The following is a 57671-nucleotide window of genomic DNA, read 5'->3' as shown; positions in this document are numbered from 1 at the left end:
ATGTGATGCTGCCGCCGCTCGCCGCCGAGGGTTGGCGCGTCGCGCCTCTCATGATCGTGCGCGAGGCGCGCGTGGCTGTCGGCGACGAGGTGGGCGAGCTTCTCGGCGCCGGCATGGTCGTGGTGCTGATCGGCGAGCGCCCCGGCCTCAGCTCGCCCGACAGCATGGGCATCTACATGACGCTGAAGCCGCGCGTGGGGCTGACGGACGAAGCTCGCAACTGCATCTCGAACGTGCGGCGCGAGGGGCTGAGCTACGATATGGCGGTCCACAAGCTCGTCTTCCTCATGACGGAAGCGCGCAAGCGGGGACTCTCCGGCGTGCAGCTCAAGGACGAGGCGGAGACGCCCGCGGGCGCGCTCGCGACCTCGAGCCGGAGCTTTCTGATCGAGCAGCAGTGAGCGCGATCCCCCCGGTCCGAGCGCGTGGAGACCGACGCTCGATGCTTCGGCGGATGGGCCCTGAAGCAATCAGGGCCTGAGCAGGTTGCGCTTTGCCCGGGCGATCCGGCTACGCATCGACGTAGAGCCGGGTGTCGGGCACCTCTGCCAGGACGCGTCGGGCTCTCTCGCCGTCCATCAGCGCAAAAGCAGTCGCCAGCGCATCGGCGATGGCGGCCGTCGGCGCGATGACGGTGCGGCTTACCGCAGGGCCCGCACAGTGGCCGGTGGCGGGGTCGAAGAGATGATTGCAGCGTCCGCCGGCATCGAATTGGAATCCGTCGGCGCTCGTGGTGGCGACCGCCTTGTCGATAAGGTCGAGCGCGCGGCGCGGGGGCGCTTTCGTTGCGATCTCCGCCCGCCACGCCCGGCCGTCCGGTCGGTGGCCGAGGGTGCGGATCTCGCCCATGTCCACGAGCGAGCTGTGGACGCCCTCCTGGCGCAGGAGATCGACCACGCGGTCGGTGATGTAGCCCTGGGCGATGCCGTTGAGCGTCAGCCCCATGCCGCGCTCTCCGAGCACGATGCGGTCGCGGCTGACGCCGACCTTGGTCCAGCCGACCAATCCGACCGCCTCGGCGAGCTTCTGCGGCGGCGGCCCGGCCGGGTCCGCATCGGGGCCGGCGAAGTGATCCGCATAACAGCGCCACAGGGGCTGGACGGTCGGATCGAACGCGCCGCCGGTCAGGCGCCACATGTCGTCACAGAGGCGGAGGAGATGCACGAGCTCGGCCGGAGGGGCCGCGAGCACGCCGCTGCGGTTCAGCTCGGCGAGCGCCGTGTCGTCGCGGTAGAGGCTGAAGATGGCTTCGAGCCGGCGGGCCTCCGCCACGGCGCGGCGCAGAATGGCCTCGCCGGCGCTGCGGTCGGGATGGGCGAGGCGGAGGGTCGCGACGGCCCCGAGCGAGACGCCGGTCCATTCGAGGAGCGGGGCCGCCTCGGCACGCCGCGATGCGCCGAAGGGCACCAGCGCCGCACCGCCCGCGGCGGCGCAGAGGGCGATCACCTTTCGTCTGCTCAGGGGGGTCTGCATAGCGTCTCCCAAAAGCTAGAGCGTTTTCAAGCGAAGTGGACACCACTTCGCATTAAGAAAACGCGTCGAACCAAAAACCTAGTGCGCTCCGTCCGCGCCGGGGTCATGCGGGGGCTCGGCGGCGGGCTCGGAGCTCAATACGTAGTCTTGCGGAACGTTGGCGAAGGCGACGATGCGCCCGCCGTTCTCGGCAACGAACCTCTCGGCGGCGGCGCGATCCGAGAACGGGATCGTCTCTGGCGCGCCCATGCCGCCCTGCTTGCGGCTCTCGATGACGAACAGCGCTCCGCGCGCCTCGATCCAGTTATCGACGCCCGGCTTCTCCCAGCTCGGCGCCTTGCCCATGTCGGACACGTAGACGGCGCGTACGTCCTTCGCCTCCTCGTCGAGCATGGTGTAGGAGAAGGCGTCGCGCGCGGAGGAGAACCAGACGGGAGCTTTCTGGCTGGCGAGGATGATCTGTCCCTTGGGTCCGCTGTGCTCCATGAGATCCATGCTGCAATAGTGGCCGACGGCATCGGCCGTGAGCGTATGGGGCGGAGGCAATGCTACGTTCTCTTTCTCGCCGCAACCAGAAAGGGAGAGGGCGACGAGACACAGGGCGGCGGCAACGGACGACCGGACGTTCACAGCTCCCTCCTCGAGAAGATCATGGCGGCCAGAGCCAGCGGGACCAGCGTCCAGGCGGCGAGCGCGGAGAGCAGGAGGGCAGGGGCGAGCGAAACCGTGCCGGCCAGGCCCGACATTCCCGAGAAGGCGCTGGCGCTCGTGGCGCCGGCGAGGTTCAGCAGGCGATAGACGTCGGCCGGATTGAGAAGCAGGAGGCCGCTCAGGGCGGTCGGCGAGATCAGCCGGCCCTGGTCGATCACCAGCACGCCGAGCAGAGCCATGTCGAACACGACGACGAGCAGGAGCCAGACTCCAATGGCGATGCCGGCCGCGGTCGCCCGCTCGCGCACGAGCACGCTCACCAGATAGCCGATGGCGATGAAGACGGCGCCGAGCAGGATCGAGGTGCCGATCATGGTGGCGAACGCCATCCAGCTCCGCGCGTCGATGGCGGCGCCGGTCGCGGCGAGCGTCACGGCCGCCGTGCCGTAGCCGAGCACGGTCGCGAAGGCGAGGATGGCCAGGTGGCCGGTGAATTTCCCGAACAGCACCTGCCCGCGGCTCACGGGGTAGCTCAGCAGCAACAGCATGGTGCCGCGCTCGGTCTCGCCGACAACGGCGTCGTGCGAGATCAGAAGCGCGACCAGCGGCACGAGGAAGATGGTGAGGCTCGACAGGCTGACGATCACCACGTCGAGGGCGCGGGCGCCCACGTTTCCGGTCGGCGCGCTGCCGAGGAACGTCAGCGACAGGGCGAGGGCTGCGAGGAGTGCCGTCATCGCCAGGACCCAGCGGTTGCGCAGGCTCTCCTGGATCTCCTTGGCTGCGATCAAGAGGACGTTCCTCATGGCGTCTCCTTGCGCAGGAAGTGAGCGTAAAGCTCGTCGAGTGACGGGGGAACGACGTCGATATCCCGGATGAGATCGCCAGCGCCCGCGGCGCGGCGCAGAAGCTCGATCTTCTCGGATGGCGTGACGTCGAACTCGACCCGGTGGCCGTTGAAGGTGCGGCCTGAGGCCGGGTCGCCCATCAGGCCGCGCAGCCGCTCGGCCTCGCCGGGGGCGACGGAGACGCGCACCTTCGCCGGCAGCTCGGCAATGCGCCGCAGCTCGTCGATGGTGCCGTCGGCGACGAGGTGGCCGCGGCTGACGATGAGGACGCGCTCGGTGCGCTCCTCGAGCTCCGTCAGCACGTGCGAGGAGAGCACGACGGTGGCGCCGCGGTCGCTCAGCTCGCCAACGATCTCGTAGAATTCCATGCGCAGGCCGGGGTCGAGGCCGGTGGTCGGCTCGTCGAGGAGCAGCAGCTGGGGCGTGCCGATCAGGGCCTGCGCAAGGCCCAGCCGCTGGCGCATGCCCTTCGAGTAGGTGCCGATGCGCCGGTCCGCGGCCTTGGCGAGACCGACGCGGTCGAGCAGCGCCTGGATGCCGGCGACCGGCTCGGACTTGAGACGCGCGTAAAAGGCCAGCACCTCGCGCCCCGTCAATGCGGTGTTGAAGGAGACGCTCTCGGGGAGATAGCCGAGCCGCCGGCGGGCTTCCGTTCCGCCGCCGGCGGGGTCCTCGCCGAGAACGCGGACCGAGCCTTCCGTCGGCCGCACGAGGCCGAGCATGAGCTTGATCAGCGTCGTCTTGCCGGCACCGTTGTGGCCCACCAGCGCGACCGTCTGGCCCGGCTCGAGCGCAAACGAGATGTCGCGCACGGCTTCGAGCGTGCCGTAGCGCTTCGTCGCGTGCGCGATGTCGACCAGGGCCGTCACGGTTCGGTTCCTTCTCGGTCGGCGGGCGGGGGCGCGACCGGCGCCATCAGCGGGCGGCTGTCGATGACGCCGCCCGGCAGCAGCGCCGGGAACTGCGCCTGCGCCCAGCGGATGATCTGCACGGCCGGGCTGTTGACCAGGACCTTCGCCTGCGGGGCGGTCCAGAGCACCTTATCGATGATGTCGTTGGGCCGGTAGGCGGTATCGCCGATGCCGTCTCCGTCGAGGTCGAAAGCCGGGTTGTCGCTCCAGAAGTTGCCGCGGCCGTCCTTCGACCAGTCGAGATAGCGCGTGCCGACGTACTTCACCTGGTTGCGGTTGCGGACGAAGGCGTTGCCGGAAATGTCGTTGCCTTCGGAGCCGGCGGTGAAGTGCACGCCGATCTCGCAGCCCTCGAACCAGTTGCCGTGGAACCTGTTCTTGTTGGCATTGTAGATGAAGACGCATTTCTCGGGCCCGTTGCGGACGCCGCCCGATTGCACGGCGGCGGTATCTTCCGTGGCGGGGAGACCATGCTCCTCCTTTCCGCGCGTGCCCGAATTCATCCAACGGGAGGCGGGCAACGGGCGGCCGCGGACCGTGTTGCCGACGATCTCGGAATAGTTGGCGAAGTTGAACAGGAAGCCGTGTTTGAGGTCGCCGTCCGAGACGTTGCCGCGCACGTTCAGGCGGTTCGAGTACATGATGGCAAATCCGACGGTGTTGCCGATCGAGACGTTGTCCGAGACCTCGCCGTCGTTGGTGTACATATAGTGGATGGCGAAGCGCAGGTCGCGGAAACGGTTGCCGCGGAAGACGTTGTGCGTGCTCGCGGCCGTAAAGATGCCGTCGCGGCCGAAGCGGATGTCGTTGTCCTCGACGCGCGCGCCAGGGGCGTTCCATACCGATACGCCGTTGCCCGCTTCGTTGACGCGCCCTTCCTCGATGCCGACGATGACGTTGCCGCGCGCGAGCGAGCGCTCGGCGCCATGCAGATAAATCCCGTAGAGGTTCCCCTCCAGGCGGTTGGCCTCGACGACGGCTTCGGTCGCGCTTTGCCTGACGAAGATGCCCGCGTCCATCGCTTCGAGATCGCGGCCGGATCCGCGTACCGTCACGCCGCGCACCACGGCACGCGGGGCCGAAACGGACACCACGCTGCCGCGGCCGGTGCCTTCGAGCACGGCACCCGGCACGCCCTCGAGCGTCACCTCTTTATCGATCTCGACCGGACCGTGGTGCGTGCCCTCAGCCAGGACCACCACGTCGCCTGACGCCGCACGGTTGAGTGCGGCTTGCACGTCTCCTCCGGGCTCGACCGTCAGACGCTCCGCGAAGGCTGAACTGGAAAGGAGGGCGGCCATGGCCGCCCCCCACGCTATTCTAGTGCGCACACGTGCCACTCAGTGTCCTCACGCGCTACGCGGTTCGACCATCATGCGCCCCTGCATCTCCATGTGCATGGCGTGGCAGAACCAGCTGCAGTAGTACCAGTAGACACCGGCCTTGGTGGCGGTGAAGGTCACCGACGAGGTCTGCTGCGGGCCGATCTCCATGTTGATGCCGTAGTTCACGATGCAGAAGCCGTGCGTCAGGTCCTCCACGTCGTCGACGTTGGTGACGAAGACGGTCACCTCGTCGTCCTGCTTGACGGTGAAGCTCGAGAGACCGAACGCGGGCGCCGCCGAGGTCATGTAGACGCGCACCTTGTTGCCGTCTCTTATGACCTTGTCGTCCGTCTCGAGCTTCACGCCGTCGGCTGCGGCCTGCTTCACGGCGTCGGCGAAGAACGGATCGTCCCGCTTCCAGATGTGCAGCGGGTTGATCTTCGAGCGGTGCACGATGGTGGCGTCATGCGGCTCGGCGAAGGTTGGGCCGTCGTGGACGATCACCATCTTGTCGCCGGAGATGTCGATCAACTGATCGTTCTCGGGCTTCAAGGGGCCGACGTTGAGGAAGCGGTCCTTCGAGAACTTGTTGAGCGAGATCAGCCATTTCCCGTCCGCATCCTTGGTCTGGCCCATGGAGGTGTGGTTGTGGCCCGGCTGATAGTGGACGTCGATCTTGTCGAGGATAGGGTTCACCTTCTCGCCCTTGTAGGCGCGAATGGCGAGGTCGATGTTCCACTTCACGACCTGGCTGTCGAGGAACAGCGTCGTGAAGCAGTTGCCCTCGCCGTCGAAGGCGGTGTGGAGCGGTCCGAGGCCCAGCTCAGGCTCGGCCACCACGACATCGCGCGGCTTGATCTTGTCGTCGAACAGGTCCGGCAGCTTGCGCGCGTCGAACACGGTGCAGGTCGGCGACAGCTTGCCGTTGGCGACGAAATGGATGCCGTCGGGTGCCGTGTTGATGCCGTGCGGGCTGTTGGCCACCGGCACGTAGCGCGTATAGGGCGAGCCGTGGCGGCCGTCGAGAAGTGGTACGCCGCCGACGGTCTGGTAGTCGCCCTTCTTGACTGCTTCCTCGATGCGCTTGATGTCGAAGATGACGACCCAGTCCTGCTCCTTGGCCATCATCTCGGCCAAGGTGACGCCTTCCTCCGAATTGTAGCAGGTGGACCACGCATACTTGCCCTGGTAGTCGGCGTCGACGTTGTCGAGGTTGCCGTCGACGCGGATCTGCCAGGCGACCTCCATGGTCTCGCCGTCGACGGCGCTGAAGATCGCCATGTACTGCTTGGGATCGTCGAGAATCTTGCCGTCGTTGGGCACCGGCACGCGGTCCTCGCCGTTGCAGAAAACGTAGCCGGTCTTCGGGTATTTCTGGACGCGCAGGCCGTGCACCGTCGACTGGTTCGGCAACTGGATGATCTTGTCGCACTTCATGATGTCGAGGCGGATGCGGCAGACGCGCGTGTTGGCCTTGTCGTTGGCGTACAGGTAGCGGCCGTCGTAGGTGCCGTCGGTGAACGAGGGGTGAGGATGGTGCAGGTCACCGTTCATGAACGTGCCGCCGCGGGTCTGCAGGAACTCGCGCGACTTCTCCGTCAGGCCCTCGGTCAGAATTTTGAGGCTTTCGTTGGTCTGGCCCCAGCCGGTGGCGCTGCAGCGGTTGAACACGGGAACGCGCATCAGCTCGCGCATGGACGGCAGGCCGATGATGCGCACCTCGCCGCTCTGGCCGCTCGAGGAGAAGACGTAGTATTCGTCGAGCTCGCCGGGGGCGACCGTGTGGCGGCCCGCATCGGCGGGTGCTGCCGCTGCCTGCGGAACCACCTCGCCGCCGAGGCCGGCAAGGGTCAGGCCGCCCGCGGTTCCGACGACGCCGGCCGCCGCTGCGGCAACGGTCGTCCGATTGAGCATGTCACGTCGAGTGAGGCTCGACTTTTTCTGGTCGTCATCTTGCATGGTCTTCTCCTCTCGTGCCTTTCTTGGCGCCGTGCGCTCTTGCCGGCTGGTGGATGACTTTTCCGATGTAGGTGATCAGAGGGCGCGCAGGTTCGGGCTGGCCGCGTTCCGCCGCCGGTAGAAGAGCATCGCGCTTTCCGCGCTTCAAGCGCACCTGGATCATGTGCGGGCACCGCTGATCGTCCCAGTATAGCTCCTGGCAGTGCATGCAGTAGATGCACTCGTTGACGTTGATCAGCCCGTTGGGGTGGATCGATTGCACCGGGCATTCGTTGGCGCAGCGCTGGCAGGGCGAGCCGCATTCGGGCCAGCGCCGGAGCCATTCGAACATGCGCAGGCGGCCGGGGATGGCGAGGGCGGCGCCGAGCGGACACACGTAGCGGCAGAAGAAACGCTCGACGAAGAGCCCGGCCGTGAGGAGCGCCAGCGCGAACACGACGAACGGCCAGTCGCGCACGAATTTGAGAACGATCGCCGTCTTGAACGGCTCGACCTCGGCCAGATGCTCGGCCATGGTGAACGAGTAGAGCGACAGGCCGAACAGACCGAGGAAGATCACGTACTTGATCGGCCAGAGGCGCTCGTGCAGGTCCCAGGCCACGCGGAACTGCGGCACGCCGAGCGCCTTGGCGACGTTGTTGGTCAGCTCCTGCAGGGCGCCGAAGGGACACAGCCATCCGCAGAACGGCCCGCGTCCCCAGAACAGCAGCGATACCGCGACCGACGACCAGAGAAGGAAGATCAGGGGTGCGGTCAGGAAGTATTCCCAACTGAAGCCGGTCAGCAGCGAATTGGTGAAGGTCAGGACGTTGACGACGGAGAGCTGGGCGTTGGCATACCAGCCGAGCCAGACGAGCGTGAAGAGCAGGAACGCGCGGCGTATCCAGGTGTAGACCACGGGCCGGCGCACGAGCGCGTTCTGGAAGAAGAAGATGGCGGTGAGAACGGCGATGGCGAGCGCTGTGATCGTGATCGAGACGGCGTCGCGCTGCCACATCTTCTTCCACAGAGGATCTTCTTCCGTGGAGAAATCCTGATCGGGCGCGGCCTCGGCTGGGAGAGCCTGATTGGACGCGGCGGCGGGCGGCGCGCTTTCGGGTGGGGTGGCCTGAGGGGGCTCCGGCTTCGCGACCAGCAAGTGAGGGGGCAGGCTGTAGACCAGCTCGAAACCGAGAAAGGCTTTGTCGCGAGGTCCGACCGGACGCTGCACCAGCAGCTCGAGCGTCCACGGCTGCGTGGGATCGAGCGCGAAGTCGTCGGGCACCGTGAACAGGCCAATCTCCGGGAACGACGGCGCGCCCGGCGCCTCGATGGCACCGAGCCGCTCGTGATTGCGGTCGCGGAAGCGCGTGCCGGAACCGTCCTGCTCGATCTCGATGCGGTCGAAGATGCCGCCGCGCACGTAGCCCGATCCCTTGAAGGAATAGCGGCCTTCGCCGGCGACCAGGATGGCCTGCTGTCCGGGCTTGAGGCGGCTCTCGAGCCGTTCGTAGCCGGCCTCGCCGAGCAGGCTCTTGCCGATGGCCGGCACACTCACGAGCGCGGCATAGAGATCGATGAAGATCTCGTCCGGATCGCCCGGCTCCGGATGGGCGGCCGCCTCTGCGTTGCCCGAGCGCTCGAACGCGGCGTTGACGTCGCCGACCGACAGGCGGAGCCTGCGGATCGACCCGTCTCCGAGCAGGGTTTGCCAGTCCCGTCCTCCGGGTGCCGCCATGTCGATGACCATCGCCGCGGGCGCTGCCCCGGCGGGACCGGAGGCAGCCACTGTCCCGGCTGCAATGCGCCCGGTGCGGACGAGACGCACTGCGGAGCGCACGATGCTGTCGGCCATGACCAGCACCGTCACCGTCGCGCCGCTCACGATGTCGGGCTGCGGAGGGCGCTCGGCTCCCGACGCGATCGGCCCGATCTTCATGCCGATGAGCTTGTTCAGGGCTTCGACGACGCGCCGCTCCGGCACGCCCACCAGCACGATGGGTTCCTTGTGGTCGACGAGCTTGAAACCGGTCACGGTCCCCTGCATGTCGATGCCGACCAGCATGTGGATGGGCTTGCCTGAATAGCCGATGGCGCCGGTGACGTCGGAGTTCAGGTAGACGAAGCCGACCTGGGCGTCGCCTGCGAAAACCGGCACCAATGGCGGGTCGCCCTGCGGTTCTCCGAGCCGGGTCGCCTGCGGGAAGAAATCCTGCGCCGTAATTTTATCCAGAAAAGCCGAGAGCCGCGATTGCGCTGCCGCAGGCTCGACCGTGCCCAGCAGGATGACGGCGCTCACGACGACACAAATCCAACGCGCCAGTTTCGCCGCCAAGGGCCACCTCGTAGGTTGACTTGCGGAATTAGGTATCAGCGATGCCTCTTATCTCTATTGACCTCAGTCAAAGGGGTCCACAGTGTGTCTGATAGCCTATTCAACTATTTTCAAAGCGCAGGTGCCATGCCAATGTTAAAAGACGAGCCGGTCGGCCGCATCCGCTCGATGGGCGAGTTTTTTGCGCTCGCAAACGCCATGGAGCAGGACGCCGCGGCCCGATACGTCGAGACGGCGCGGCAGCTTCGCGCGCAGAGCGAGACGGCGCTCGCCGAGGTCTTCGAGGGGCTCGCGGAGACGGAGCGCGGACACGTCCGCGAGATCGGTCAATGGGCGGAGCACGAGGCGTCACGGGTGGGTAGCGCCCTGCCGTGGCCCATTCCGGATACGTTCGATGCGACGCCGGATGAGATGGCCGGTACGAAGTTGCTCACGCCCTATCAGGCGCTGGCCTCGGCGGTGCGCCACGAGCAGCGCTCGTTCGCGTTCTGGACCTATGTGGCCGCGCATGCGGACGCGGGTGAGGTCAAGGATGCGGCGGAGCGCATGGCCCTCGAGGAGCTCGAGCACGTGAGCCTTCTGCGCCGTGAGCGGCGCAAGGCCTTCCATGCCGGCCGTCTCGGCGGGCAGCCCGCCGGTGAGGGCGCGGTCACGCTCTCGGCGCTGGCAACGATCGAGCGGCGGCTCGCCGACCTCATGGAGAGCGGGGGAGATGCCTCCGCGGCACGGGAGGCGGCCGCGAAGCTCGAGGCTCTGCATGCGGAAAAGCCCGTGCAATTCTCGGCGTCCGCCGTTCCTGCCGAGCGGATGAGCGATGCCGGTGCGCTGGCCGAATATCTGGCGGAGGCCTATCTGCGCCTCGCAGAGAGCACGCAAGACGGGGCCGTGCTCAGCGCGGCCCAGGAGCTTGCGGCGGCGGCGATCTACCGGTTGGGTATGCTCAAATCGGAAACGCGCCCCTGAGACGGGGCTCGCGACAGCTCACTCCCTGAACCCCGGCGGGGCCTTGTGCCATGGCGAGCCCGAGCGCCCGAGGTTGAAGCCGTGCTGAAAGAGCTTGGTCATGTATTCGGGATCGAAGGGACCTCGGTACGGCTCGGTGAAATCGTCGTCGATGTAGGCAAGATTGTAGCCGACGCCGTCCCGCCGGGTCGTGAGGTAGATGCGGAAGGTGTCGTTGAGACCGTTGGCCGCGATCATGGTCGCGGCGGCTTCCGTCGCCACCGATATGGTCCGGCGCTGGACGTCGGTTTCCTCCCGGAACAGCCGGCCGTTGCGGATGATGTAGGCGACGCGCTCGCGCTCCGTGCCCGTTGACCGATCGAAGCTGAAGGTCGCCGGGTAGAGGAACGCCTGAGCCATCGCGCCGCCGTCGACGTGCATTTCTTGATAATCCACCCCGCCGTGGCTCACGTCCAGCATCACGGGCGGGAAGACGCCGGGAATCGCGGCGGACGCCATCAGGATGTCGACGATGAACTCGCGTGTCTTGGGATGGCCGCTTGCCGCGATGGCGCCGATGTCCCAGATCACCGGGCGGCCCTGATCGAGGTTGGTCGTCATCACCAGAAGCAGCCGGCCCTTGGCGTACTCCTCGGCAATGCGCCGGACCATCTTCCGGTCCACGAAGCCCGTGATCATGCCCCGCAGGGGTGTGCTGTCGGTCAAGGCGTCGGCGCTGATGGCGGCGATCAGCGGGTTGCGCGGCTCAAAAATATTATAGGCGCTCGTCGTCGTGTACACCTGCTCGAGGGCATAATCGTAGTCGGGCCCGAGGAACACGAACGGCGCCGACAACGCTCCGGTGCTCACGCCGGTGACGAGCCTGAACTGGGGTCTGTTGCCCCGCGCGGTCCAGCCGCACAGCAATCCGGCACCAAATGCGCCGAAGTCTCCGCCGCCGGAAATCGCCAGGAAGGTGACTGGAGGGAGCGGAGACGTCGTTGCCTTGGTGCCGAGCGAGCGACGTTCTTTTTCAAGGGCTTGCCGGCCGAGAGCTTCGAGACGCTTGCCGTCCGTATCAGGATAGTAGCGGGCGCTCGGAAGATCGAAAGGGGTGGCCTCGCTGGCAAGCGACAGGGGAACGGGCGGCAGGCGCCCCATGGTGGCGCACCCCGACAGGGCCACGAGCGCAAGGGCCAATAAAATCCGAACTCCTACCAAGCTTCGCCCCCGTCCCTATGCGTCGGCATAGAGTTCCCCTACGGACTCCCTGCGATCTTTCGGTTGAGACCCTAAGCAGAAACATCCGGCCGGTTCAACGGAAACAAATGCCGGCGCACAGCCCCAGTTGTCACCAGTTCTTTTTTCAGTGTGCCGCCCGGAATATGGGCCTACTCGCCCGTGCGGGGCCGTTTGATCCGTCTCAATGAGGCCGTGGCCCTTGCGCGCCAAACCGCGCATGCGTAGAGAGGCTCGATGAGCCGCAGCCCATTTTCCGCCGTCATCGTGCGCTGTATGCAACACCAATCCCTATGCCGATATTCGGTGTTGCCAATGTTCACGGGGCTAAGGGGTTGCGAGATAATCGATCTTCGAATAGGAGATGATGCAACCAATGATCGATCAGCAGGCCATTTTCAAGATGTCACCGATGCGTAGCCGACTTGGTTTGAGCGCCCTCGCCTTGAGTGCGATCGTTATGTGCGGGGCGACAGCGTCGGCGCAAAACGCTCGCATGGTGGCGGGAACCCTCACCTGCCGCGGTAACGGCACCATCGGTCTCATTCTGGGCTCCAGCCAGCGCATGGATTGCGTTTTCCAGCGCTCCAAGGGCGGGGCGAAGGTCAATTACACGGCGAGGATCACGCGCATCGGCCTCGACCTGGGTGTCACCGGGCGCAATACGATGGTCTGGACGGTGCTCTCGTCGACGACTGATCCGGAGGCCCGCGCGCTCGTCGGCCGCTACGGTGGCGTCGCCGCCAACGCCTCCCTTGGCGTCGGAGTGGGGGCGAATGCGCTCATCGGCGGCTCGAGCGAGTCCATCGTGCTGCAGCCGCTGAGCGTCCAGGTCCAGACGGGCGTCAACGTGGCCGCCGGCGTCAAGGGGCTGACGCTCAGCCGTTGAGTCGACATATTGTTATCCGATACGTCGACCCGAGACAGACGCGGGCGTGTGCCTGCGGTTCTCCATTCAGCAGAAACGGAAGGCAGACATGCAGCACACAGCAAAGCTTCATCGTGTTCGCTCGGTCGTGAGCGCTACGCTTGTTGCGACGCTCACGATTACGCTCCTTGCTTCGGCCGCCGAGGCCCGCCGCGCGCGTAATGCGGTCAAAGGAGGCGCGATCGGCGCCGGCGTCGGCGCGCTCGTCGACGGCAGCAGCGGTGCCAGAACCGGACTCGCGGCCGGTGCTCTCATCGGCGCCGTCCGGCGCTAAGCACTTCGGCGCTAAGCACGACGGGACATGATTTTCTGATCTCGCGATCGATCAGAGCGGGAAAACATCCGAGGCGTACACCATGAAAAACTACTGGTTGTCGTTGTTTGCCGTGCCGCTCGTTCCGCTTTTTTCGACCTCGGTCCTCGCCGATGCGGAGGCTGAGAAGTATGTCGATGACGCGTTGCCGTTGACGTACCACACCTGCCAGAGCGTGGTCGACGAGAGCAATGGCGACAGCGCCTACGTCGACACTGTCGTGCGGGCCCTGGTTGCCCTATCCCTCTACAATCGCGAAGTCGACATCGAGCAATTGGCGAAGTCGGACGATGACAAAAAGGGCCTGAGCGACAAGTTCATCGCGAAGATGGCGGAGGGCTGCAAGGAAGACCCGAATGCCCTTCTGGCCGGTGTGATCGACGACGCCGTGGCGGAGGCGCTCGCCTCCAAGTGAGGCCATCCGGAGGCGGGGTGGGCGCGCTGCCCTCCTTGCCGATCCGGCTTTCGTTTGACGCATTTTTTTAGCCGGAAGCGGTCTGAGATCGCTTCCGGCTTTTTCTTCGTCCTGCCGTCGCTATGCTTCGATCCATGCGCGCCGCCACACGGCCGCTTGCGCCGGCGTCCCCAAAGTCCGGCCCGGAGGAGAGACGCCTACTTGCGCAGGCTCACGAGCGTTCCGCCCTTGTCGCCGATAAGGCGCAACCGCCCTTCCGGCCCCACCTCGAAACGATGAATGGCTTCGAAAGCCTTCAGGAGCGTGTGCTCCTGGTCCATGAGCGGTTGATCGCAGGCCATCATCGATGCCCCGGCCGGCGAGAACTTCAATCCTTCCCCGCTCAGGCTGAAGCTGCCGATAAACCTGTTGCAGGATCCGTTGCCATGGATGCGTCCGTCGGGCTCGAAGGTGAGTGTGGGCTCCGATCCCGCAACGATGGCCGTTCCGCCGATCTCCTCGATGCGCCAATCGCCGCGAAGGAGCGCTGCCGGCTCTCCGCCGCATCCCGTGAGCCTGCGGTCGCCGATGACCACGGTTGCGGTTTTCGGGTGCTGCATTCCCGTCATCGTATCCGCGCACACCTCGTCCGCAAGCGAGAGCGTGAATGGCCGGCCGCCAACTGTTGCCGCGTAGATGGCGACGGCGTTCGCCGTCGTCGGCTGGGGCACGGGCTCGATGGTGAAATTTTCGCCGTCCATGGCGCGGAAGGTGATCGCGCTCTCCGAAACCTCGATATGCCAACCGGGCTCGTTTCCGCGCGCCGTGAGGCTGGCCGCTTCTCCGCTGTCGATCGCGGCGAGGGACAGCGCGAGACAGGGCGCCGCGATCCGAAGGGCGGACCCGAGGCTTACGCGACGGAAGGATCGGATTTCAGTTTTCGTGATCATGGGGTCTTTGGTCTCCGGGTGATCGGGTGCCGGCGAGCGTGGCCGGGCGCTTTTCATGCAAAAGCGCCGGTCCAGGCCCGGCGCAGTCCACGGTCGAGATGGTCCGCCAGAACTGCGGCCGTCTTATGCTCGTGTCGGGTCTCGTCATCTCGCGGCGCGCAGTCTCGCGCGACGATCGGATGATCGCGCGTTGGCACCGTCATGATGCAGGGCCTCGTTGGTCTTGACCCGACGCTCCGGATCGGAATCCCGCCGCCACCTGTCGCATACGGGGGCAACCTCACGGTGTTGCGGGCAGGGGATGTCTCCGCCTGCCCGCATCTCGCTTACAGCGCAGCGGCCTTCGGCTCCAATGGCGCGGGATGCTGTTCGCTGCCGTTCGCGCCTTTGAGGCCCCAATAGACCTGATCGAGGCCCGTCGCCTGATCGTCTTCCGAGACCTTGAGACCAACGGTTCGCTCGAGGATAAAGGCCATCACCGCCGCGGTCACGATGCCTGCCAGCAGGCAGACGACGATGCCGACGACCTGCATCATGATGCCGATCTCGCCGTGCTGGAAGGCATAGGGGCCTTCCTGGATGCCGAAGTAGCCACCGCGCGGCGTGCCGGCCTTGATCAGCCCCACGGCGAGGAGGCCGAACGTTCCAGCGCCCAGGAACAGCGGGAACAGCTTGTGCTCGTCGATTTCGCGCCGGAGCGTGAACTCATAGATCGCCCATGCGGCGAACGGAGCGGCGAGCGCAACGAGGAACGTCTGCCACGGTGCGTAAACGTCGAAACCGGGAGCGCCGGCAACATACCCGGCCAGAGGTCCGAGCAGCAGATAGGCGTAAGAGCGCTTCCAATAGGCAATGATCGCGCCCGTGATCGCGCCACCTGCCCATGCCAGCCCATAGTTGTTGAAGGCGATCCCGACGCTGGTATTGGCCATGGTCACGCTGACGGCCAGGGCTTCAGGATCGAAGAAGAACAGGCAGGACAGGATCACCATCGGCAGTCCGGAGAAGATGGTGATGAGCCCGGTCGCCGCCAAACCAATGCTGGGCGCATCGTAAGACGGGACTTTCGGATGCGGCTTGAACATGCCCGGACGCTGCCCGAGCTTGGGCACCAGCACGAGAGCCATGCCTGCCGGGAACATATAGACGAAGCTCACGCCGAAGAAGTCGTGGAAGCCCAAATTGGTCAGCGGGCCCACCGAGCCCCAAACGAAAAGACTGAGTGCGGAGGAAACCAGCGTCGCAACGATGCACATGACGTAATAGGCCAGCGGCTTCATCCGTTCCGAGACCGCGAAGTGCAGAAGCACGTTCACGATGCCGGCGAAGCAGGCCAGGAAGAAGATGAAAATCTGGAACGTGTTCAGGCCCGGAAAGACCGCCGGGTCGACATATTGCGCCACGCCGTTGGCCAAGGGACCGCCCAGCCACCAATCCCGCAATGAATCGGCCAGCGTCGCGTTCTATACAAAGTAGTACTGCGCCGCCCAGAAGCCGAAGCCGATGAAGAAATAGACGGTGAACCCGATAAAAAATCCGACAACCTTCTCGATTGTCGAATTAAATACGCTGACGCTGCGCGTGGTTCCCGCATCGATCATCAACAGGCCGACCACGACCAGAATTGCACCAACCGTTCCGGATGCATAAATGAGATTTTGAACCAGAGAATTCAGTGTGACTTGTGCTGCAAATATGGATTCTGCTTCCATCGCCTCTCTCCTTGCTGGCGTCGTCCCTAGTATGTTGAGCGGATCCGGTTTTCACCCCCGGCGTCCTTGCATCCGCATGCGAGACTCTCGCCCGCCTGCGGCAATCGGATTGCAATCCGCCGCGTCAGGAGAGAGAGCCTCTCTCCTGAGAAACGGTTTCCAAAAATAGCTATTGCGGCAGTCCTGCCAGAAATGCGTTCTGGTCGGGGGCAAGCGCTGCCCCCGACCAGGCCCGCGCGCACGGGAAGGAAGGATGTGCGCGCTAGGTTGCGGGATGCGTTCTGAGCCGCATCGGGTCATAGAACGGCATGCGTACGACCGTCGCCTGATACTCGTCGTTGTTCACGCGAACGACGAGTTGCGTGCCAAGCTTGGTGTATTCCGGCGCAATCTGAGCCATGGCCAGCGACTTCATCAGGTGCTGCGAAAACGTCGTGCTGGTCAGCACCCCGACCTCTTTTCCATCGGCGTAGACCGTGGAGAGCGGCGGCAACGCGTCGTGATGCCAGACTTCGAGCCCCGTGATGAACGACCGCTCCTTCCCCTTCTTGTCGATCAGGGCCTGCTTTCCGATGAAATCCGGTTTCGAGAGATCGACGGTCCAGTCCGCGCGCACTTCCCACGGCGTCGTGTCGACGTGGGTCATGTCGAACGGGAAGAACAGGAGACCGCCCTCGACGCGGATGATGTCGAGGCACGACCAGGATACGGGCGTGATGCCCTTGTCTTTGCCCGCAGCGAGGATCGAATCCCAAAGGAACGGCGCATCCGCCGAGCTGCAGAACACCTCATAGCCCCGTTCGCCCGAGTATCCGCCCCGAGCGAGGGAGACCGGCCGGCCGAACAATGTCGTCTTCTGATGATGGAAGTAGGCCAGATCGGCGAGGTTCATCGGCGTGTGCGGCGCGAGGGTCTCAAGCGACAGCGGCCCCTGAAGAGACAGGATGTGGACGTCGTCATCGCGCGCCACCGTAACGTCGAAGCCTCCTTTTGCAGCCGCAGCCGCTTCCTCGAAGCCTCCGCCGCCATGGGAGACGCGGTATTTTCCGTCGCCATCGACGTAGACGAGAATGTCGTCGACCAGAGCGCCGTTCTTGTCGACAATATTGCTGATATGCGAATCCCCCGGCTTGGCCTTCGATATGTCGGTCGTCAGGAGATGATTGAGGAACGCCACGGCGCCGGGTCCGCCGACGTTGACGATCTTCAGCGCCGAGACATCGAACAGTCCGGCCTTGTTGCGGACGATCTCCGCTTCCGCATAGGGGCATGCCAGATAATTCTGCGGCACCGCCATATCGTTCCAGGAGGACGAAAGATCCGAGCCCAAGGCCTTGTGGCGGTCGTTAAGAACCGAATTGCGTTTCGTCATTTCATAGAACCTTCCATTCTGGGTGTTGGGGGTCTCGTTTTTCCCGAGCGCGGCGCGCCGGTCTCATCGAATATCTTGATGCGCGGGGCCGACGGGTCGGCCGCGGCGGCGCAGCGTGGTGTCAATGTGTCAGAACAGCTCGCGCGATTTTACGGAAAACTAATGCCCGTAATCGAAGGCCGACGCCCTGGCGGCTCCATCCGATATTGCGGATTGTGGCGATCGATCGTTTGCAAAAGAGCGCCCGAGCCGGAGTTGAACCGGCTCGGGAACCGTAGCGCAATCAGCCAATGGTCTCGCGGTCGCTGAGCTTGGGATAGGTCTCGTGCCCCCAAACCTGGCGTTCGCGAATCCACGGCTGCGCCCGTTGCGGATTGGAGGATTCGAACTCGCGGGCGATGCGATGACCTTCGAACACCGCTTGCGCGATGAGACCGGGCGCGAAGCAGTCACCTGCCTGATAGATCGCCTGAATCTCCTGCTTCGCCCATTCGTCCTTCCGCCTGGAAAGCTCGCGCCACAGGCTGTCGTTGGGAATGCGCGCCGTGCACACCACGATGGTGTCGAACGGCACCTCCACGACATCGGTCCCGGCGCGACGCGGCAGCTCGCCGGTCTTGGGCCCGGGGATCCGACGATAGCCATCGCGGAACAGGTAGTAGGCGGTGGCCTTGCCCGGCTCGACCTTCGTCAACCAGTGGCTGGTCAGCTCGTGGATGTGCTTCTCGTACATCATGCGGTGGAGGTTGGGCGCCTCCAGCGTGAAGTGCGTATAGGGCGCAACACCCTTGAGAGGCGTCAGGATCTTCACGTGCTTGCCCTGATCGGCAAGATACTCGGCCATCGACACGCCCGTGAAGTAACCGTCGCAATCGACAACCAGGACGTTGTCGCCGACCGGCTTGTTCTCGAGCAGGATCTGCTCCGGTGTGCACACGTAAGGCAGCGAAGCGTCGATGCCTTCGACGGGAGCGTGCGTGACGAAATTGACGCCGTCCGTCGCCCAATGCGACCCCGTCGCGAGGACGACCTTGTCCGCGCCGTAGCTCAGAACATCGTCCGCCGTCATTTTGCCGACGCCGGTATGCACCTCGACATTCTTGAGCTTCTGGAACTGGAGCTGCCGATAGACGGCGACACGACCCCACTCCGTGAGTCCCGGATACTTCACAACCTTGCGGATGCGACCGCCAATTTCCGCCTCGGCTTCACGCAAGTGCACGTTATAGCCACGCTCGCCGAGAACGCGCGCGCACTCCATGCCGGCCGGGCCGGCACCGACGACCAGCACCGAGCAGGAAGACTTGGTCTTGGAGAACTTCTCCGGATGCCAGCCGCGGCGGTACTCCTCGTTCGCGGTGGCGTTCTGCGTGCAGATCATCGGCGGCCCGCCGATTTCCCAGCGGGAGATGCAGACGTTGCAGCCGATGCACTCGCGGATATCTTCGTAGCGCCCCTCCTCGATCTTCTTGGGGATGAACGGATCGGCGATCGACGGGCGGGCGAATCCGAGGATGTCGAGGCGGCCTTCGTGAATGCGCGCCGCCATGTCGTCAGGGCTGGTTTCGCGGCTGACGCCCAGCACAGGCACCTTGGCGACGCGTTTGCAGTCGTCGGTCCAGTTGCGCTGATGTCCCGCCTTGTAGAAGCGCGAGGGGCCTGCGTCCTCGCCCCATTCGGCAATGTCGCCGACATTGAGGTCCCAAAGGTCGAGCAAGCCCTTGCCGTCGACGAGCTCGACGAACTTCACGCCCTCATCGAGCGCCTCGACGCCATCGGCGCCGTAGAGCGTGTCGACGGCAAAGCGCGTGGCGATCGCCGCCTCGTGCCCGACGGCCGCTTTCACCTTCTCGAGCGTCTCGATCCAGAAGCGTGCGCGGTTCTCGAACGAGCCGCCGTACCCGTCGGTGCGCCGGTTGTAGTACTTCGAGAGGAACTGCAGGGGCAGGTAGCTATGGGCGCCGTAGACGTAGACGATGTCGAAGCCCGCCTGCACGGACCGCTTCGCCGCTTCGACGTAGAGGTTCTGCAGATGCTTGATGTCGTCAAGATCCGCCTCGTGGCAGTAGGTCAGGTATTCGAACTCGGACGCCTGCGAGGTCGGGCCATAGGAGACGGCGCGCGATTCCATGCAGGGCGCATGCGAGCCGCCGTACCACAGCTCGACACCGCCGAGCGCCCCGTACTTATGGAGGCTGTCGTTGAGGTGACGCAGGTTGATGACGTCGCCTTCGTCCCAGATGCGCGCCGAAACGCGATGGCAATCGTCCGATTCGGGCGAGATGGAGCAGTATTCGGTGCAGCATGCACCCCATCCGCCTTCCGCCTTCATGCCGCGATGGCCGGCCTGGGTTCCGGGCCTCTCCGAGCCGGCGCCGATGCAGTGCGGCACCTGATAAAACCGGTTCTTCATCGTCTTCGGGCCGATTTTGATCGGTTCGAAGAGAATGTCGTGTTTAGGGTTTCTTGCCATCCGAATTTACTCCTCCCGTAGTGAAATTGAACCAGAATGGACCAATTTTGTATATTTTGGTTCAATTTATACATCTAGTAGATCTGCTTTTTTTGCTTGCGCAACCCCAAAATTTCTGTTTGGACCAAAAAAGCCCGACATGGGAAGAGCATCTCTGCAGCGCGAAATCCGCGATTTATAAGCCTATTACACAAGTCGTGATTAGCTAAATTGTGCCTACCGCATAACAAATACCAATGGTATAAAATGGTTGATTTCTGTTGGGCCATCTAATATCAATTCTAAATATTGCATCGCAATAATGATGTATTTGAACCAGAACGGACCAGAAGAACAGGTCGATGGGACCGTTTGCGGCGGAGGAGGGCCCCATGCGTCGTCCCGGCCCGCATCGTTCGAGGGAAAAAGTCCATGAGCAGGAGCAGCGAGGTGGCGAATCGCGCGGATCGCGGCGACGTCGGTACGATCGTTCCCCCTTGGGAGGTGAGCACGGCCAACCACCCGCTCATCAAGGAACGCGTGAAAGCCGCGGCGCTCGGAATCTTCAATCAGATCGCGACGGGGCAGTACTCGTACGGGACGCGCCTCGCTTCGGAGAGGGAGCTGGCGCTCGAGTTCAGGCTGAGTCGTGCCGGCGTGCGGAAGGTGATCGGGTTCCTGGAGACCTACGAGGTCGTAAAGCGCCATCCGAACAGCGGAACATTCGTCGTCTACGCGCCTCAGCAAGCCGCGCCGGCGCGCGCCTCGATCCCTGCCGACGGCGGAGCGCAGAGCCTCGATATCAGTGCCGTTGCCGAGACGGCGTCACCTTTTGAAATGAATATCCTCTGCTCCATCATAGAGCCCGAAATGGTGAGGCTTGCCGCGCTCTATATGTCGGTTCGTGACCTGGCCGATCTTCGCAGCATCCTGGATGAGATCGAGAAGATCGTCGTCGATGCGAAGCAGTTCGCGCACCTCGAGAAGAAGTTCCTCATGAAGATCGCGGAGGGGACCCACAACAGGCTGCTCGGCACCGTGTACAGGATCATCACCGAAGTCCGCCAACAACCCCACTGGTGCGCGACACGCATTCAGTCGCTGCCCCCGGAGCGGATCGCCGAAAGCCAGAACCGCCTGAAGTCGCTCTACACAGCGCTCGAGAACCACGATGCCGAAAGCGCGGCGGCGTTCATGAAGCTCGTCATCGCAGGAGCACAGGACGACCTGTTGAACAGCAGGCTCTAGGTTGCGTACTCACTATTCGGTGGGACATTGATGAGCCAAGACAAGCCAAGCGCCAGGAGCATGACGCCGCCCAGCCCCTGCACCTTGGCTTGTCTTGGCTCACCCCGCAGGGGCGCGGTCCTTTCGCGCTTCCGGTTCGTCGCGAAAGCTTGCAAACCATGGAGGTTTGCTGCGCTTTCGCTCATGCCGGCGGCACGAAAGTCCTCGCGTCAATGCCCCACCGAATAATGAGTACGCAACCTAGGCGTCATCGGCTCAGCGCCAGGCGTTCCTCACGCTGGTCCCACATGAGGTTCAGGGCGCGCAAGTGCTTGATGAGCAATTCCCGGTGTTTGTTCCACCAGTCGAGCGGAGAGCCGAACTCGACGATGCGCGCACGGCCGTCGCGGATGGCGACCACGGGCCAGTCCCCGACCAGTGCGTTGTCGATGCCGAACAATTCCTTTCCCCACCATGTCGCCTCGCCGAAGACATGATTGCCCTTTCCGCCGATCTTCATCATGGCGAGGATCGTCAGCGGCTCGACCGTGCGTGCGCGCTCCACCGCTGATTTCCACATTTCGAGAATGGCCGCATATTCCCACGACACGGCGCTCCAGGCCCCTGGATAACGCCTGCAGAACTCCTGGTGGAAGCGGTTTGGTTGGGCGAAGTTTATTTTCGTCTCACGGAGCCGCGGATCATCGAAATCGGGAAACTGGAAAACGAAATTCTCCATGAATTGCGGGCTGGTCTTCTCGATTAAAGCCGAATAATTATCGCACGTGCATGATATGATCCGACCCTGGAAGCCGCGCTTGTAGGCTTCGATCGTCATGGCGTGCACGAACGGCTCATAAGCCGTGTCCCAGCACAGAACGTCTGGCTTCTTCTCCAAGACCCCACCGATAATATCGGACACGTCGCTCGTCTCTGCGGGGAACAGGTGCTCGTCAATGAGTTCCAACCCCGCAGCCTCGAATGCGGCCCGGTATGTGGCAACAGATGGAAGACCGTGTGCGTCGTTCTGGGTGCACATGGCAACGGTGCGGAGGCTCGGATCGTCGCGCACCAACCAGTCGACGCCCGTCACGTTGTAAATGGGGTGCACCTCACACGGCGCAATCAACGTCCGCGCATCGGGTGTCAGGTCGCTCGGCAGAAGCGTGGTCACGAGCGTTCTCGTCTGATTGATGAAGTCCCGTAACGGGCGGGAAAAATCGTTTCCGCCCAACATCATCAGAATTTGCACGTCGTGATCGATGATCAGCTTGCGGGCTCCCGCCAGCGCTTTGGCAGGCTTGAACTCGGTGTCGTAGGCGATGACGTCGACCCGATAACGACGGTCGCCGACGCGCATGCCGCCGTTTTCATTCACCCAGTCCTGCCAGATGCGGCACCCTTGGTATCCGGGCTCGCCCCAGGATTTCATCTTGCCCGACAGCGGCGCCAGCAATCCAATTCGCAAGAGTCGCTGGCTATCGATAACAGTCCGCGGAAACGCCAGAGACAGAGTTGATGCGAGCGCGGATCGAGACAGCATGAGGCATCCTAGATCAATCGATGGTCCTATGTGTTGCACTGAGGCTGCCGACTTTCAATGCGGCGGTTCCTGCGCCCCCTGGGCCCGGATGACGTAACGGCGCCCCCTGGCGGGCGGATCACCCCTCCGGCCCGGAAAGCGCTCCATCTGGGGCTCCATCCTAAACGGGCCCATGGGAGCGGGAGGGGGCCTGGGTCGTGCGGACGCCCAGCATCAGGACGAGACCCACGATCAGGAACACGGAAATCGATGCCATGCCGATGCGCTGGCTGCCGCTCGCCTGCGTGACGACGGCAACCAGGAGCGGGGCCATGAACGCCGTGACCTTCCCGGAGAACGCGAACAGCCCGAAGTATTGCGTCATCTTCTCGGGCGGGGCGAGGCGCGCGAGAAGGGCGCGGCTCGCCGCCTGGACGGGCGCGGCGACGAGGCCGACGATCACGGCGGAGGCCAGGAACACCCTTTCGCCCGTCGACGAGAAGGGCTCCGACCCCGGCATCTTGGGGGCCACCTCGCGGAGGTAGAGCACGTGGTTGGGGTCGACTGACAGGATGCCGAACGCGCCGGCGAGCAGCAGCAGGAGCGACAGGACGATGACGGCCTTCGAGCCGATCCTGTCATCGAGCACGCCGCCGATGAGGGCGCCGAGCACGCCGGTGAGCGTCAGCACGATGCCGAACAGGCCGAGCTCGAGTGCCCCCCAGCCGAACACCGCCGCGCCGTAGATGCCGCCGAACGCGAAGATCGCGGCGAGGCCGTCCGAATAGAGCATGCGCGCGACAAGGAAGAGCAGCAGGTCGCGGTGCGACGGCAGCGACCGGATGGTCTGCCACAGCTCGGCGAGCGGCGCCCGCCAGCCGCGGGTCCGTGCCTGGCGCTTGGCGTCCGGCACGAAAAGAAAGAAAGGGATGATGAAGAGCCCGTACCAGAGCGCCGCGAAGGGGCCCACCAGGCGGTCGCTTTCCCGCGCGCCCGTGTCGAGGGCGAGCAACGGATCGAGACCGAGCATCGTCTTGCCGGTCGCGGGATCGCAGACGACGAGCCCAGCCATGATGGCGAGGCTCACGAGTCCGCCGGCATAGCCGACCGCCCACCCCGTGCCGGAGAGACGGCCGAGCTGGCTGTGCGGGACGAGGCTCGGCATGATCGCGTTCGTGAAGACGCTCGTGAACTCGGCCATGGCGGTGGCGACGACGAACGCCACGAGCACGAGCGCGAGCGTTGCCGCATCCGCGCCCGGCACGGCGAGCCACAGCGTCGCGAGACCGGCGACGAACAGCACCGAGAACAGCGCCATCCACGGCTTGCGCCGGCCGCCTCCGTCGGCCATGGCGCCGAGGAACGGGCTGCCGAGGGCGATGATCACGCCGGCCGCGGCTGCCGCGTAGCCCCACAGCGCCTGGCCCTCGGCGGCGGAGGGGGCGACGGCGTTGGCGAAGTAGGGCGCGAACAGGAACGTGAGCACCAGCGTGTAGTAAGGCTGTGTCGCCCAGTCGAACATCACCCAGGAGGCGAGCGCCCGCCGCGGGGCCGCCTCGCGCACGCCGATGTCAGTTGCTCTATCCTGCACGGGTCGCTCCCCCAAATCCCCCAAGCCTCGCGCCTGTTCTCAAGGTCTATAGCCCAGACGGCCTCAAGGCGCGCGCCTCTTCGCGAGGCCGGCCCGGCGCGTGGGTGCGGGCGGTCAGCCGGCCCAGGGACCGGACGCGTCGGCGCGGCGAAGCCGGAACGTGTCCTCGATCACATACGGCCCGCCGCCCACCTTGGGGCGCGAGGAAAAGAGTGAGAAGCTCTCGACCGGAAAGGGCGCGCTCGTGAATGCGCCGAGCCCCTCCAGCATGCGCGCCACGGCCTCCGGCCGCGTGCCCTTGAGGCGCGCGAGCGTGACGTGCGGCTTGAAGCCGTGCCGCTCGGGCGGCAGGCCGGCACTGCGCGCGGCGCGCTCGTTGGCTCGCGCCAGGGCGTCGAGCCATCGGCTTTCCGCGACGCCGGCCCACAGCGTGCGCGGCTGCTGGCCGCCGAAGGCGCCGAAGCCCGCGAGCTTGAGCGTGAACGCCGGCTCGCCGATGGCGGAGAGGGCCGCGTGGAATTCGTCGGCGGTGCGATTGTCGAGGTCGCCGGCAAACCGCAGCGTCAGGTGCATGTCCCCGGGATCGATCCAGCGTGCGCCCGCGAGCGGAGCAGAGAGGCCGGCAAGGGTGTCGGCCAGCGCCGCCGGGAGCGGGATGGCGGTGAAGAGGCGGGGCATGGCAACCTCCTCTCGGTGTCTTCTCGGTATCTGGGCGGGTTGGCGTCAGGATTTGGAGGAGGCTGCGCGCCGCACTTCGACGCGGTCGATCAGCCGTTCGACCTCCGGCAAAATGCGGGTCACGATCACGGAGACGCCGGCGCCCGTCGGATGCAGCCCATCCTCGAGGTTGAGCTTCGCATCGAGGGCCACGCCGTCGAGGAAGAAGGGATAGAGCAGCACGTCGTGCTTGGCTGCGAGATCGCTGAAGATCGTCGCAAAGCGGGCTTCGTACGCCTCGCCCCAGTTCTTTGGCGCCGCCATTCCCGCGAGCAGCACGTCGATGTTGCGCGCTTTGAGGCGGCTCAGGATCGCATCGAGGTTGCGGCGCGTCTCGTCGGGATCGATACCGCGCAGCGCGTCGTTGGCGCCGAGCTCGACGATGACCGCGTCCGTGCCTTCGGGGATCGCCCAGTCGAGGCGCCCGAGCCCCGCCGCCGTCGTATCGCCGGACACGCCCGCGTTGGCGATCTCGGCGGCCACGCCCTTCGCCTTGAGGGCCTCGGCGAGCTGAGCGGGAAATGCTTCGCCAGGCGCCAGCCTGTAGCCTGCCGTCAGGCTGTCGCCGAAGGCGACGATGCGCACGGGGGGCGCCTGCTCCTCGGCGGCCGCGGCGGGGCCGAAGCCGGCGGCAAGCAGGAGGTTGACGATGACGGCCAGCCGCACCATGTGACCACGGACGGTGGAAGCACTTTGCTTTGCCTTCATTTTTTTGCCTTATCGCACTTCGACACTCGTGAGCCGCGACTGTTTTCACGCCGTCCGATGGAGCTTCCGCACGTGCCCCAGCCGATCATCCACCTGAGCGACGTCCGGCTCAACCTCGAAAGCCGGGCCGGTCTGGTGGAGATCCTGAAAGGGGTCTCGCTCGATGTGCCGGCGGGCCAGTCGCTCGCCATCGTTGGCCCATCGGGGTCGGGGAAAACGTCGCTGCTCATGATCCTCGCCGGTCTCGAGCGGGCCACGCGTGGGGATGTGCACGTTGCCGGACGCGATTTCAATGCTCTCGACGAGGATCGGATGGCGCTCGCCCGCGGTGAGGACATCGGCATCGTCTTCCAGTCGTTCCATCTGATCCCGACCATGACCGCGCTCGAGAACGTCGCCCTCCCCCTCGAGTTCGCCGGAGCGAAAGGGGCCCGCGACCGCGCGCGGGCGCTGCTGTCGGATGTAGGTTTGGGGCCGCGCCTCGATCATTTTCCGGCCCAGCTTTCGGGCGGCGAGCAGCAGCGCGTCGCGCTCGCCCGCGCGCTCGCGCCCGAGCCCAAGCTGCTCCTGGCCGACGAGCCGACGGGCAATCTCGACGGCAAGACCGGCCGCCAGGTGGTCGAGCTTCTGTTCGGCCTGAAGCAGCGGAGCGGCGCCACGCTGGTGCTGGTGACGCACGACGACCGGCTCGCCGGGGCGTGCGAGCGCACCATCCGCATGGCCGACGGAAAGATCGTCGCCGATGAGCAGACCATGGTGGCCGCATGAGCGCGGCTGCGGCGGACGTCGGCGCGCCAGCCCGGCGCGCGCGCCCGGGCCTTGCCGTTTCGCGCCTCTTCGCCATCGCGCTCCGCGAGCTCGGCGCGGGTTTCTCCGGCTTCTACATCTTCATGGCCTCTATCGCGCTCGGAGTCGCGGTGATCGCCACCGTCGGCACGCTTTCCGACGCGCTCCGCGCCGGCTTCGAAACCCAAGGCGGGATCATCCTCGGGGGTGATGCCACGTTCTCCCGCATGCACGCCCGCGCGACGGACGCCGAGCGGAACTGGCTCGAGGCCCATGGCCGCGTCAGCGAAACGGCGACCTTGCGCACCATGGCGCGCCGCCTCGACGGCGAGCAGCAGGGGCTCGTCGAGGTGAAGGCCGTAGACGCGGCCTACCCGCTCGCCGGCCGGGTGGAGGTCGATGGCGCGCCGTTCGCCGACGCCATGGCCGCGCCCGGAGGCGCCGTCGTCGATCGCGTGCTCCTGAGCGAGCTCGGCCTCGGGATCGGCGACAGGATGCGCATCGGGGCGGCCGAGGTCGTCGTCGAGGCGACGCTCGCGTCCGAGCCCGACGCCGTGGCCGACCGCCTGACCTACGGCCCCCGCGTGTTCATCTCCGAAGCAACCCTTCTCAAGACCGGCCTCGTGCAGCCGGGCACGCTCGTGCGCTGGCGCTACGCCGTGACGCTCGCTCCCGAGAGCGACGGCGCGCCGGCAGACCTCGCCCGGTTCCGCGCAACGGCGAGCGCGGCGCTCGCCGGCCAGGGCTTCGTCATCGCCGACCGTCGCGACCCGTCCCCGCAGATCACGCGCACGCTCGACCGCCTGCGCCAGTTCCTGACCTTCCTCGGCCTTTCCGCCCTGCTCGTCGGCGGCGTCGGGATCGCCAGCGCGGTTCAGACCTTCATCGAGCGCCGCCGCACTGTCATCGCCATCATGAAGACGGTCGGGGCCACCAGCCGCACCGTGCTCCTGATCTTCCTGATCCAGGTGCTGGCGATTGCGCTGATCGGCGTCGGGCTGGGGCTTGCGATCGGCCTCTCCGTGCCGCGGCTCCTGATCGCCGCCTACGGCGACCTCATGCCCGTCAGGGCCGAGCTCGGCTATTCGGCCGCGAGCATCCTCGCCAGCGCGACCTACGGCATGCTGGTCGCGCTTCTGTTCACGCTCTGGCCGCTGGGGCGGGCCGAGCTGATCAAGCCGTCCGTGCTCTTTCGCGACGAGGTCGCGCCGGAACGCGTCCGGCCGCGCTGGGGCATCGTCGCCCTCACCGGCGCCGTGGCCCTCGCTCTGCTGGGGTTCGTGCTGACGATGGCGGAATCGGCGCGCATCGCGTCCTATTTCTGCGGCGGGCTGGTGCTCGTGTTTGCGGTCTTCACCGGCCTCGGCACCCTGGTGACGCGCGTCGCGCGCCACCTGCCGCGGCCCCGATGGCCGGAGCTGGCGCTCGCCATCGGCAACATCGGTGCACCGGGCGGCCTCACGCGCTCGGTCGTCATCTCGCTCGGCGCCGGACTGTCGCTGCTGGTCGCCGTCGCGCTCGCCGATGCCTCGCTCATGCACGAGCTGACGAGCCGCCTGCCGCAGCGGGCTCCGAGCCACTTCCTGCTCGACGTGCCGAAGGCCGAGGCCGACCGCCTCGTCGCGATCGTCGAAACGGAGGCCCCGGGGGCCCACGTCACCGCGGCGCCGATGCTGCGCGGCCGCCTGGTCGAGCTCAATGGCCGCAAGGTGGAGGAGGTGAAGCCCCCACCCGAGGCGCAATGGGTCCTCCACGGCGACCGCGGCCTCACCTACTCGGACACGCTGCCCGAAGGCTCGACGCTGGTCGAGGGCCAATGGTGGCCGGCCGACTATTCGGGCGAGCCGCTGGTCTCCTTCGAGCGCGACCTAGCACACCACCTCGGGCTCGCCATCGGCGATACCGTGACCGTCAACGTGCTCGGCCGCAACCTCACCGCGCGCATCGCCAACCTGCGCGAGGTGAAGTGGGAGAGCCTGTCGCTGAACTTCGTCATGGTGTTCTCCCCGAGCGCGCTCGCAGGCGCCCCCCATAACCTGCTCGCCACCATCAGCCTGCCGGACGGCGTGGCGCTCGCGACCGAGGCCAACCTCGGCCGCGTCATCGGCAAGGCCTTCCCCTCGGTCACGGTGATCCGGGTCAAGGACGCGCTGGCCGCCGTCAATGCCATCCTGTCCAAGGTCATGGTGGCCGTGCGCGTCGCCGGGGGTGTGACGCTGGTTGCCGGCGCGCTGGTGCTGGCGGGTGCACTGGCAACCGCACAGCGCCGCCGTATCCTGGAGGCCGTGGTGCTGAAGGTGCTCGGCGCCACGCGGCGGCGCGTGCTCACCTCGCATGCCCTCGAATACGTGCTGCTCGCCGTCGTCGCCGGACTGTTCGCGGCCGCCCTCGGCACGCTCTCGGCCTGGGTCGCCGTGACCGAGGTGATGAAGATCCCCTTCACCTTCAGCCCGGCTGCCGTTCTCAGCGCCCTGGCGCTGGCGATCGGGCTCGTCCTGATGTTCGGCGCGCTCGGCACCTGGGCGGTTCTGCGGGCGAGACCCGCCGCCATCCTGAGGTCGGAGTAGGAAGAACGGCCTGTTACAGCCGGCTCATACGTAACCACCCCTCAGTATTCTGGGCCGTTTTACCGAACCTCAGACATTAACATTCTGGCCGAATTGGCATATATACACGGCTGAGACGGCGGCATGGTGGAGAGGTGCTCCTTGAAAGGGAGGCATGTCCCTCCAATATGCCGATGGCAAATTCCGTTTGCGCTCCAAGGTCTTTAAGGGGACTCGAAACACGATGGCACAGTTTGACAGCAGATATACGCAAGCGACGACCGTTGGCCGCGCCGACGTCGACGAAGGTCTGCGCGCATACATGCTGGGCGTCTACAACTACATGGCGGCCGGCGTCGCGCTGACCGGCATCGTCGCCTACCTGGTGTTCTCGATGGCCGTCACCAGCAACCCGAGCTCGGCTGCCGCGACGCTTCCGAACGGCCAGATGCTGACCTCGTTCGGCGTTGCGCTCTACACGAGCCCGCTCAAGTGGCTGCTGTTCCTGGCGCCGGTCGCATTCGTGTTCTTCTTCGCGTTCCGCGTCGGCAGCATGAGCGTCGGCGCCGCGCGCACCTCGTTCTGGGTCTACGCCGCCCTCGTCGGCGCGTCGCTCTCTTCGCTGCTCCTGGTCTTCACCGGCACGTCGATCGCCAACGTGTTCTTCATCACCGCGGCGACGTTCGCGTCCCTGAGCGTCTGGGGCTACACGACGAAGCGCGATATTTCCGGCTGGGGCTCGTTCCTGTTCATGGGCCTCATCGGCGTCATCATCGCCATGGTCGTGAACATCTTCATGCAGTCGAGCGCCATGCACTTCGCGATCTCGGTCATCGGCGTCCTCGTGTTCGCGGGCTTCACCGCCTACGATACGCAGCGCATCAAGGACGTCTACTTCGAGGTGGCCGGCAACGCGGAGGCGGCCGCCAAGGCTTCCGTCATGGGCGCGCTGTCGCTCTACCAGGACTTCGTCGGCCTCTTCGTCAATCTTCTGTCGCTGCTCGGAAACCGCGAGTAGCGGGAGCGGCTGCGGCCTGAAACACGAAAAAGGGCCCCGTTCGAAGCGGGGCCCTTTTTTCGTTCTGCGGTGCCGCGTGGCGGGGCGCTTTGCGGCCCCGCTTCAATGGCTGAGCTTCACGCTTTCGCAGGCGGCGAGCACACGGGCGAGGTCGTGGCCGCGCTTGAGGATGATCCCGCTCCGCAGCACCACGCTATAGGCGCCCTGACGGCGCGCCAGCCGCGGACACTTCTCCACCCGGAACAGCGGGTATTCGCTGGTGCGCTGGAAAATCGCAAACACCGCCTTCTCGCGACCCATCTCGAGCGCATAGTCGCGCCATTCGCCGGCCGCGACCTTGCGCGCATAGACGGCCAGGATGGCGTCAAGCTCGGCACGGTTGAAGGCAACGACCGGCGGGCCGATGCGGGAGGACGGGAAGGATACGGGGCTGCGTTGCGCCTGAGCGCGCGGGGAACCGCCCGACTCGCGCGGGCGGAAGCGTATGGGGTCGGATTCGCTCAAAGCGCGCCTCCCTGCTGACCTCGCATGATGATCGCGCCGGACTTTCGATTTTTCAAGCCGCTCTCGGCAAACATTTCACATCGGCGCCACAAAGCGTCCGTGAGCAGGCCCCATTGCCGCGTAGGATACATGCCTACAGCGTCTGGCCCGGTCCATCCCCAGCCTCGGATCAATCCCAAGCCCCCATCCGAGGCAAATCTCCCTGGACCGGGCCTCATTTCTTCTCCAGTCTCCGGCCTGCCGGTCGCCTCGGACTCGTGCCCACCCCTTGGTTTTTAAGGGCCGGCTCCGATATCGATGTCGACCCTGTGGCTTCGGAGAGGTGGAGAGATGGCGATCGCGCGGAGCACCCCTAAGAGAGCGGACGAGGGCCGGCGCAATCCGCTGCTCGCGCCCTGGCGCACGCCGTTCAAGGCGCCGCCCTTTAAGTCCATCGCGCCCCGCGATTACAAGCCCGCCTTCGACGTCGCGTTGCAGGCCCACAAGGACGAGATCGCCGAAATTGCCGGGCGGGCGGCGAAACCCACGTTCGCAAACACGATCGTCGCGCTGGAGAAGAGCGGCGCGCTCCTCTCCAAGGTCGCCGACGTTTTCTTCAACCTCGCGAGCGCCGACACCAACGCGGCCCTGCAAGCCGTCGAGCGGCAGATGGCGCCCCGCCTGGCGCGACACCAGAGCGCGATCCTGCTCAACCGCAAGCTCTTCCTGCGCATCGCCGACCTTTACGAGCGGCGCGCCGGGCTCGGGCTCGACGCCGAGGCGCTGCGCGTTCTCGAGTGCACCTACAAGGGTTTCGTGCGCGCCGGCGCCAAGCTCGACGCCAAGGCCAGGAAACGCATCGCCGAAATCAACACCGCGCTTGCAACGCTCGGCACGGCCTTCACGCAGAATGTGCTCGCCGACGAGCAGGCCTGGCACATGGTTCTCGAAGGCGAGCGCGACCTTGCGGGGCTTCCGCAATCGTTCCGTGCGTCCGCCGCCCAGGCCGCGCTCGAGCTCGGGAAGCCCGGCAAGCACGCCATCACGCTCGCGCGCTCGAGCGTCGAGCCGTTCCTGCAGTTCTCCGCCCGCCGCGACCTGCGCGAGGAGGCCTGGAAAGCCTGGAGCAAGCGCGGCGAGAACGGCGGCAAGACCGACAACCGCAAGATCATCGTCGAGATGATGGGCCTGCGGGCCGAGCTGGCGCATCTCCTGGGCTTCGACACCTTCGCCGCCTACGCGCTCGAGGACACCATGGCCAAGACGCCTGCTGCGGTGAGGGCGCTGCTCGACAAGGTCTGGCCGGCGGCGCTGCGTCGCGCCCGTGCCGAGCGCGATGCCCTCGAGGCGCGCGCCCGCTCGGACGGCGAGAACTTCAAGATCGCCGCTTGGGACTGGCGCTACTATGCCGAGAAGGAGCGCAAGGCGCGCTACGACCTCGACGAGGCCGAGGTGCGCGGCTACCTCGTGCTCGAGAACGTGCTGGAAGCGGCGTTCGATACGGCGGGCCGCCTGTTCGGCATCGTGTTCGAGGAGCGGAGCGACGTGCCAGTCTATCACCCGGACGTGCGCGCCTGGGAGGTGAGGACCAAGGCGGGCGAGCATGTGGGCCTTTTCTACGGCGACTACTATGCGCGGCCCTCAAAGCGCTCGGGCGCCTGGATGTCGTCCCACCGCACGCAGCAGAAGCTCACCGGCACCGTGCGCCCTATCGTCGTCAACGTCATGAGCGTGGCGCGTGGCGCCCCCGGCCAGCCGACGTTGCTCTCCTTCGACGACGCGCGCACGCTGTTCCACGAGCTGGGGCACGGCCTGCACGGTCTCCTGTCGGACGTGACGTATCCCTCGCTCGCCATGACCAACGTGCTGCGCGATTTCGTCGAGCTGCCGTCGCAGCTTTACGAGCACTGGCTGTCGCGCCCCGAGGTGCTGAAGCGGTTCGCGCTCCACGCCGAGACCGGCAAGCCCATCCCGCAGCGGCTGCTGGACCGGCTCGAAGCCGCGCGCACCTTCAACCAGGGCTTCCAGACGGTGGAATACACGGCCTCCACCCTGCTCGACCTCGAGCTGCATTCGCTCGCGGATGCGAAGGGCCTCGACATCGACGCGTTCGAAAGCGAGGTCCTGGCGCGTATCGGCATGCCGGCGGAGATCATTCCGCGCCACCGGATCCCGCATTTTCAGCACATCATCGGCGGCTACGCGGCGAGCTACTACTGCTACCTGTGGTCGGAGGTGATGGACGCCGACGCGTTTGCCGCCTTCGTCGAGGCCGGCAACGTCTTCGACAGGAAAACGGCCGCGAGGCTCAAGAGGCACATCTATGCGGCCGGCAACCGGGAGGACGCGCTCGACGCCTACGTGGCCTTCCGCGGCCGCGCGCCCGAGATCGACGGCCTGCTCCGCAAGCGCGGTCTCGTCTAGATGAGGGAGGTGAATTCCTGGGAGTCCTGAGCCCGAGGCCGGGCTTGGTGACTTGGAATGAGACATCGCGGCGATCTTCTCTGCCATGCCTTCTCATTTAGAGTCTGTTCGCCTCTGATAGACTCAAAGATGAGGCTCTCTGTTTTTGGTTTGACGCGTTTTTTTAACGCGAAGTGGTACCCACTTCGCTTGAAACGCTCTAGTCGCGTGGGCGAATGCTGGCGGCAGTCTGTAGTTTAGCGCCGGCCGTGCCGTTACGCCTGGGCACTGCTGGCCACGGCAAACTTTGCACTCGGCGCGTTGACGGAGCCGCCGCGGCCTTCCGAACTCTTGTGACCCGATTTGCGGGCAGCAGATTTGCCCACGTTGCTGCCGGCCTCTGCGCAAAAGTTGGCCATCGAGCATTCATTCATCACATCCAGAAAGGCCCGTCGCGCATCACACAGAACGCTTTCCATGAAGGGTGTCTCGGTATGCAGCCGAGACCTCCAGGTCCTTGTGTCTTCAATGAACTCCGCCACGTCGCCCAAGCGAATGGATGATGCCGGAAGAGCTAGCGCGTAGCCTCCATGGTAGCCGCGCACGCTCTTCACGAAGCCGGCGAAGAGAAGCTCACGTGCAACCTTGCCCGTGTAGGATTTCGGGGCGCAAATCGCCCTTGCGATGTCGACCTGTTTCGCCACACTGCCGGGACAGGTGGCAAGGTAATGCAAGATCCTGCATGCCAGTCGGGTTCGGGCCGGAATAAGCATTCCGTCTTGTCTCCTGCTGACGAACCGGAATGGGGCATGGCAGCGTTGTCGCCGCCATGCCTTCTCATCTAGAACTTGCTCGTCAGGGTGAAGTAGGCGGCCCGCGGAGCGCCAGGCGTGATATTGTTGTTGCTGTGCGCCGTCGAATAGTAGTCGATGTCGAACACGTTCTCGACGTTGAGCTGGGCCTTGAAGTCCTCGTTGATGTCCCAGAACAATGCCGCATCGACCCGCGCGAAGCCGGGCAGCGTCACGTTGTTGTCGATGTTGGCGTACATGTCGCTGCGTGAGATGACACCGAGGCCAGCAGCCCAGTTCGGCAGGAACTGGTACTTGTTCCAGAGCGAGAATGTGTGGCGTGGGACGAGGGCAATCGTATTCCCGTTCGTCGGTGACGTCAGTGCCCCCTGCACGACCTCGGCCTCCTGATAGCTGTAGCCGGTCACGACCTCCCATTCGTCGGTCAGGTAACCCGTAAGCGTGATTTCGCCGCCCTCGGTTCGGCTTTCGCCGATGATCTCATTGACCCCGGGCGCCACCGCCACGCTCTGGTTCTTCCGGTCGAGCTGGAAGATCGCGCCGGTCATCAGCAGGCGGGGGGCGACCTCCCACTTGACGCCGATCTCCTTGTTCTCGAACTCCTCGGGTTTGAAATTCTCGGTCACGGCAGTCAGGGTGCCAAACTGATCACCCGACTGCGGCAGGAACGACTTCGAGTAGCTGGCATAGAGCGACAGAGGTTCGATGGGCTTGAAGACCACACCAACGCGCGGCGACCAGACCTCGTCAACGCGGCTGAACCCCGTCGTGTTGGCGTTTGACGGCGTGCCACCCGTCGCGCAGCGATTCGAGAACCCATCCGGCGTATGGCAGGTATAGTCCAGATCGAAGCGGTCGAACCGGATCCCTCCGATTACGTCGAAATATCGCGTGATCTCGATCTGATCCTGCAGGTAAACGCCGGCGAGATTGAGCTCGGAGTGATTGAAGGGGCCGGGGTTCGTGCCCCAGGCCGGGACTTGCCATGACACCGGATTGCTGAAGGGAACCGGTGTCATCGAATAGTTGCCCGAGTTCGGGTCGCGCTGATTGTCAGTTTCCTGATAGCCAAGTTCCACGCCCGCGAGCAAAGTGTGGCGGATACCCGAGCCCATATTGATCTTCGTCGTCACGTCGGTCTGATTGAAGATCGTCTCGCGGTCGGTGTTCTGATTGTAAGCTCCGAGCGCGATAGTGCTTCCTGGGATCCCGTTCCAGGCGCTGTTGGCGAAGACGTTCTGATAGAACTTCTCGTAGTTGCCGTACTGCGTGTGGTTCTTGATCTCGATCCCGTTGTCGAACTTGTGCTCGATGGTCGCGGTTGCCGTGTGTCCGCTGAAATCCATGTAGCTTTCGTCGGGGTTGCCGAAGAACGTCGACGAGTCGGTCTTGGCGGGCTTGCCGGTCACGGAGTTTGACGGAATCCCGCGATCGACCGTGCGGTCTTCGCTGAAGTACTCGTAGGCGAGACGAACCCTGGTGTCGTCGGCAGGCCTGAAGGTGACCGTCGGATTGATCCCGTAGCGCTCAAGGTCCACGAAGTCGCGGTAGCTGCCGGAATCCTCATACATGCCGTTGATGCGGACGGCGAAGTCGTTGGTGACCGCTTGCCCGGCATCGATCTCGACGCGCTTGGTGTCGAACGAGCCGTAGGTGGTCGTCGCCTCATAGATGCGCTCGCCGTCGGCCTTCTTGGTCACGCGATTGATGACGCCGCCGCCGCCGCCGCGCCCGAAGATCATGGCGTTCGGTCCCTTCAGCACTTCGACGCGGTCGATATTGTAGAGATCGCGGAAGTACTGCACATCGTCGCGAACGCCGTCGACGAAGAAGTCGGCGGTGGTGCTGACGCCGCGGATGGTCGGCGCGTCGCGGTGACCTTCGCCCTGCCCCATGATGACGCCGGGCACAAAGGTCAGCGCCTTGTTCAGGTCACGCGAGCCCTGGTCTTTCGCCTGCTGCTTGGTCACAACCGTGATGGACTGCGGAATATCCAGGATCGGCGTATTGGTTTTCGTGGCGGTCGACGATCTGGTTGCGATGTAGCCGTCGACACCGCCGTTGGACGACAGGCTGCCGTCCACCTCACCGGCCCGCTCCGTGTCGACGCTTTCTACGACCGCCGGCGGCGCCTGCGGGACCGGCGACGTCGTGGCCTTCTTCTTCGCCGCGGCGGCTTTCTTCTTGCCTTGCGCCGTTACCTCCAAGGGCGGCAGCTCTGCAGGCGCCGCGGCTTCCTGCGCGAACGCGCCCGCCCCCACCCCAAAACTTCCTGACACTACAGTGCCGATGAAAATGGCCGCCGAACGAGCGCCGCGGCCCTTGACCTCACGCATAAGACATCCCCCAGGTATGATCCCCCGTGTCGGCCGCACCGCGACAAATGCTGCTGTCGCGGTGCGGATCTCAAACGCAAGCTGGCTGGCTAGTGGACGGCAGATGCGTCGTTGGCTGGCTTACTCACGTGGGATCAAACTCGGTTTGCGTACTGTAGTAGTAAATAATGAGATTTCTCGAAAACTCCGACATCGCCGCGTCGATGCGGGATCGCCACACCGCGTCAAGCGCGGGCGCTACGGCGCCTTGCCAAGGGATTTACGCAGCTCGTTCAAGCGCTCCAGCGTCAGGATGGAACGGTCCTTGTTCCGCGACGCCAGTCCCAACATGATGGCTTCGAGGCAGACCAGCGTGGCGCCGTGCAAAGCCACGCGGCCAGCCTTGCCCCGGTGCACCGCCACGACCGCCGTCGCATGGGACGCCAGGCCCTTCTCCGCGGAGTCCGTGATGAGAAGGATGCGCGTACGGACCCTGCGCGCTTCGGCCAGGCAGATCGTCGCTTCCTTGTAAGGCCGGCCGTAGGCCAGCATCACGACCACATCCACGTCCTGCATGCCGAGCAACTGATCGGGAAGCGGCGATCCGCTGCCGTCGAAGACCTGTGCGGGTCGGCCGCTCCGCGTCACCTGAAGCGCAAAGTATCGCGCGAGATGGGAGGACGGCCCGAGCCCAAAGACGCCGATGCGGCGGGCCGATGCAAGTAGTTTCACCGCTGCGGATATTTGCGCGCGCGTTTCGGGAGACCTTAACGCCTTGAATGACGCTTCGTGATCGTTCAGCACGCGATCGATCGCAGCATCGTAAGAGTCGCCGACGTCGGTGAGGGTCCTGATCATGTTGTCGGCGGCGGAATGTCCCTTTCCGAGCGAGGCTGCGAGCTCCTGCTTCAGGTCCTTGAAGCCTTCGAAGCCAAGCGCCTTCACAGCGCGAATGACACTTGCATCCGACGTGCCGATCATGCGGCCCAGATCGACGGCGGATTTGGTCATTGCATCCAGTCTGTTGGCATCGATGAACTTGATGACGCGCGCGAGCGATGGTGACAGCTCGTTTATCCGTGCCCGGATGCGGTTGCCAAGCTTGTCGACGGGCTCTACCGAGTCGTCTTCCGGTTTCATGGCGTGACGTCCCGGGCGCTATTGCATGGGTGCGGATACGACGAGGAATTCGTCCTGCAGGCGGTACTTCCCTCGGTAGAGCGCCGTTCCTGGAAGGGGTGCATCCGGCTGCGGCGATGATGACCTCTTTCGGATGATGGCAACGCCATCCGGATGGCGCGCGAACCACGAAGGAAGCTCTGCCTCGGGGACGAAAACGACCGGACGATCGAGCCGGGCAAGGAAGCCCAGCTCTCCGCGCGTTCGCTGCGCGACGGCGATCGGCCGACCGCGGACGCGCTGCACCACGTCCGCCAGCGGCTGCAGATCGAACAGGCCGGCGACAGCGGCGCGGGTTTCGAGCGCTAGACTGCCGAGGAAGATCAAATTGGCGGTCGCAAGCCCCATCAGCGTCCGCTGCGCCGAACCGCGAAAGAGCGCGATCGCTGCGACCGTCAAGGTGCCGGTCAAGAGCAATTGCGGGACGCTGATCTGGCTCACGATGCTGACGAGGGTGCTGTCGTTCGCAAAAAGGCGATCGTCTTCCCGCACGAGCGCAACTGCCGCGATCAGAAGCCCCACCGCGAGCACGGCCCAGGCAAAGCGGTCAGCATCGCGCAACGCGACGCCTCGGACGCCCAGCGAGACCAGCAACGTCATGGCCGGAAGCAGGGGCAGGAGATAGTGGATCTGCTTGCCGCTGATCAGGCTGAGGCCGAGGAGGCCCGGCAGGATCCATCCCAGGAAAAAGTTGCGCGCGGGCGTGCTGCGTTCGAGGCTTCGGCGCAGGCCGATCCAGGCCGGACGCCAGACGAGCAGCGGGGCGCAGAACAGTAGCAGCACCGGCAGGTAGAACCAGAAGGGACGGGCGTGGGCGAACGAGGATGCAATCCGGCCTGCGGACTGCTTCCACAGCAGCATCGCGGCATAGTCCGGACCCCCAAGGGAAGCGGCCCTCAGCGCCCAGGCCAGCCCCATCAGTGCGCCGAGCGCCAGGGCCGCGCCGATGCGCAGGAACCAGCCGGGGCGATGCTCCGGCGCAATCCAATACCGCGCGAGCACGGCCGCCGGTACGGTGAACAGCATAACGACCGGACCCTTGGCGAGCAGTCCGAGGCCGATCGCTGCGCCATAGGCCAGGAACGCTCTCCCGTCGCCCGAGCGTCCCGCGATCCAAAGCGCCAGCATCGCGCCGGAAACCGTCGCCGTCAGAAGCATGTCGAACATGATCGAGCCGCCGAGGATGATGAACAGCGGCAGCCCGAGGAGCATGAGAGCGCTGAGGGCCAAGCCGGGCGACCGCGCGGGACCCAACCGCCTGTCAAGGCCGTGCGTGAAGATGAGAACGACGACGGTCGCCCCCACGCCAACCATCCGCGCCGGCCAGACGCCAAGCCCGAATGCGCTCCAGCTCGCATTGATCAGCCAGAACAGCAGCGGCGGCTTGTGGGCGTAGGGCTCGAAGTTCAGGGTCGGCAAGCTCCAGCTTCCCGTGGCCCGCATTTCCCATGCGACGGTGAGGTAGCGGGTCTCGTCGACCGGAAACGCCGGGAGGAGCAGCGCCGCGGCAACGAGGAGAGCCCCGAAGAGCAGCACCGCCGCGAAGCCTCGCCGGTCCGCCACACTAGCGTTCGATGCCACGCGCCGCCCCCGTGGTGTCCGCGGCAGGCCCGGCCGGGCCGGCGACGAAGTGGAGATTGCGCCCGTAGATCAGGATCCCGGTTGCCTGCCCGATGATGAAAATCGGATCTGCGCGGCGTATTGCGTACGCCAGAAGGACCAAGCCGCCCGCAAGGCTGAAGTACCAGAAGGCGCGCGGGATCACGGAGCGCCGCTCCCTCTCGGAGGCGATCCATTGCACGAAGAAGCGCATGAAAAACAGCGCCTGCCCGGTGAAGCCGATGCCGAGCCACAGCGTGTCTGATCCCGGAACCGTCACAGCACGTCCTCAAGCTCAACGCTTGCGACCTGGCGCTTCATGAGCCAGCGCACGCCGATGAGATCGTGAACGCCAACCCACAGGCGATCCCAGACGCCGTACTTGGAGAGGCCGGCCGTGCGCGGCCGGTGACCGACGTCGACGAGAACGACTTTCACGCCCGATGCTTTCATCATTGCGGGAAGAAAGCGGTGGATGTGATCGAAGAACGGAAGCTCGAGGAAATCCTGACGTCGAAACAGCTTCAGACTGCAGCCGGTGTCGCGCACGTTGTCGTTGAGCAAGGTCGCACGGATGCGATTGGCGATGCGCGAGGATAGGCGCCGGACGAGCGAGTCCCGGCGATGCAGCCGCTGCCCGGCGATGATCATGCGCGTCGTCTGCGCCTGCCGGCTTACATAGGCTCCGAAGAGCTTGGCAAAATCGGCAGGATCGTTCTGGCCGTCGGCATCGAGGGTGACGATCAGATCGTGCGATGCGGCCCGAACCCCGGTCAAGAGCGCGCGGCTCTGCCCGCGTCGTCGTCCGTGACGAATGATGCGCAGCATGCCGTTGTCGCCGGAGGCCGCAATGGCACGCTCATAGGTGCGGTCCGCGCTTCCGTCATCGACCAGAACGATCTCCCGCACGGGGAGCGCGCGGCACGCGCCGATGACCTCGAGCAGCAGAGGCCCTATGCACTCTTCTTCGTTGTACGCCGGAATAACGACAGTTGCGTACACGGCTCCCTCCGTCGCGTGAGACGCGTGGAGGGAGTGTCCAACCTGAACCTGACACCTGCCTGAAAAGCGGTCTCAAGGCGGAGTTCAAACGGCTCCGGGAAATTTCAGGGTGACCTCGAAGCCGTCGGAACGGCCATGCGCCGGCGACGCCAGGGCCAATGATCCTCCGGCCTGGCCCATGATCATGTCGACGATGGTGAGGCCGAGCCCGCTGCCGGCAGTCTGCCGCGCGCTGCCCCGCCGGAATCTCTGGGTCAGCTCCCTCAAGGCCGAGCGCGGCAGGGCGTCATATGCGTTGATGACACGGACGGTATGGTCGCGTCCGACGCGGATCTCGATCCCTTGGTCGGCCCTGCCGTGATGAACGGCGTTCTCGATCACATTGCGCAGGACAATCGCGATCGCGTCCTCATCCATCGCCACCCAGCAGCTCTCTTCGTCTTCAGTCTCGAATGTCAACCGCGTGCCGATATTTGACTGCCGGCTGAAATCGTCGGCCACCAGCGCGGCGATCGCCGTGAGGTCCGTGCGCTCTCGGGAATGACCGAGGCCCGCTTCGGCGCGCGCCATCTGCAGCATCTTCTCGACGCGGCGCCCAAGACCGGCGAGCTGCGACGCCAAGCCTTCGGCTCGTGACCCATCGGCGGTGCCCCGGAGATTGGCGGCAAGGACTTGAATTTGCGCCTGTACGGCCGCAATCGGATTGCGCATCTCATGGGCCGCATTGGCCGCAAACGCGCGTTCGGATTCGATCGCAGCCTTGAGACGGGCCATCAGCGTGTTGACCGATTCGATGACCGGCGAAAGCTCGGACGGTAGCCCGGCCGTGTCGATCGGCTTGAGATCGCTGCCGCCCCGCGCCTCGAGCTCGTGGGAGACCCGTGAAATGGGTTTTGTCGTGCGGTCGACGGTGCGCCACACGGCGAAGACCGCGATCGGCAGCAGGGCGATCAGCGGCGACGCCAGACCTAGCCACAAGCCCATGGCCGCCTCTCGGCGTTCCTGCAATTCATGGCCAATGACAAACCATAGACCTTCGTTGCGCAAAAAATCGGTGTAATAACGATAATTACCGAAGTCGTAAAAACCTCGCTTCAGCGGGATTTGCGGCTGCGCGGGAGCGCCCGCCGATCCAAGCACGACCGCGCCGCTGCGGTCGCGCAGCAGGTAGTGCACGTGGCTGCGGCTTGCGCTGAAGGACGGCGACAACGCCTCGGAAGGCCGCGGATCGCTTTGCCCGGAAATCTTGCGCCCATACTCGTCAAGCGCAACGGGGACGAGCTCGCCCCCCGTCTGCCGCAACGCGCTATCGAAGACTTCCGTGATCTCCTGGCGAACGGCAAATCCCGCGACCGCCACGCCCCCGATCCAGAACAACGCGACCAGCGCGATCAGCGACCGGCTAAGTCTCTGCTTTATCGACCATGGACGCATGCTTACACCGTCATCCTATAGCCAAGGCCGCGAACCGTGCGGATGGCGTTGCTACCCAGCTTCTTGCGCAAGCGACTGACGTAAACCTCGACGGCGTTGCTCTCAATCTCCGCCCCGAACTCGTATAGCGCTTCTTCCAGCTTCGCCTTCGGCACGATGGCACCGAGCCTGCTGACAAAGCACTCCAGCAAGGCCCATTCGCGGGCCGTCAGGTGGATTTCTTCGTCACCGCGCCAGACCATGCGTGCCGGTTGATCGATCTCGAGGATGCCGACCTTGAAGCGCGGGCTCGGCAGCGCGGCCGCGCGGCGCTGCACGGAATGGATGCGCGCGGTCAGCTCATCGAGATCGAATGGCTTTAATACGTAGTCGTCGGCGCCGGCGTTCAGACCCTCGATGCGGTCGCGAACCTGATCGCGCGCGGTCACGATGATCACTGGAATGCTTCGGCCGGCTTTTCGCAAAGACCGCAACAGATCGAGCCCGCGGCCGTCCGGGAGATTGAGATCCAATAGAACGAGGTCATAGGCGACCGCCTGCAACGCTCCCGACGCCTCTTCAATGGACCGCATCCAATCGACGGCATGCAGCTTGTTGAGATGAGCAGCCACGGCCTCCCCCAGCAACGCCTCGTCCTCGATCAGAAGGATTCTCATGTTTTGCCCCAGAGCGCAGGTGAAGACCGTTTGTCTCGTGCCTCCGTCTTATTGGAGAGTTTCGGCCGACGCGGCAGGACCATCTCGACTGCGGTACCTTGCTTATCAAGGGCGATCGTCAAACGTAAGATCGTTCTCGCGCCTCTGATGCCTCCGGCTGATAGGGCCTGAAGTGACCACGGTCCGGGACAGGGCGACGATTGTAAGGTTCCTTTCAGGCTGAGGGTCCAGTCTCCGCTTCGAGCCAACCGCAGTCATTGCGTATTGGGAGGTGGCCGCGTGCTGCTTGCTGCAATCCTGCATGGACTCCTTCCTGCGCCTTGGCGCTGCCGGCCAAGCGGAGCGATCATCATTCGCCGGTGCAAATCTGGGAAAACCTCATGGATTCGCCTTCGATCGTCATTCTAGGCGTCCTCTTGGTTTCTGGAGGGGGCGTGCTTCTCCTCTACAATCGCTCGCGGCGCCATAGCAGCTCTGAGATCTTCTTCAACGGTTTGGGCGTGGTTCTTGTCGCTTGCGGATTGGCCGTCGTCCGTGACGGTGCGACGGGATCGCGGCACATCCTTTGGATGCTGCATGACCAAGCGCACCACTCAGCCCGCCTTGGCACAAATCCGTTGGATTTGCCGAAGTAGATGAGGTGAGGATCCGCTGGATCCTAGGCGCGAAATTCGCGGCAATTCGGGAGCTGGCAAAAGGCGCAAGCCGATCAGTTCTGAAACGGCGGTATTTTCGATCAGCTCGCTGAAGCCCACGCGCTCGCGGAGCAACTGAGGAGCGCCTGCTGCATCCGGGGGCAGGCGACCAAGCCGGTCCGGGACACGACGGGGGAGCCCGGTCCGCAGCCCCTGCGGCCGGGCTTTGATCGTTTTGAATTTGCTTAGCACTTCTTCTTGGTTCGTTCGCGCTGGCTGCATTTCTAACATCCTCGGCAGGCCACTCTCGCAGGCCCGTTCACTCCGAGGTTTTCCGTGACGTTCGAAATCGGCGGCATCGTCGGCTCCCTTGCCCGCGCGCGCGGCACGCTGGCGCGGCGCGTTGGGAGCGATGGTCATGTGCTCGATCTTCCTTCTCCGCGCGCGATTGTGGATGTTCTGGCTGACCTTAGCGCGTCGCTGTTCCCGCGCCGGTACGGTGGCGCCTCTGCTGCGACGGACGGCGGTCTGGATTATTTCGTAGGCTATAGGCTCGGCAATGCCCTCGACGCACTCCATGCGCAGGTGGTGCGGGAGCTGGGGTTTACGGCTGCTCTGACGGAGCGGGCCTTGTTCGACGCTGCCAAGACGGCGACGACGATCGTGCAGGAGTTCGCCGAGCAGCTCCCGGCCATTCTTGAGGTTCTCTACAGCGACATTCGCGCGGCTTATGACGGCGATCCGTCCGCCAAAAGCCAAGACGAAGTGCTCCTGAGCTTTCCGGGCATTCGCGCCATCATCCATCATCGGCTCGCGCACGCGCTCTACAAGCTCGATACGCCGATCATCGCCCGCATCATCGCGGAGAGCGCGCATTCCCAGACCGGGATCGACATCCATCCCGGCGCCACGATCGGGTCGAGCTTCTTCATCGACCATGGTACCGGCGTCGTCATCGGCGAGACGGCGGTCATCGGCGACCGGGTCCGACTTTATCAGGCGGTCACGCTCGGCGCCAAACGCTTCTCGCTCGACGAGAGCGGGTCGCTGGTCAAAGGGCAGCCGCGCCATCCGATCGTCGAGGACGAGGTCGTGATCTATGCCGGTGCCACCATTCTGGGCCGCGTGACAATCGGGCGTGGATCCGTGATCGGCGGCAACGTCTGGCTCACGCGTAGCGTGCCTCCCGGCAGCAACATCGTGCAGGCGCAGGCGCGCAGCCACACCTTCGATAGCGGCGCCGGAATATGAACGTTCGATATCCATGAAGTTTTCTCGAGAAAAAGGGGACTAAGGGAGACCTATGACAGAGGCACAGACAGCTCTGGGCGATGTTGCAGCGCGCCAACTCGCGAATGCGACCAAGACCGTTCCGCAGATGGCGAGCATCACCCCCCGGTGGCTCGTGCACTTCTTGAACTGGGTCCCCGTGGAGGCCGGTATCTATCGCGTCAACCGCGTGAAGGGTGAGGATAGCGTCGAGGTGGCTTGCTCGCTGCGCGATGAGCGGGCACTTCCGAACACCTTCGTCGATTATGTGGAGAACCCGCGCGAATACATGCTCTCGGCGGTCAACACCGTGCTCGAGATCCATACGCGCGTGTCCGATCTCTATTCGGTGCCGCACAACCAGATCAAAGAGCAGCTTCGCCTGACGATCGAGATCATCAAGGAGCGTCAGGAGAGCGAGCTCATCAACAACAAGGAGTACGGTCTCCTGGCGAGCGCGGCTCCGGCGCAGAAAATCAGGACGCGCACCGGTGCCCCCACGCCCGACGATCTCGACGAGCTGATCTCGCGCGTGTGGAAGGAGCCCGCCTTTTTCCTTGCTCATCCGCTCGCGATTGCCGCGTTCGGACGCGAGTGCACGCGCCGCGGTGTTCCGCCGCCCACCGTCACGCTCTACGGATCGCCGTTCCTCACCTGGCGCGGCATCCCGCTCATTCCCTCCGACAAGCTCGAGGTCAAGACCGGCAAGACCAACATCCTGCTGATCCGCAGCGGTGAATCCAAGCAGGGCGTAGTCGGCCTCTTCCAGCCCGGTCTGCCGGGCGAGCAGAGCAAGGGTCTCGCCGTTCGCTTCATGGGCATCAACGACAAGGCGATCGCCTCGTACCTCGTCTCCCTCTATTGCTCGCTCGCTGTCCTGACCGACGATGCGCTGGGTGTGCTCGAAGGCGTCGAAGTGAGCAAGTACCATGAGTATAAGTGAGCATCCGGACCCGTTGCCGGATCCGGTGCGGGTGAGCCCGTCGCTCGGCGGCGCGGGATTGAGCCCACAGGGGCTTCATCCCGCATATGGGGCTCCGGACGAGATCTCGCTCGCACGCCTCGCGAACGAGATCTACGCAACGCCGCCCGGCCCTTCGCCGCAGGGCTATTCCGGTGCAGGGGGCGCAGTGCTGCCACAGGACTCGACATCCGGTATTTCGGGCACAGCCGATGCGGCGCGCATCACGCCGTTGCGCGGCGCCGGGGTGAGCCCGCAAGGCGCGCAGCCGACATACGGCTTTCCGAGCAATGATGCTGCCTGGACGCGGCTTCCGGGCGCCGCGTTATCGGCGGCCGACCATACGCCGCCCGGATTGTTGCCGGGCGCTCCGGTCCTGCCGGTCACGGTGCCACCACAGGCGCTGGTGTCGGATGTCCCGTTGTCGTCGGCGGCGTCCGAAAGCTCTCGGGGTGACGCCTATGGTCTCTCCGCCATTGCTCTGCCTTACGAAACGGAGATCAAGGCGTTGCTCGCGGCTCCGGATACCGGCCGTGCCCAGCCCGAGCTGCACGACATGGAGCTCGTCTCCGACGTTCCGCTTTCGACGCCGCCATCGGCCGGCACCGTGGCTGAGCCGTCACCCGTTCCCTTGCCGTACGACGCCGAGCTCAAGGCGGTGCTTGCTGGCATCGGCGGGGAGACACGTGTGCGCGATCCGGGCAGTGGATCGGTATCCTCGCTCTATTTCCTCTCGGATCTCGGCGGTCCGAGTCCGTTTGGAAGAGGCGGGATCGGGGTTCCGTCCGCGTCGGCGCCGATGTCTCGGTCCGAGCCTCTCGTCGGCGATGTGCCGTTCGACATCCACGCCGTGCGTCGGGACTTTCCGATCCTGTCCGAGACTGTCAACGGGCGCCCGCTCGTCTGGCTCGACAACGCGGCCACCACGCAAAAGCCGCAGGCGGTGATCGATCGTCTCGTGCACTTCTATGCCCACGAGAACTCGAACATCCATCGCGCGGCGCATGAGCTTGCGGCCCGTGCGACGGATGCCTACGAGGGGGCGCGGCAGAAAGTGCAACGCTTCATCAACGCGCCGTCGGTCGACGGGATCGTGTTCACGCGGGGCACGACCGAGTCGATCAACCTGGCGGCGGCCACCTTCGGCCTCAAGCATGTCGGCGAGGGAGACGAGATTGTCATCACACATCTCGAGCACCACGCCAATATCGTGCCCTGGCAGCAGCTCGCGCTCGCCAAGGGCGCAAAGCTCAGGGTCGCGCCAGTGGACGACCGGGGTGCGGTTCTGCTCGAGGAGTTCGGAAAGCTCCTCAACGGGCGAACCAAGATCGTCGCTTTCACCCAGGTGTCGAATGCGCTGGGTACGGTCACGCCGGCGAAAGAGATGATCGAGATGGCGCATCGTGTCGGCGCGGTGGTACTGCTCGATGGCGCGCAGTCGGTATCGCACATGAAGGTGGACGTGCAGAGCCTCAATCCGGATTTCTTCGTGTTCTCCGGACACAAGCTCTTCGGGCCGACGGGGATCGGCGTCTTGTGGGGCCGCAAGGACCTACTCGACAGCCTGCCGCCCTATCAGACCGGCGGCAACATGATCCAGGACGTGACTTTCGAGCGGAGCCTCTTCCACACGGCGCCGAACCGCTTCGAAGCCGGAACGGGCAACATTGCCGACGCTGTCGGTCTGGGCGCGGCCATCGACTATGTCGAGACGCTCGGCCTCGAAAGCATCGCCGCCTACGAGCATCGCCTGATCGCGTACGCCACGGAGAAGCTGCTCGCGGACGTGCCTGGCGTCACCCTCATCGGCACGGCTCCCGAGAAGGCGGGCGTGATCTCGCTGATCCTGAAGGGCGTGCCGAGCGAGGAGGTGGGTGCGCGCCTCAACCAATACGGTATCGCCGTACGATCGGGCCATCACTGCGCTCAGCCGATCCTGCGCCGTTTCGGACAGGAGACAACGGTGCGCCCGTCGTTTGCGTTCTACAATACCTTTGGTGAGATCGATCTTCTGGTTTCTGCCCTGAGGGAGATCCAGCGCGACGCAGGCCAATCTTACCTCTGACTGCGAGAGCGCAAGGAACGCCGCGGCGGCTTCACGAAAGTGAGGCCGCCGCGTCTTTTCAGCTCCGCGGAGGATTGATAATGGGCTCCGCCATGGCCGGCCAATGGGTCCAAACTCATGCAGCAGAGAAGAGCTCGCCCGAGATATAGCGTTCCGCGGATGAGGGCGCGAAGGTGACGATCGTCTTGTCGGCGTAGTCCGGACGCTTGGCGACGGCGATCGCGGCGGCAACGTTCGCGCCCGTCGAGATCCCGCCTGGAATTCCCTCGATCCTGGCAAGACGCCGCGACGTTTCGAACGCGCTGTCGTTCGTCACAGTCAGCACCTCGTCGATGAGCGAGGTGTCGAGCACGGCCGGCACGAAGCCCGCGCCGATGCCCTGGATCTTGTGCGGCCCCTTTTCGCCGCCCGAGAGGATGGGACTCGCGGATGGCTCGACGGCGAATACCTTGAGGTGGGGAATGCGGGGCTTCAGGACGCGTGCGACGCCCGTGATCGTGCCGCCCGTTCCGACGCCGGCCACTATCGCGTCGACGTTGCCGCCCGTGTCCTTCCAAATCTCCTCCGCCGTGGTGAGCTCGTGAATCCGCGGATTGGCCGGGTTTTCGAATTGCGCGGGAATGATGGCGTTCGGCAACGTTTCCGCCAATTCCCTGGCGCGCGCAATGGCGGCACCCATGCCGCCGGCGGCGGGCGTGAGCTCGAGCTGGGCCCCGAGATGGGCCAGGATCTTGCGGCGCTCGAGCGACATCGATTCCGGCATGGTGAGGATCAGCTCGTAGCCGCGCGCGGCCGCGACGAACGCGAGTGCGATGCCCGTGTTGCCCGAGGTCGGCTCGATGAGGACCGTTTTTCCGGGCTCGATCTTACCCTGCTGTTCGAGCGCGTCGATCATCGCCACGCCGATGCGGTCCTTGACCGAGGACAGGGGATTGAAGAACTCGAGCTTGAGGAGAATGCGGGCCGAAACGCCCTCCTCGGCCGTCACTCGATTGAGCGCCGTGAGGGGTGTGTGCCCGATCGTCTCGGAAATGTTTTCGTAAACACGGCCGCGCCCCCAGGAGGTGGTCGCGGCCAGCGTCTTGAGGTCGAGGATCTCGTTCATACGACCGCCCATGACTTAGGTTTTCCGGGCGATCACGCTAGCTTCGGGCTGCGCGCAGAGGAATGAAGAATATTTCATTTGTTTATGACGTCGCGCTCAGGAGCACGACGGCGCTCTACGGGCCGCGATGCACATCTCCCATGCTCTTGGCGCATGAGCGCCGGCGAACGCGACCGCATCATCGTCCGGGCGGCCGGAGCCGTGCTTTCCGATAACGACACGGCGCCAACCTCGAATGCGATCCTCGCCTGAGCGGATGGTCGGCACATCGCGTGACATCATCCAGCCTGGCAAGCTACCGCCCAGTGCATTCGCGGAGAGCTTCAAGGAAATCCGGATCCTGAGCTCCAAAGCCGTCCTGGCCAGGGCTGGGACACAGTGTTTCGACAGGAAGTCGCCGGAAGTTCTCTCTTTCGTTTGAGAATGGCGCGCCGGGAGGCAGTGTATTCGAACGAGTGTCCTATGTTTGGCCGCTCTTCGATGATGCGCGCACAATGTTCCGGTTGAGTTGGTTCTGCTTTGCATTCTTCGGTCTTGGCTCGTGAGCTTTTGCGGGGTCCGCCGAAGGGAGACGTTCGCTACTATCCTGGAGCTTCTCGCACCGTCGAGGCCGGCAACCCACGCTGTATGCCACGCGCTGGCATGAGGGCCAGCGGCCTCAATCAGGGGAAAGGACTGCAGAGTCCCATAATCTGCCGTCGCATGGGATGCGGTCGGCGACGCGAAATACGCCGCCGACCATGTCAGCTCTCAGGGGTACTGTGTCGCTCGATCAGATGTCGAGCTTCTCGGCGATCTCGATCGCATCGTCGACTTCGATGCCGAGATACCTCACAGTGCTTTCGATCTTGGAGTGGCCGAGCAGGAGCTGGACAGCCGGGAGATTGCCGGTTCGGCGGTAAATCAGAACGGCCTTCGTGCGTCGCAGCGAGTGCGTGCCGAACTTCGCGGGATCGAGACCGATGCTCGCCACCCATTCTTGGACGAGCCTTGCGTACTGGCGTGTCGTAAGTCCGCCCCGGTCGCCCCGACCGGCGAACAAGAACTGACCCGCTTTGCGTCCTGCCAGGCGCAGGTACTCGTCGATCGTTTGACGGGTTTGATCGGTCAGCTCAAACCTTACTGGTCGGCCCGTCTTCTTCTGGCGGATGGTCGCCCGGTCCATCGAGTAGCCGCTCGGGGCGACATCATCGACGCGAACAGCAACGACGTCACAGCCGCGTAGCTTGCTGTCGATCGCTAGGTTGAAGAGGGCAAGGTCGCGCTTCTTCCCCTCGATTTGGAGCTTCGTTCTGATGGACCAGACGTGGCTCGGTCTCAGCGGCGGTTTTGTGCCGACGAGCTTCCCTTTGTTCCACGGCACGCAAACTGGCTTGATGAGAGAAGTGGCATGTTCCTGTTCCATGGTCTGTCTCCTTGCTAGAGAGACGAATGACCATGCGCCGATGCAGGGCGAACTGACCGACGCGACGGCCGGATTCGGATCGATTCTTCCGCAGCATGGTTATCGGTCGACGATTTTGATCCCAACCGGTCATCAGCGGGTTCGGCTCCGCGAGCTGGTAGCCACCACGGCAGAGAGTGTCTGGCTCGCATCGGTCTCTGCCTTGCTGGGCCGCGTTAGGATTGCAACACTTTCAGGAGCGGACACGGCCCAACCAACGGATACCAGCTGCTTGGTCAGATCCCAGAATGGGTATCGTTAACCCCCGAACTGCGCGTCGGACACTTTCTCCATCCAGTCGACTGTCTTTCCATCGAGCGCCTCGGAAATGGCGATGTGCGTCATGCCCGTGGTCGCGGTCGCGCCATGCCAGTGCTTCTCGCCCGGTGGTATCCAGACGATATCACCGGCGCGGATGTCCTCCTTGGGACCGCCCTCTAGTTGTACCCATCCCATACCTGAGGTGACGATCAGTGTCTGGCCCAAAGGATGAGTGTGCCAAGCCGTTCGTGCGCCCGGCTCGAAGCTCACGATCGCGCCGCCGATGCGGGCGGGAGCTGTGCCCTTGAAGGGCATGTCGATCCGGACAGCACCGGTGAAATACTCCGCTGGGCCTTTCGCCGATGGCTGCGAGCCGCTGCGTATGATCTTCATGGCTGTCCTCGTGGGATGATTGTGTGGTGGCGTGCCGCCATGGGCCAGTCCAGCCGACAGCAATGTGGCCGCGATACCGACAAGCATTGCGCGGCGCGCTTCATCGATGGATTCCGTCATTTCTGCGCGAAGACCTCTCTCGCGATGGCTACGGCGCTGACTGCATTCGGCCATCCGGCGTAAAAGGCGAGATGCGTGATTGCCTCGACGATTTCAGTCTCGGTAACGCCGTTCTGTCGCGCCAGAGCCAGATGTGACCGCAATTGGTCGGGTCGGTTCATGGCGATGAGCGCACTGATCGTAACGAGGCTGCGATCCCGCTTCACAAGCCCCGGTCTCTCCCAGACATCCCCGAACAAGACGTTGTCAGTGAGCTCCGCAAGCTTGGGGGCGACATCGCCCATCAATTGCTGAGCACGTGTCTGACCGGTTTTCGCCATGGCGGAAGCTTCCTTCGTCTGTTGTGCCTGGGCAGGGTTTGACATGCCGATGAGCACAGCGATCACGCTGGCAATGCCGATTTTAGGAAGCCAGTTCATTCGCAATCTCCGTCGTTCGTCGTTTCAATCGAGGCCCTTGGCCCGCAGGAACTCGGACACCAGGTTCGCGATCTGCGTATTGTTGAGGTCCGAGAATAGAAAGTGGGTGTTGCCGCGAATGCCGAGTGTCGGCAGATGCACGAGCTGTGCATCGCCGCCATGCTGGTTGATGGTGTCGACCCAGAGCCGCGCCATGGCGAGGCGCACGCGCCAATTGTCTTCCCCTCGGCGCTCCGTCGCTTCGGTCGGAATGTTATCGCCGTAGTAGATGACGATCGGGATGCGAGTGAGCTTGCGAAAGTCCTCCAGCGACACCGCCTCAGGCGACAAGGTACCGGCTGCGCTTGGCATTGCGGTGGGAAGCTCGCCTTCGGGGAACACGAAGCCGCTGCCCGGCTCGAACGCGACGATCGCCTTGACGTTCTGGTTCTTGATCGCTGTCAGCCATCCCGGCCCGCCGGCCTGGGAGTGCGTAAACAGGGTGCCGGGACCGATCTTGGTGAACAGCGCTGCCATCGCGTCAGCGATCACCCCGGCATCATAAGGACCGGTGTTTGGCGTGACCGAGCGGAAGAACTGGTTCAACGTCTCCGAATTTCGATCGAACTGAACGCCATCGAAATATTTCGGCCAGGTTCCGAGCCGGAACTGATCGAAGAAGAGCTGGTCATAGGGTGTGGGTTCGATGGTCGTGGCAACGGTACTATTGCCGGCGCGGCCACGTCGCGGCTGGTCGACGAGATAGACCGGATAGCCTTGTCGCAGAAAGAGGGTCTGGAAGCCCTCGCGCCCGTCCGGCGTCGTCTCCCAACTTCGCGCCGACTGAAATGCGCCATGCAGCATGACGATCGGCAGAGCCTTCGCGTTCTGCGGCACCTGATAAAAGGTGTACAGATGGTCGCCATGGATACTCTGTCCTGCGGCGGTGGGTTTGTTGTTGTCGTAGGTGCCGGGCGTTCTCACCACGGTACCGCCCACGGCGAAGCTGCCCTGTGTTTCGATAACGAGCGGCATCCCCCTTCCGCTATCCTGCGCCAAGCCGGAAGCGGCCGCCCCGATCGAGAGAAACAACACGGCGCCCACCGTTTTCCAAATATTCACTGCCATGCGGCTCATGCTCCATCGTATGTGCTTTCCCCAGTTCACGCCTCTTTGGTGGACGGCATCTTCCCCGTCCTTGGCGGACTATCGTAAACGCGACCATACGGCCTTTCACAATGAACATAGCGCCCGGCGGACTATGTGATAACCTGCATATATCTGAATGAGGACTTGAGGAATTTTCAGTAATGTCGAGACGCGACACCGGTGACCTGATTGCCTTTCTGGCTGTGGCCCGTGAACGAAGCTTTACGCGTGCGGCGGCGAGCCTGGGTGTCTCGCCATCGGCGTTGAGTCATACGATGCGCGGGCTTGAGGAACGGCTTGGCCTTCAACTCCTGACTCGTACCACCCGCAATGTGTCTCCAACGGAGGCCGGTGAGCGATTGCTTCGCACGGTCGCGCCGCATTTCGACGGTATCGAGGAGGCATTGGCGTCTCTGACTGCGTTGCGCGAGAAGCCTGCTGGCGCGCTTCGGCTTGCCGCCGGGGACCACGCTGCAGAAACTATTCTGTGGCCGGCGGTGAAAAAACTCCGTCAGGACTATCCCGATATCACAGTGGAGATCGACGTTGACAATGGTCTGACCGACATTGTGGGAGGGCGTTACCATGCGGGTGTCCGCCTTGGCGAGAGCGTCGATAAGGACATGATCGCCGTCCCCATCAGCACCGATCAACGTATGGCGGTGGTTGGTGTGCCCTCGTATTTTGCCCAGCACCCCAAGCCTCGTTTGCCGAAGGACCTGACCGCGCACGCGTGTATCAATCTGCGTCTGCCGACGTTCGGCGGATTCTATGTGTGGGAGTTCGAGAAGGGTGGCAAAGAAACGAAGGTGCGCGTCGAAGGTCCGCTGGCGTTCAACTCATCGAAGCTGGTGCTGGAGGCGGCCTTGGCTGGCTCTGGTCTCGCCTGTCTTCTGGAGTCTCGGGTAAAGCCGCACCTTAAGAATAGAGACCTTGTCCGCGTGCTCGCCGACTGGTGCCCGCCATTCTCAGGATACTACCTCTACTATCCAAGCCGCCGACAGCCAACGCCGGCATTTACACTGTTGGTCGAGGCCCTGCGCTATCGCGGATAAGCCTCACTTGCGCGAACTACTCGCTTCCAGCCAACGGCTCACGTCTCTCAGAATGGCTCGCTCCTGATCCATCCTGATGACGAAGGCTTTGCCAAGGCGCGCCTGAGGGGCCAATCGGCCGAGCACCGCAAGGCTATCTCCGGTGCCGTATCCGCCATGAGTGATGAGCGGCACCAGATCTTTTCCGGAGAGATCGTGTTTCGATAAAAACGACTTGATGACCGTTGGTGTCGTCTCTCCCCAGATGGGAAAGCCAAGATAGAGCGTGCTGTAGGCGCCTATTTCTGCGACGGGTTCTTTAAGCGGTGGCTCATAGCCCGCTTGCTTCTCGCGCTCAGCCTGGGCAACCGTGGCTTCGTAGTCTTCGGGATAAGGCTCCGCCGGCTGGATCTCGAACAGATCCGCACCAAGGTCGCGGCGCATCTTGCCAGCAATGAGCTTTGTATTGCCGCTGCGCGTGAAGAACGCGACGAGCGTGCGGCCGCGACCACTGATTTGTTGGGCATCTGCGCGATTGGCGAGGAGGCCCAGCGATGTCCCGAGCCCAACCGCAAGGCTCTGACGTCTGGTCATCATGATGCCCCTCCGCCTGAGCTCAGGGAGCGTTGGCCCCTCCGGTAAGCCGGGGGGCGCCAGGTTATGAGCGGTCGGAAACAAGGGTCCGCGCAAAGAACGGCGTCAGCTTGCCCATCTCGGCATCGACATGTTCGGGAACCCAGTAGGTTCCAATAGCCGTTGCGCCCTCGATCTTGAACAGCTCCTTGTCCTTCGTGCCGGTGGCCTTCGCGAAGGCATCCTCCGTCATGTACAGGCTGTCGGCCTTGCTGCCTGCCAGCATCAGCAGCGGCTGGTCGATCAGCTCGATCTGATCGGTCGCATCCCAACGCATCAAGTCCATCAAGCTGCTGACGGTATAAGTGCCGCCCGAGTTGGGATAGGCGCCGGAGTTGGGATGACCGTGTGTGCGCTCATAATAGACGGTCCCCTCGCGATACATTTCAAACGGCATGGCGGCGATTTGCGCATCCGTCGCCGCAGCTCCACCTCCGACATAGAGGATCTTGCCCCCGGCCGCTTCCTGGGCGCGGGCGGCCGAAGCTTGTTGCAGGCGCTCTTGAAACGTGCCGAGTGCGGAGTCCGCGAAGCCGTTGCGGCGCACGCGTCCGGAATTGAACATGCTCAGCGTTGCGACCGACTTGAAACGCTTGTCGGTCTTCGCAGCCGCCAGCGAATATCCGCCACCACCGCAGATACCGAGCAGGCCAAGACGCGCGGCATCGACGCCCGGATAGCGAGTGATGAAGTCGGCCGCGCCGTGGATGTCTTCGGTACGGAATTGGGGTTTGTCCGTGTTACGCGGCTCGCCGCCGCTCGCGCCCTGATACGCCGCGTCCATCGCAATGGTAATGTAGCCCTGTTCTGCCAATCGCTGAGCGAAGAGGCCGGCGACTTGCTCCTTCACACCGCCGTTCGGATGCGCGACGACGATGGCGGGATATTTCCGCGCCGGATCATAGTTCGGCGGGGTGTACACGTTGGCGGCAATGTCCAGCCCATTGAGCTTGTATTTGACGGGGTGGATATTGACCTTGCCCGGCTCGTTCGTCGTGATCGCGCCATCATAGACCAGCGTAAACGGATTCTGCTTGTAGTCGGCTGCCATAGCCGTGGGAACGGTCATTTCCGGAACTCCTAGGATGACGCCGGAGAGAACCAGCGCCGAGCCTTCGAGAAATTTGCGCCGCGTCTGGTCAACAGCTTCATCGGTCATTGCTAACGTCCTCATTCCGCTGTGGGCTAGCAGCCAGCTGCGGTTTCGGCGGAACTAAGCGCCCAGTTCGCAGTGTTGTGCTGAGAAAATAGCCGCACGCTCATTCCTCGATTAGACGCTAAAATCGGCATGTGCCTTTGAGGCGGATTCATCAATAAAGCGGCCAGACAAGCGTAAGCATTCTCTGCCACGATCGCACGGGTTTGCTGAGCGCCCGTCCGTTCAATCCGACTCATAATTCGTCGATTGGGGCTTGTAGGCGGGGGGGTGGCTTGATGCTCGAGTTGGCATCACGAAGTAGCCAGCTCGCGCGCCTTAGCGTCAACTCCGCACACAAAAGCAGACGGCGGGTCATCCGCACCGACGAGGCGAACAATTCACGACCCCAGATTCTGAAATTGGCCCGTGGCGACAGCGGCATCAACGATAGGCAATATCGGTTCGGAGAGATGGAACGGAAACAGTCATCTGTCAGGCGAATCGATGCCGAGGCCCTTTTACTGATGATCAGTCAATCGCCTCTATCCCTTGCGCCTTCAAGCGTTCGAGATGATCTTTCATTTCCTTCAGCCGCTCGGGGGAGTGGCCCACCCAGTCGGTGACTTCGCCCATGACCCGGAGCGGCTCACGCGAACGGTAGGACTGCGTCGGGTTTCCGGGAAATTTCTTGTCGGTCAGATTGGGATCGTCCACGACCGGCTCGGTCGGCTCCACAACGTAGATCCTTTCCCGTCCTTCACCGGTGGCCAACTCCGCTCCCCAGATGGCGGCGTCCAGCGTGCCGGTGAGATAGACCCAGGATGCTTGTTTCCGCATGCCGTAGTTGGAACTGTACCCGACTCCGATCAGGTCTCCTGGCTTCAGGTCTGCTCGAGTGCCGTGATAGAATTGTTTCGCTTCTACTCATTCTGGCAACCCAGATTCTAGTCCTTGGCGCTCATCCACACGCATATACGATGTTTCTGTGTCAGCTTCTGGCCCGTCTCGTCAGGCAGTTGACGGCGGCTATCGGATCACTGCGACTGCAGGCAGCCTCAGAGTGTCACGTACCGGCGCCTCGGGTCATTCGCCGGTCGGTCCCATTAGCAGACTCTGCCGCGACGGACGTAAGAGGCTCCCATCGACGTGTCACCCACATCTGCAATCATGTGACTTCCGGAAGTGCTTGTCGCTTCCGAATACTCGGCTCCTGAGCCAGCAAGCACATTGACTTGGCGGCTACCGCTGGTCACTTCTTCTGCGCGGGAGCGGCGGCTGCGCCCGCTGCAGCGGGCTGCATTGCCGTAGGCGTCGCCGCGGTCGTGGTAACCGCTGGCTTCTTTCTGGCCGCCGCCGGCTTTTTCGCCTTGGGCTTAGCGGGAGGGGAGCTGAAAAAGCCGAAGTCGAACAGCGATGACAACGGCACGGTCTCGCTCACGCCGCCGGTGTAAGCCTGCAGCACGCTCACCTTCGTGCCGACCTTCGCAATCGAGGCCAAGTGTACGACGTGCTCGTTCGTCAGGCGGAAGCAGCCCGAAGAATTCGCGCGCCCGACCGTGCGATCGTTGTTGGTGCCATGTATACGATACACAGTATTGCCGAGATAGAGAGCGCGCGCGCCTTGCGGGTTCTTGAGCCCGCCCGAGACCGTGAGCGGCAGGCCCGGCACACGTTCGTGCATTTCAGGCGGCGGCGTCCACGATGGCCAGGATGCGATCCGGCTGATGCGCTGCGTGCCGGTCCAGGTAAAGCCCTCGCGGCCGACCGAGATGGAATACTCGTAGGCTTGCTTGTTCGGCAGCACGAAATACAGCTTGCGCGATTGCGTATCGATTATGATGGAGCCGACCTCCTCGCTGCGGTCGAAATAGACGACCGGCGGCGCGGCAGGCGCGATGTCCGGCCGTTCGCCGCCGTCCATATGCTTGGGATAGATAACGGGCTCGGAGGCTGCACGGCGCGCTTCGCGCTCAACGCGCTCCGCTTCCTGCATTTGCGCATCATGCTCGGCGACAAAATCGCTGACGAACTGCGCCTTCGCCGGCCCCGCAATCAGAGCGACGTAGGCGGCCAAAGCCAAACACGTTGCGCGCAATTCCATAAGCGCTCCGCAACCGGTTGATCGCTTCAGCCCTGATAGAGCACCTCGCCGCCCCCGGACAAGTCCGATCACATTCCAGAAGGTGCGCGAAGGGTCAATTGTTGCAGTCTGGCCCCATTGCGGCACGGCAAGTTAAGGTCCCCATCCCATCGGTTGGGGAACGCCTGTTTTTGTCCAATCACTAACATAGGCATCTAAAACCCAACGTCCCATGTGTGGACGGCACCCTGTTGGCAAGGACTTTCTGGTTTGTCACGCAGAGCTGGTCGGTAGCGCCCATGTGTCCGGCCTTTCTGCTCGGCGCGAACACCGATGGCCTTCATGCTATCCGCAAGATCAGCTCCCGATCAGAAGCACGCGCTCGAGGCGCTCTGGGACTGATGGGTTTTGCTGATCCCGGTGGTCGACCGCTTACTGCATGACTTACCTTTTGCCCTCTCCAACCTCGTGAAGCGCGCCCGGTTGGGCACACTCGTTCCTATGCAGCTTGTGGCAACGGCTCGCGATACGCGCCGCCGCGCGCCATCAGTACCCAGGCTATCCGCGCCATCTTGTTGGCCATAGCCACTGCGGCGATCTTGGGCGTGCGCCGCTGCAGCAGCGTGAGCAGCCAAGGGCGACGCGTGCCGTGGCGTTGTGCGTAGCGGATCACCGCAAGACTGCCGACGACCAGAAGCCACCTCAAGTAGTGATCGCCACGTTTCGATATCTTGCCGAGGCGCTCCTTTCCGCCGCTCGATGATTGTTTCGGCACAAGACCGATGAAGGCTGCGAAGCTCCTGCCGTTCTTGAAGTTCGAAGCGTCGCCGACGGAGGCAACAAGCGCGCTCGCCGCAAGCGGTCCGATGCCCGGGATCGTAGCCAGACGCTTACTCGCTTCGTTCGACCTGTGCCACGCCATTACTTGCCGGTCGAGCTCGAGGATTTGGTCCTGTAGCAAGCGACACTGATCGACCAGACACATCAGCGCGCGGCGTGTCACTCCAGTGATGCGATCATCGTCGCCAGAGGCGATCATGTCGATCAGTCGAGAGAGCCCAATTCTGCCGATGCTCTCGGTGATGCCGAACTCGGCGAGATGCGCTCGGATCGTGTTGACCATCCGCGTGCGATGCGTGATCAACGTCGCTCTAGGCTCCGTACTCAATTAGGATTCCGCGATCGAGCAAATCGTGATTCAAGCT

The 57671-nt window shown here is 64.1% G+C and carries 50 protein-coding genes and 1 pseudogene (1 of these 51 running past the window's edge); 15 read left to right on the top strand and 36 right to left on the bottom strand.

Annotation, left to right across the window (positions count from 1 at the left end; translation table 11 throughout):
* Positions 1-401, top strand: the end of a protein-coding gene (gene eutC, locus V7082_RS04665) for an ethanolamine ammonia-lyase subunit EutC (protein ID WP_334146451.1). Its footprint begins 412 nt before the window's first position; only the last 401 of its 813 coding nucleotides appear in the window; its start codon lies beyond the left edge, outside the window; its stop codon occupies positions 399-401.
* Positions 402-510: 109 nt separating this feature from the next.
* Here the strand turns inward: eutC and V7082_RS04660 are convergent, their stop codons facing one another.
* The 7 genes from V7082_RS04660 to V7082_RS04630 all read right to left on the bottom strand — a co-directional run bounded on the left by V7082_RS04660 (position 511) and on the right by V7082_RS04630 (position 9445).
* Complete coding sequence (locus V7082_RS04660) at positions 511-1473, bottom strand: FAD:protein FMN transferase (protein WP_334146450.1); 963 nt, start codon at positions 1471-1473, stop codon at positions 511-513.
* A gap of 78 nt (positions 1474-1551) precedes the next feature.
* Positions 1552-2103: a nitrous oxide reductase accessory protein NosL gene (locus V7082_RS04655; protein ID WP_334146449.1), complete on the bottom strand. Its 552-nt coding sequence runs from the start codon at positions 2101-2103 to the stop codon at positions 1552-1554.
* Entirely contained in the window at positions 2100-2930 is an 831-nt protein-coding gene (locus V7082_RS04650) for an ABC transporter permease subunit (protein ID WP_334146448.1), read from the bottom strand. Before V7082_RS04650 ends, V7082_RS04655 begins: the two co-directional genes overlap by 4 nt.
* Complete coding sequence (locus V7082_RS04645) at positions 2927-3841, bottom strand: ABC transporter ATP-binding protein (RefSeq protein WP_334146447.1); 915 nt, start codon at positions 3839-3841, stop codon at positions 2927-2929. Before V7082_RS04645 ends, V7082_RS04650 begins: the two co-directional genes overlap by 4 nt.
* Positions 3838-5184 (bottom strand): nitrous oxide reductase family maturation protein NosD, encoded by a 1347-nt coding sequence (locus V7082_RS04640; protein ID WP_334146446.1) that lies wholly within the window; start codon positions 5182-5184, stop codon positions 3838-3840. Before V7082_RS04640 ends, V7082_RS04645 begins: the two co-directional genes overlap by 4 nt.
* Positions 5185-5232: 48 nt before the next feature.
* Entirely contained in the window at positions 5233-7167 is a 1935-nt protein-coding gene (nosZ, locus tag V7082_RS04635; protein WP_334146445.1) for a TAT-dependent nitrous-oxide reductase, read from the bottom strand.
* The gene (locus tag V7082_RS04630) at positions 7157-9445 is read right to left on the bottom strand and encodes a 4Fe-4S binding protein (RefSeq protein WP_334146444.1); all 2289 of its coding nucleotides are present in this window, start codon (positions 9443-9445) and stop codon (positions 7157-7159) included. Before V7082_RS04630 ends, nosZ begins: the two co-directional genes overlap by 11 nt.
* A gap of 162 nt (positions 9446-9607) precedes the next feature.
* Between V7082_RS04630 and V7082_RS04625 the strand changes: the two genes are divergently transcribed.
* Positions 9608-10444: a ferritin-like domain-containing protein gene (locus V7082_RS04625; protein WP_334146443.1), complete on the top strand. Its 837-nt coding sequence runs from the start codon at positions 9608-9610 to the stop codon at positions 10442-10444.
* Between the two features lie 18 nt (positions 10445-10462).
* Here V7082_RS04625 and V7082_RS04620 read toward each other — a convergent pair whose 3' ends face one another.
* Positions 10463-11623: a patatin-like phospholipase family protein gene (locus V7082_RS04620; protein ID WP_334146442.1), complete on the bottom strand. Its 1161-nt coding sequence runs from the start codon at positions 11621-11623 to the stop codon at positions 10463-10465.
* A 403-nt stretch (positions 11624-12026) separates the two neighbouring features.
* On the opposite strand from V7082_RS04620, the gene V7082_RS04615 reads away from it, so the two are divergent.
* The 3 genes from V7082_RS04615 to V7082_RS04605 all read left to right on the top strand — a co-directional run bounded on the left by V7082_RS04615 (position 12027) and on the right by V7082_RS04605 (position 13318).
* Positions 12027-12551, top strand: coding sequence for a DUF992 domain-containing protein (locus V7082_RS04615; protein WP_334146441.1), 525 nt, complete (start codon positions 12027-12029; stop codon positions 12549-12551).
* 88 nt (positions 12552-12639) lie between these two features.
* Positions 12640-12864, top strand: coding sequence for a hypothetical protein (locus V7082_RS04610; protein WP_334146440.1), 225 nt, complete (start codon positions 12640-12642; stop codon positions 12862-12864).
* A gap of 82 nt (positions 12865-12946) precedes the next feature.
* Positions 12947-13318, top strand: a complete 372-nt coding sequence (locus V7082_RS04605; protein ID WP_334146439.1) for a YmgD family protein — start codon at positions 12947-12949, stop codon at positions 13316-13318.
* A 197-nt stretch (positions 13319-13515) separates the two neighbouring features.
* On the opposite strand, the gene V7082_RS04600 is transcribed toward V7082_RS04605, so the two are convergent.
* The 5 genes from V7082_RS04600 to V7082_RS04580 form a co-directional block, all read right to left on the bottom strand.
* Positions 13516-14247: an META domain-containing protein gene (locus V7082_RS04600; RefSeq protein WP_334146438.1), complete on the bottom strand. Its 732-nt coding sequence runs from the start codon at positions 14245-14247 to the stop codon at positions 13516-13518.
* 326 nt (positions 14248-14573) lie between these two features.
* Positions 14574-15662, bottom strand: coding sequence for an ammonium transporter (locus V7082_RS04595; RefSeq protein ID WP_334146437.1), 1089 nt, complete (start codon positions 15660-15662; stop codon positions 14574-14576).
* A 48-nt stretch (positions 15663-15710) separates the two neighbouring features.
* The gene (locus V7082_RS04590; RefSeq protein ID WP_334146436.1) at positions 15711-15959 is read right to left on the bottom strand and encodes a hypothetical protein; all 249 of its coding nucleotides are present in this window, start codon (positions 15957-15959) and stop codon (positions 15711-15713) included.
* A 262-nt stretch (positions 15960-16221) separates the two neighbouring features.
* A complete protein-coding gene (locus V7082_RS04585) occupies positions 16222-17331 on the bottom strand; it encodes an aminomethyltransferase family protein (RefSeq protein ID WP_334146435.1) in 1110 nt (369 codons plus the stop codon).
* Between the two features lie 283 nt (positions 17332-17614).
* Complete coding sequence (locus V7082_RS04580) at positions 17615-19804, bottom strand: oxidoreductase (protein ID WP_334146434.1); 2190 nt, start codon at positions 19802-19804, stop codon at positions 17615-17617.
* Between the two features lie 411 nt (positions 19805-20215).
* Between V7082_RS04580 and V7082_RS04575 the strand changes: the two genes are divergently transcribed.
* Positions 20216-21031: a FadR/GntR family transcriptional regulator gene (locus tag V7082_RS04575; protein WP_334146433.1), complete on the top strand. Its 816-nt coding sequence runs from the start codon at positions 20216-20218 to the stop codon at positions 21029-21031.
* 247 nt (positions 21032-21278) lie between these two features.
* Here the strand turns inward: V7082_RS04575 and V7082_RS04570 are convergent, their stop codons facing one another.
* From V7082_RS04570 to V7082_RS04555, 4 genes are all read right to left on the bottom strand, one after another.
* The gene (locus V7082_RS04570) at positions 21279-22553 is read right to left on the bottom strand and encodes an ABC transporter substrate-binding protein (protein WP_334146432.1); all 1275 of its coding nucleotides are present in this window, start codon (positions 22551-22553) and stop codon (positions 21279-21281) included.
* Positions 22554-22713: 160 nt separating this feature from the next.
* Complete coding sequence (locus tag V7082_RS04565) at positions 22714-24123, bottom strand: MFS transporter (protein WP_334146431.1); 1410 nt, start codon at positions 24121-24123, stop codon at positions 22714-22716.
* Between the two features lie 114 nt (positions 24124-24237).
* Entirely contained in the window at positions 24238-24801 is a 564-nt protein-coding gene (gene thpR / locus V7082_RS04560; protein WP_334146430.1) for an RNA 2',3'-cyclic phosphodiesterase, read from the bottom strand.
* Between the two features lie 45 nt (positions 24802-24846).
* Positions 24847-25548 (bottom strand): arylesterase, encoded by a 702-nt coding sequence (locus tag V7082_RS04555; RefSeq protein WP_442909753.1) that lies wholly within the window; start codon positions 25546-25548, stop codon positions 24847-24849.
* A 57-nt stretch (positions 25549-25605) separates the two neighbouring features.
* On the opposite strand from V7082_RS04555, the gene V7082_RS04550 reads away from it, so the two are divergent.
* The 3 genes from V7082_RS04550 to V7082_RS04540 all read left to right on the top strand — a co-directional run bounded on the left by V7082_RS04550 (position 25606) and on the right by V7082_RS04540 (position 29898).
* Positions 25606-26316: an ABC transporter ATP-binding protein gene (locus V7082_RS04550; RefSeq protein WP_334146429.1), complete on the top strand. Its 711-nt coding sequence runs from the start codon at positions 25606-25608 to the stop codon at positions 26314-26316.
* Positions 26313-28901, top strand: a complete 2589-nt coding sequence (locus V7082_RS04545; protein ID WP_334146428.1) for an ABC transporter permease — start codon at positions 26313-26315, stop codon at positions 28899-28901. Before V7082_RS04550 ends, V7082_RS04545 begins: the two co-directional genes overlap by 4 nt.
* A 223-nt stretch (positions 28902-29124) precedes the next feature.
* Entirely contained in the window at positions 29125-29898 is a 774-nt protein-coding gene (locus V7082_RS04540; RefSeq protein WP_334146427.1) for a Bax inhibitor-1/YccA family protein, read from the top strand.
* 102 nt (positions 29899-30000) lie between these two features.
* On the opposite strand, the gene V7082_RS04535 is transcribed toward V7082_RS04540, so the two are convergent.
* Positions 30001-30402 (bottom strand): DUF2794 domain-containing protein, encoded by a 402-nt coding sequence (locus V7082_RS04535; protein WP_334146426.1) that lies wholly within the window; start codon positions 30400-30402, stop codon positions 30001-30003.
* 330 nt (positions 30403-30732) lie between these two features.
* Between V7082_RS04535 and V7082_RS04530 the strand changes: the two genes are divergently transcribed.
* The gene (locus V7082_RS04530; protein WP_334146425.1) at positions 30733-32805 is read left to right on the top strand and encodes a M3 family metallopeptidase; all 2073 of its coding nucleotides are present in this window, start codon (positions 30733-30735) and stop codon (positions 32803-32805) included.
* 254 nt (positions 32806-33059) lie between these two features.
* Here the strand turns inward: V7082_RS04530 and V7082_RS04525 are convergent, their stop codons facing one another.
* The 8 genes from V7082_RS04525 to V7082_RS04490 form a co-directional block, all read right to left on the bottom strand.
* On the bottom strand, positions 33060-33557 hold the full coding sequence (locus tag V7082_RS04525; protein WP_334146424.1) for an RrF2 family transcriptional regulator: 498 nt from the start codon (positions 33555-33557) through the stop codon (positions 33060-33062).
* A gap of 68 nt (positions 33558-33625) precedes the next feature.
* Entirely contained in the window at positions 33626-35932 is a 2307-nt protein-coding gene (locus V7082_RS04520) for a TonB-dependent receptor (RefSeq protein WP_334146423.1), read from the bottom strand.
* Positions 35933-36169: 237 nt separating this feature from the next.
* Positions 36170-37051 carry a MurR/RpiR family transcriptional regulator gene (locus tag V7082_RS04515; protein WP_334146422.1) on the bottom strand — a complete coding sequence of 294 codons (882 nt, stop codon included), beginning with the start codon at positions 37049-37051 and terminating at the stop codon, positions 36170-36172.
* A gap of 18 nt (positions 37052-37069) precedes the next feature.
* Entirely contained in the window at positions 37070-38671 is a 1602-nt protein-coding gene (locus tag V7082_RS04510) for an ArnT family glycosyltransferase (protein ID WP_334146421.1), read from the bottom strand.
* Positions 38655-38969, bottom strand: coding sequence for a lipid-A-disaccharide synthase N-terminal domain-containing protein (locus V7082_RS04505; protein ID WP_334146420.1), 315 nt, complete (start codon positions 38967-38969; stop codon positions 38655-38657). The genes V7082_RS04510 and V7082_RS04505 overlap by 17 nt, the downstream gene beginning before the upstream one ends.
* Positions 38966-39691: a glycosyltransferase family 2 protein gene (locus V7082_RS04500; RefSeq protein WP_334146419.1), complete on the bottom strand. Its 726-nt coding sequence runs from the start codon at positions 39689-39691 to the stop codon at positions 38966-38968. The genes V7082_RS04505 and V7082_RS04500 overlap by 4 nt, the downstream gene beginning before the upstream one ends.
* An 84-nt stretch (positions 39692-39775) precedes the next feature.
* Positions 39776-40867, bottom strand: coding sequence for a sensor histidine kinase (locus V7082_RS04495; RefSeq protein WP_334146418.1), 1092 nt, complete (start codon positions 40865-40867; stop codon positions 39776-39778).
* Between the two features lie 260 nt (positions 40868-41127).
* Complete coding sequence (locus V7082_RS04490) at positions 41128-41781, bottom strand: response regulator transcription factor (RefSeq protein WP_334146417.1); 654 nt, start codon at positions 41779-41781, stop codon at positions 41128-41130.
* A gap of 320 nt (positions 41782-42101) precedes the next feature.
* On the opposite strand from V7082_RS04490, the gene V7082_RS04485 reads away from it, so the two are divergent.
* The 4 genes from V7082_RS04485 to V7082_RS04470 all read left to right on the top strand — a co-directional run bounded on the left by V7082_RS04485 (position 42102) and on the right by V7082_RS04470 (position 46711).
* The gene (locus V7082_RS04485; RefSeq protein WP_334146416.1) at positions 42102-42416 is read left to right on the top strand and encodes a hypothetical protein; all 315 of its coding nucleotides are present in this window, start codon (positions 42102-42104) and stop codon (positions 42414-42416) included.
* Positions 42417-42752: 336 nt separating this feature from the next.
* A complete protein-coding gene (epsC, locus tag V7082_RS04480) occupies positions 42753-43667 on the top strand; it encodes a serine O-acetyltransferase EpsC (RefSeq protein ID WP_334146415.1) in 915 nt (304 codons plus the stop codon).
* Positions 43668-43719: 52 nt separating this feature from the next.
* A complete protein-coding gene (locus tag V7082_RS04475) occupies positions 43720-44628 on the top strand; it encodes a family 2A encapsulin nanocompartment shell protein (protein ID WP_334146414.1) in 909 nt (302 codons plus the stop codon).
* On the top strand, positions 44615-46711 hold the full coding sequence (locus tag V7082_RS04470; protein WP_334146413.1) for a family 2A encapsulin nanocompartment cargo protein cysteine desulfurase: 2097 nt from the start codon (positions 44615-44617) through the stop codon (positions 46709-46711). Before V7082_RS04475 ends, V7082_RS04470 begins: the two co-directional genes overlap by 14 nt.
* Positions 46712-46826: 115 nt before the next feature.
* Here the strand turns inward: V7082_RS04470 and cysK are convergent, their stop codons facing one another.
* From cysK to V7082_RS04445, 5 genes are all read right to left on the bottom strand, one after another.
* On the bottom strand, positions 46827-47816 hold the full coding sequence (gene cysK, locus V7082_RS04465) for a cysteine synthase A (protein ID WP_334146475.1): 990 nt from the start codon (positions 47814-47816) through the stop codon (positions 46827-46829).
* A 772-nt stretch (positions 47817-48588) separates the two neighbouring features.
* The gene (locus tag V7082_RS04460) at positions 48589-49221 is read right to left on the bottom strand and encodes a tyrosine-type recombinase/integrase (RefSeq protein WP_334146412.1); all 633 of its coding nucleotides are present in this window, start codon (positions 49219-49221) and stop codon (positions 48589-48591) included.
* Between the two features lie 297 nt (positions 49222-49518).
* Positions 49519-49914 (bottom strand): (R)-mandelonitrile lyase, encoded by a 396-nt coding sequence (locus V7082_RS04455; protein WP_334146474.1) that lies wholly within the window; start codon positions 49912-49914, stop codon positions 49519-49521.
* 116 nt (positions 49915-50030) lie between these two features.
* Positions 50031-50453 carry a carboxymuconolactone decarboxylase family protein gene (locus tag V7082_RS04450; RefSeq protein ID WP_442909752.1) on the bottom strand — a complete coding sequence of 141 codons (423 nt, stop codon included), beginning with the start codon at positions 50451-50453 and terminating at the stop codon, positions 50031-50033.
* A 24-nt stretch (positions 50454-50477) separates the two neighbouring features.
* Positions 50478-51560 carry an alpha/beta hydrolase gene (locus tag V7082_RS04445; RefSeq protein ID WP_442909751.1) on the bottom strand — a complete coding sequence of 361 codons (1083 nt, stop codon included), beginning with the start codon at positions 51558-51560 and terminating at the stop codon, positions 50478-50480.
* 182 nt (positions 51561-51742) lie between these two features.
* Here V7082_RS04445 and V7082_RS04440 point away from each other — a divergent pair, with 182 nt between their 5' ends.
* On the top strand, positions 51743-52636 hold the full coding sequence (locus V7082_RS04440) for a LysR family transcriptional regulator (RefSeq protein ID WP_334146411.1): 894 nt from the start codon (positions 51743-51745) through the stop codon (positions 52634-52636).
* Between the two features lie 3 nt (positions 52637-52639).
* Here the strand turns inward: V7082_RS04440 and V7082_RS04435 are convergent, their stop codons facing one another.
* The 5 genes and pseudogenes from V7082_RS04435 to V7082_RS04415 form a co-directional block, all read right to left on the bottom strand.
* On the bottom strand, positions 52640-53212 hold the full coding sequence (locus V7082_RS04435; RefSeq protein WP_334146410.1) for a flavodoxin: 573 nt from the start codon (positions 53210-53212) through the stop codon (positions 52640-52642).
* 61 nt (positions 53213-53273) lie between these two features.
* A complete protein-coding gene (locus tag V7082_RS04430; RefSeq protein WP_442909755.1) occupies positions 53274-54317 on the bottom strand; it encodes an alpha/beta hydrolase in 1044 nt (347 codons plus the stop codon).
* Positions 54318-54914: 597 nt separating this feature from the next.
* Positions 54915-55304 (bottom strand): annotated as a pseudogene (gene arr, locus V7082_RS04425) (NAD(+)--rifampin ADP-ribosyltransferase); the annotation flags it as partial.
* Positions 55305-55635: 331 nt separating this feature from the next.
* Complete coding sequence (locus V7082_RS04420) at positions 55636-56487, bottom strand: L,D-transpeptidase (protein WP_334146408.1); 852 nt, start codon at positions 56485-56487, stop codon at positions 55636-55638.
* Between the two features lie 478 nt (positions 56488-56965).
* Complete coding sequence (locus V7082_RS04415; protein WP_334146407.1) at positions 56966-57610, bottom strand: IS110 family transposase; 645 nt, start codon at positions 57608-57610, stop codon at positions 56966-56968.
* Positions 57611-57671 lie beyond the last annotated feature (61 nt).

It is taken from the genome of Hyphomicrobium sp. (assembly GCF_036833075.1).
Lineage (GTDB): Bacteria > Pseudomonadota > Alphaproteobacteria > Rhizobiales > Hyphomicrobiaceae > Hyphomicrobium_C.
This window is presented reverse-complemented; position numbering and strand designations above follow the sequence as displayed.

What these genes read in the sequence shown, in the direction of transcription:
- V7082_RS04525 (WP_334146424.1), bottom strand. Translation starts at nt 33,557, where the DNA reads ATGCTTATTCCGGCCCGAACCCGACTGGCATGCAGGATCTTGCATTAC.
- V7082_RS04445 (WP_442909751.1), bottom strand. Translation starts at nt 51,560, where the DNA reads ATGGCAGTGAATATTTGGAAAACGGTGGGCGCCGTGTTGTTTCTCTCG.
- V7082_RS04640 (WP_334146446.1), bottom strand. Translation starts at nt 5,184, where the DNA reads ATGGCCGCCCTCCTTTCCAGTTCAGCCTTCGCGGAGCGTCTGACGGTC.
- V7082_RS04440 (WP_334146411.1), top strand. Translation starts at nt 51,743, where the DNA reads ATGTCGAGACGCGACACCGGTGACCTGATTGCCTTTCTGGCTGTGGCC.
- V7082_RS04615 (WP_334146441.1), top strand. Translation starts at nt 12,027, where the DNA reads ATGATGCAACCAATGATCGATCAGCAGGCCATTTTCAAGATGTCACCG.
- nosZ (WP_334146445.1), bottom strand. Translation starts at nt 7,167, where the DNA reads ATGCAAGATGACGACCAGAAAAAGTCGAGCCTCACTCGACGTGACATG.
- cysK (WP_334146475.1), bottom strand. Translation starts at nt 47,816, where the DNA reads ATGAACGAGATCCTCGACCTCAAGACGCTGGCCGCGACCACCTCCTGG.
- V7082_RS04520 (WP_334146423.1), bottom strand. Translation starts at nt 35,932, where the DNA reads ATGCGTGAGGTCAAGGGCCGCGGCGCTCGTTCGGCGGCCATTTTCATC.
- V7082_RS04605 (WP_334146439.1), top strand. Translation starts at nt 12,947, where the DNA reads ATGAAAAACTACTGGTTGTCGTTGTTTGCCGTGCCGCTCGTTCCGCTT.
- V7082_RS04555 (WP_442909753.1), bottom strand. Translation starts at nt 25,548, where the DNA reads ATGAAGGCAAAGCAAAGTGCTTCCACCGTCCGTGGTCACATGGTGCGG.
- V7082_RS04610 (WP_334146440.1), top strand. Translation starts at nt 12,640, where the DNA reads ATGCAGCACACAGCAAAGCTTCATCGTGTTCGCTCGGTCGTGAGCGCT.
- V7082_RS04475 (WP_334146414.1), top strand. Translation starts at nt 43,720, where the DNA reads ATGACAGAGGCACAGACAGCTCTGGGCGATGTTGCAGCGCGCCAACTC.
- V7082_RS04650 (WP_334146448.1), bottom strand. Translation starts at nt 2,930, where the DNA reads ATGAGGAACGTCCTCTTGATCGCAGCCAAGGAGATCCAGGAGAGCCTG.
- V7082_RS04530 (WP_334146425.1), top strand. Translation starts at nt 30,733, where the DNA reads ATGGCGATCGCGCGGAGCACCCCTAAGAGAGCGGACGAGGGCCGGCGC.
- V7082_RS04430 (WP_442909755.1), bottom strand. Translation starts at nt 54,317, where the DNA reads ATGACCGTTCCCACGGCTATGGCAGCCGACTACAAGCAGAATCCGTTT.
- V7082_RS04545 (WP_334146428.1), top strand. Translation starts at nt 26,313, where the DNA reads ATGAGCGCGGCTGCGGCGGACGTCGGCGCGCCAGCCCGGCGCGCGCGC.
- V7082_RS04540 (WP_334146427.1), top strand. Translation starts at nt 29,125, where the DNA reads ATGGCACAGTTTGACAGCAGATATACGCAAGCGACGACCGTTGGCCGC.
- V7082_RS04550 (WP_334146429.1), top strand. Translation starts at nt 25,606, where the DNA reads ATGGAGCTTCCGCACGTGCCCCAGCCGATCATCCACCTGAGCGACGTC.
- V7082_RS04570 (WP_334146432.1), bottom strand. Translation starts at nt 22,553, where the DNA reads ATGCTGTCTCGATCCGCGCTCGCATCAACTCTGTCTCTGGCGTTTCCG.
- V7082_RS04580 (WP_334146434.1), bottom strand. Translation starts at nt 19,804, where the DNA reads ATGGCAAGAAACCCTAAACACGACATTCTCTTCGAACCGATCAAAATC.
- V7082_RS04625 (WP_334146443.1), top strand. Translation starts at nt 9,608, where the DNA reads ATGCCAATGTTAAAAGACGAGCCGGTCGGCCGCATCCGCTCGATGGGC.
- V7082_RS04600 (WP_334146438.1), bottom strand. Translation starts at nt 14,247, where the DNA reads ATGATCACGAAAACTGAAATCCGATCCTTCCGTCGCGTAAGCCTCGGG.
- V7082_RS04575 (WP_334146433.1), top strand. Translation starts at nt 20,216, where the DNA reads ATGAGCAGGAGCAGCGAGGTGGCGAATCGCGCGGATCGCGGCGACGTC.
- thpR (WP_334146430.1), bottom strand. Translation starts at nt 24,801, where the DNA reads ATGCCCCGCCTCTTCACCGCCATCCCGCTCCCGGCGGCGCTGGCCGAC.
- V7082_RS04490 (WP_334146417.1), bottom strand. Translation starts at nt 41,781, where the DNA reads ATGAGAATCCTTCTGATCGAGGACGAGGCGTTGCTGGGGGAGGCCGTG.
- V7082_RS04515 (WP_334146422.1), bottom strand. Translation starts at nt 37,051, where the DNA reads ATGAAACCGGAAGACGACTCGGTAGAGCCCGTCGACAAGCTTGGCAAC.
- V7082_RS04455 (WP_334146474.1), bottom strand. Translation starts at nt 49,914, where the DNA reads ATGAAGATCATACGCAGCGGCTCGCAGCCATCGGCGAAAGGCCCAGCG.
- V7082_RS04585 (WP_334146435.1), bottom strand. Translation starts at nt 17,331, where the DNA reads ATGACGAAACGCAATTCGGTTCTTAACGACCGCCACAAGGCCTTGGGC.
- V7082_RS04435 (WP_334146410.1), bottom strand. Translation starts at nt 53,212, where the DNA reads ATGATGACCAGACGTCAGAGCCTTGCGGTTGGGCTCGGGACATCGCTG.
- V7082_RS04590 (WP_334146436.1), bottom strand. Translation starts at nt 15,959, where the DNA reads ATGGAAGCAGAATCCATATTTGCAGCACAAGTCACACTGAATTCTCTG.
- V7082_RS04460 (WP_334146412.1), bottom strand. Translation starts at nt 49,221, where the DNA reads ATGGAACAGGAACATGCCACTTCTCTCATCAAGCCAGTTTGCGTGCCG.
- V7082_RS04420 (WP_334146408.1), bottom strand. Translation starts at nt 56,487, where the DNA reads ATGGAATTGCGCGCAACGTGTTTGGCTTTGGCCGCCTACGTCGCTCTG.
- V7082_RS04470 (WP_334146413.1), top strand. Translation starts at nt 44,615, where the DNA reads ATGAGTATAAGTGAGCATCCGGACCCGTTGCCGGATCCGGTGCGGGTG.
- V7082_RS04660 (WP_334146450.1), bottom strand. Translation starts at nt 1,473, where the DNA reads ATGCAGACCCCCCTGAGCAGACGAAAGGTGATCGCCCTCTGCGCCGCC.
- V7082_RS04450 (WP_442909752.1), bottom strand. Translation starts at nt 50,453, where the DNA reads ATGAACTGGCTTCCTAAAATCGGCATTGCCAGCGTGATCGCTGTGCTC.